The sequence below is a fragment of the Streptomyces sp. NPDC091682 genome (genome assembly GCF_044756625.1).
In the GTDB taxonomy this organism is placed as follows: domain Bacteria; phylum Actinomycetota; class Actinomycetes; order Streptomycetales; family Streptomycetaceae; genus Streptomyces.
The window spans coordinates 391,468-432,139 of the sequence record NZ_JBIVTH010000007.1; the positions used below are offsets into that span (position 1 = coordinate 391,468).

Below are 40,672 nucleotides of genomic sequence, written 5' to 3' on the forward strand. Positions count from 1 at the left end.
CGGCGTCGGCTTCTCGCCGCAGGCGGAGAGGAGGAGGAGGCCGGCGGACACGGCTCCGAGGGCCGCGACGCTGCGGCGGGCCCTACCCGAGAAAAGCGGTGCGGTCATGAGCCGAAGGCTATCGGGCCGGTGGGCTGCGCCGCCGCACGGGGTACCGGTGGCCTGCGGCGCGGCGTGGATCTGCCGGTGCGGCGCCGCCGCGCGAGCGGCCCCGGGCTCCGCCCGGGCATTCCCGGGGCTCCGCCCCGGACCCCGCGCCTCAAACGCCGGCGGGGCTGGATCAGTCGGCGTGGGTGATCGTTACGCCACGCGGGGGCGGGAGGGGTCCGGGTGGTGGGGGCGGGGGGCCGAGAGGACGCCGCGCACCGCCCACGTCGTACCCACCGCGACGATCGCCGCGGCCACCGACATCCCCAGTACCCCGTTCAGCGGCAGCACGATGCCGATCGCCCCGCCCAGCACCCACGCCACCTGGAGCAGCGTCTCCGAACGCGCGAAGGCCGAGGTCCGCACCGACTCCGGCACGTCCCGCTGGATCATCGCGTCTAGCGACAGCTTCGCCAGCGCCTGGCAGAAGCCCGCCGTCGCGGCCAGCACGGCCATGAACAGCGCGCTGAAGAACACCGCCGCGAGCACCGCCACGCCCAGGGTCAGGCACAGCACCGCCGCGACGATCGCCTCCGGCGCCCGCGCCCGCAGCCACGCGCCCACCGCCGTACCGCAGGCGTTGCCCACGCCCGCCGAGACGCCCACGATGCCCAGCGACACCGCCGCGCTCTGCCCCGCCACGGGATGCTCGCGCAGCAGGAACGCCAGGAAGAAGATCAGGAACCCGGACAGCGCACGCATCGAGGCGTTCGCCAGCAGCCCGCACAGCACCGACCGGCTGACCGTCCGCAGGCCCGGCCGCTTCGAGTGCGCCTCGTGCGTGGACAGCCGCGCCCGGCGCTCGCCCTTGGCCTCGTCCACCTTGTGCGGCAGCGTGAACGCCGCGAAGGTCCCCCACACGAAGATCACACAGGCCCCGTACAGCGGCCACGGCGGCCCGATCAGGTGCAGGGCCGCACCCAGCGGCGCCGCCGCGCCCGTCGCCAGCAGACCCGCCAACGTGACCCGGGAGTTCGCCTTCACGAGTGAGAATTTCGGCGGCAGCAGCCGGGGCACCACCGCACTGCGGACCACCCCGTAGGCCTTGGACGCCACCAGCACGCCCAGCGCCGCCGGGTAGAGCTGAATGCCCCCGGTGGCCACCGCACCCGACATCAGCAGCGCCAGGAGCGCGCGGGCCAGCATCGAGGCCGCCATCGCCGCCCGCCGGCCGTGCGGCAGTCGGTCCAGTAGCGGACCGATCACAGGGGCCAGCACGGTGAAGGGGGCCATCGTGATCGCCAGGTACAGGGCCACCCGACCGCGCGCCTCGTCCGTGGGAACGGAGAAGAACACCGTCGAGGCCAATGCCACAGTGATCATCACATCGCCGGCGCCGTTGATGGCGTGCAGCTCGATCAGCTTGCCGAGCCCCGATTCCCCCGCGCCGTGCGCGTGCGTGGCCCGCCGGATCCCCCGCGCAGGAAGGTGCAGCGCACGCCCGACGGCCCGGCCGGCCCGCCTGGCCGGTCCCGAGCCGTCGTCGGACGACCGTACGGGTGCCACACTCGACATAGTGCCCCACCCGGCCCTGCCGGGGTGCCTCCCGGCGCGTCGCGCGGCCGGTGGCTTGTCCGCGAATCGGACCTTGCATGTGTGCCCGAGGCTTGAGAGGAGGTAGCGTGCGTAGCGCGCCACCGGCGGATGCTCCTGGCCGCGCGCCTCTTCGTGATCCCGCAGAATGGGTTGCAGTGAGGTGCGCCCGGAGTCCGATCGGGTGCGGACGTCGACGCGGCCCTCTGGTCCGCTCCGCCCGTGCCCCGTACGGACAGCACCGACGGGTCGTTGTGGACGACAGTACGGACGGCGCACACGTGAGACGGCGTAGGAGAGAACGAGACCAGTGAGTGCTGCGACGCGAAGCCGTACCCCGCGTACCCCCGACCGCCTCTGCGTCGAGGCGGTAGAACTCGCCCGCGCGGCGGCCGAGGAGGCCGCCTTCCCCGGAGTGGTCGGCGCGCACGTCTCCGCCGTGGCGGAGGGCGACCGCGTCGTCACCCACTTCTTCGAGTCCAAGGAACCCGGCTACCGCGGCTGGCGCTGGGCCGTCACCGTGACCCGCGCCTCCCGCGCGAAGAACGTCACGCTCGACGAAACGGTGCTGCTCCCCGGCGACGACGCGCTGCTGGCCCCCGAGTGGGTGCCGTGGAGCGAACGGCTGCGCCCCGGCGACATGGGCCCCGGCGACCTGCTGCCCACCGACGCCGAGGACCTGCGCCTGGAGCCGGGCTGGTCGGGCGAGGACACCCCGCCGCCGAACTCGGTCGTCTCCACCGAGATGGCCGAACTGGTCGAGGCCGAGGACGCCGACGTCACCGACCGCGCGGTGGTCCCCGTACGCGGCTCCATCACCTCGGTCGCCGAGGAACTGGGCATGCGCCGGGCCCGCGTGCTCTCGCGGTACGGGCTGCACACCGCCGCCGACCGCTGGGACGAGTCCTTCGGCGCCAAGACCCCGATGGCGCAGGCCGCGCCCGCGTCCTGCGTCTCCTGCGGCTTCCTCGTCGCCATCGGCGGCTCGCTCGGTCAGGCCTTCGGCGTCTGCGCGAACGAGTTCAGCCCGGCCGACGGCCGTCTGGTGTCGCTGTCCTACGGCTGCGGCGGCCACTCGGAGGCCGCGGTCATGCCGGCGCCGCTGCGGCCGGCCCCGCCGGTGCTCGACTCGATGGCCTCGGACGAGTTCACCTTGCGGCCGGCCCCCGACAGCGGCTCGGTCCCGGTCTCGGAGTCGGACCTGTCGGCCGCGGACCTCGGCCACTCGTAGCTCGGCCCGGTCCCGGGGCGCGGCGGCGTACCCTCGCCCCATGGGGGACACGGGCGCCGACGCGGACATGGTGGGACTGACCGGCCGGGTGACCGGGACGGTCGGCCCGGGGCTGGTGGGCGAGGTCATCGTACGGATCCGGGGCGGGGCGGAACACTTCCTCGCCCACCCGGTCGCGGGGACCGGTCGGATCGCCGTCGGGACGGTGGTGACGGTGGTCGAGTACCTGCCGCCGCGCACGGTGTACGTGATGGCCGCCTACGACAACTGACGACCCGTCCCACCTGTACGTATCAGGATGGCGACAAGACGCGGCCCGCATCTTCCGGCCGGGCCGCGGCAGGCGCAGACTCAGCCCCGTCGGTGCCGAACGGCACCGCGCTAAGGGGGCGTTGCCGATGGCTATCGGCGTCGTGGCGGGAATCGTTCTCGCCGCAATCGTGGCTCTGATCGGCCTGTTCAAGCTCATGTGGCGGGTGGCCGAACCGAACGAGGCACTCGTCATCTCCGGCTCCACGCACAAGACCGAGGGCCTCGGGCAGGGCATGGGGTTCCGGATCGTCACCGGCCGGGGGACGCTCGTGCTCCCGGGTGTGCAGGCGGTGCGGAAACTGTCCCTGGACCTCAACGAGACGCAGCTGTCCGTGGACTGCGTCACCCACCAGGGCATCCCGCTGCGGGTGAAGGGCGTCGTCATCTTCAAGGTCGGCGACGACCTCGTGTCGATCGCCAACGCGGCCCGCCGCTTCCTGGACCAGCAGAAGATGATGCCCGAGCGGGTGCACATCGTCTTCGCGGGACATCTGCGGTCCATCGTGGGCGGGTTGACGGTCGAGGACATGATCCGCGACCGGGAGAAGTTGACGGGCCAGACCCGGATGGCCTGCGGTACCGAGATGGAGAAGCTCGGCCTGATTGTCGACTCGCTGCAGATCCACGAGATCGAGGACCCGACCGGCTACATCAAGAACCTGGCGATGCCGCACGCGGCGGCCGTGCAGCGGGACGCGCGGATCGCGCAGGCCGAGGCGAACCGGCTGGCCACGGAGGCCGAGCAGGCCGCCTTCGCCCGGATGGCCGAGGCGACCCGGGACAGCGAGATCCTCCAGGCCGGCTACCAGGCCGAGCGGGACAAGGCGGCGGCGACGGCCCGTCAGGCGGGGCCGCTGTCGGAGGCGGCGGCCCGCCAGGAGGTCGTCGTCCAGGAGACCCGGGTCGCGGAGCTCGAGGCGCACCGGCGCGAGCAGCAGCTGCAGGCGGACGTGCGCAAGCCCGCGGACGCGGCGGCGTACGAGACCCGCACCCGGGCCGAGGCCGAGCGCGACGCGCGGATCTCGGCGGCGCAGGCGAATGCGCGGGAAACGGAGCTCGCGGCGGCCGCCGAGGCGACGCGGGTGACGACGGCGGCGACCGCCGACGCGCAGGCCGTGGAGGCGAGGGGCATCGCGTCGGCGAAGGCCACGCGGGCGACCGGTGAGGCGGAGGCCGCGGCTACGCAGGCGCGGGGCCTCGCGGAGGCGGAGTCGGCGAAGGCCCGCGGTCTCGCCGAGGCGGAAGCGATCAAGGCGCGGGCCGCCGCGCTGGCGGAGAACCAGGAGGCGGTCGTCGCGCAGCAGCTGGCCGAGAACTGGCCGGCGATCGTGGAGGCGGGCGCGGGGGCCTTCGGGAACGTGGAGCACATGGTCCTGTTGAACGGCGCCGAGGGCATGTCGGAGATGTTCGCGAAGGCCCTGACGATGGGCGGCACGGGCCTGGGCGTGGCCCGCCAACTCCTGGCCTCGATGGGCCAGCCCCCCACCCCGGGAACTCCGTCCCCGGCCACCCCGCCGGTGAACGGCCGCATCCCGATCCACGAGGAGTAACCGCCGACTGGCCCGGCCGCCGGGCAACTCGGCGCCCCCGGGCCCGCCCCGTCCGGCTCTGCCGGGCCGTTCCAGCCCCTCCGGCGTTTGAGGAGCGGGGTCCGGGGCGGAGCCCCGGCAACGGCGCGGGCGCCGAACGTGTGGCTTCCGGCAGCGGCGCCGCTGCCGGGGGCGCCGCCCCCGGACCCCCGCGCCTCAAACTCCCCCAGCTACCGCTGGGAGGTGCCCCCTGGCGAGGCTGTATGCGGTGGCGGAGCCGGATGGGGGCGCAGCCGGACGGGCCGGATCAGGCGCCGCGGCGGCGGAGGAGGCGTTTGGCGCCGAGGACCAGGACCAGGCCGCCCGCCAGGACGAGGGCTCCCTTGCCGAAGCTGCCCGTCGGCTCCACCGCGGGGGCCGCTCCCGACGGGGCACCCGGCTGCGGCGAGGCCGAGGTCGAGGCCGAAGGGGCGGAGGCGACCGGGACGGCGATGACCCGGCTGCCCTCGCCCTCCGCGCCGAACATCAGCGTGGAGCCGTCCGGGGTGTACGTCACCGACTCGGCCTGGCCCTGCCACGGCGCGTCCACCCGTTCGCCCTCGCCCACCGGCAGGCCGTCCTTCCACGGGTAGCTGCGGGCCGTGAAGTAGCCCCGCAGCGTCAGCCGGGTGCCGTCGGGGGAGAACGCCCCGTCCGTCACCCACGGCACGGCGGCGACCCGCCGGAACACGTTCGTGCCGCCCTTCGTCAGTTCCGCGGGACCCTCGTACAGGCCGCCCTTGTTCTCGTCCTTGCTCGCGATGTAGACGCGCCCCGTCACCGGATGGACCATCAGGGCCTCCGCGTTGCGGGCACCGTCCGCGTACTTCACCGTGAACTGCGCGGCTTCGACCGTGACGTCGCCCAGTTGCTTCGGTTCCGGGAAGCGGTAGATCCACACGTGGTCCCAGGTGCCGTTCCGGTTGTCGCCGATGTCCCCGACGTAGAGCTGCCCGTCCGGGCCCAGCGAGATCGCCTCGACGTCGCGCGGCTTGCCGATCCCCGTCAGCGTCACGCGGGCCACCGTCCTGCCCGTTGCCGAGTCCACCGCGTAGATGTACGGGCCGTCGTCGCTGTCGTTGTGCGTCCAGTACACGCCCGGGTGGATCCGGCTGGCGGCCAGGCCGCTCGACTCCTTGATCCGCGGGTCGGAGATGGTGAAGGAGGACACGGTGGGGGTCTCCGCCGCGAGGGCCGGGCCCGGCAGCACGGCGAGTGCGGCGGCGGCGGCGGCGGTAACGGCAACGGCGGCGGACGCGGCGGCGGACGGCAGGGGCAGGCGCATTCCCCCAGCCTGCCAGTACGTGCCGCGTGTCCGGCGTCACAGGGGTTTCTGTCGCGCGATCCGCGATGATGACCGGATGCGTTTCATGTTCGTCGGCGACTCCATGACCATCGGGCGCGCCGGCGACTACACCTGGCGCTACCGGATGTGGCAGCACCTCAGCTCGACCTTCGGCGGCCCCTACCGGATCGTCGGTCCGCGCTGCGAGCTGTACGACACCGTCGCCGACGTGCCCAGCAGCCACGCGTACGCCGACCCGGGCTTCCCGGAGCCCGCCCGCCGCCACCTGGCGGGCTGGGGCGAGGGCTGGCAGCACATGGCCCCCCTGATAGGCCCCGCGGTAGCCGACACCGGCGCCGACGTCCTGTTGGTCTCGCTCGGGCTGATCGACCTCGGCTTCTACACCGACGCCGAGCAGACCGCCGCCAACGTCCGCCGGTTCGTTGCCGGGGCCCGCGCCGCCCGCCCCGGCGTCCGCATGGTGCTGCTGCCGGTCATCCCGAACAGCCGCGCCGAGGAGGACGCCCCCTTCGCGGCCGAGGTGGCCCGTTTCAACGAGCTCCTCGCGAAGGCGGTCGCCGACCTGACCACCGACGCCTCGCCGATCCTGCTGGCCGCGCGCCCGGACGCGTACGACATCCACCGCGACACCTACGACGGCACTCACCCGAACGCCTCGGGCGAGCACCGGCTGGCGGGCGAGTTCGCGGCCGTCCTGCACCAGGCGTGGGGGATCGGCGGCCCCTACCGGCCCGCGCAGGGGCCGTAACACGCCCGTCACGACGGGGTCTTGCTTCGAGCGCACTCGAAGCAGTTGGCTAGTGCCCCATGAAGTACACGCAGCTCGGACGCACCGGCCTCAAGGTCAGCCGACTCGTTCTCGGCACCATGAACTTCGGCCCCCAGACCGTGGAGCCCGAAAGTCACTCGATCATGGACTCCGCCCTCGACGCGGGCATCAACTACTTCGACACCGCCAAGCGGGCACTTTGACGCCAGCTTGAGTAGGAGGTGGCCGCCGTCCAGGAAGAAGGGACGACGACCACCGTACGTACGGCTACCTGATCACCAGGCGAAGGCCTCCGGGGACGGACCGGGCCCGGGGAAGATCTCGTCGAGCCCGGCCAGCACCTCCTCGCTCAGCTCCAGTTCCAGCGCCCGCAGGGCGCTCTCCAGCTGCTCGGCGGTGCGCGGGCCGACGATGGGGCCCGTCACGCCCGGCCGGGTGAGCAGCCAGGCCAGGGCGGTCTCACCGGGCTCCAGGCCGTGCTTGTCGAGCAGGTCCTCGTACGCCTGGATTTGTGCCCGTGTCGAGCTGTTGGCCAGCGCGTCCGCGGACCGGCCGGAGGCCCGGCGGCCGCCCTCGACCTCCTTCTTGATGACCCCGCCCAGCAGGCCGCCATGCAGCGGGGACCACGGGATGACCCCGAGGCCGTACTCCTGGGCCGCCGGGATGACCTCCATCTCGGCCCGCCGCTCGGCAAGGTTGTACAGGCACTGCTCGCTGACCAGGCCGACCATCCCGCGCCGGGCGGCCGTCTCGCTGGCCTGGGCGATCTTGTAACCGGGGAAGTTGGAGGAGCCCGCGTAGAGGATCTTGCCCTGCTGGATCAGTACGTCCACGGCCTGCCAGATCTCCTCGAAGGGGGTCCGGCGGTCGATGTGGTGGAACTGGTACAGGTCGATGTGGTCGGTCTGGAGCCGCTTGAGGCTGGCCTCGACGGCCCGGCGGATATTCAGCGCCGACAGCCGGTCCTCGTTCGGCCAGGTGTCTCCCCCGCGGGACATGGAGCCGTAGACCTTGGTGGCCAGGACCGTCTTCTCCCGACGGCCACCACCCTGGGCGAACCAGGTGCCGATGATCTCCTCGGTACGGCCCTTGTTCTCACCCCACCCATACACGTTGGCCGTGTCCACGAAATTCAGACCTGCGTCGAGGGCGGCGTCCAGGATTCCGTGGCTGGTCGGTTCGTCTGTCTGCGGACCGAAGTTCATCGTGCCGAGTACAAGTCGGCTGACCTTGAGTCCGGTGCGTCCGAGCTGCGTGTACTTCATGGGACCCAAGCCAACTGCTTCGAGTCCACTCCAGGCAAGAGCGGCCCGCGCCGCCCTCGATTTATGCGACAACGCGCATAGTCGCGTTGATGCATAGACGGCTGACCACTGCGCTCCGTACGGTCTTGGTGGCTGGCCCTGACCAGGCCGCGAACCAGGGGGTTCACATGGCTCGTGAGGAACTGACCCGACTGACCGGCAACGGGAACGGCGAGTGCGGACAAGGCGACTGCCCCAACGTGTACCGCACCGCCTCCGGCTCCTTCGTCGTCCAGGGAGACTTGTCCCCTGCCTTCACACCGCCGGACGGCGAGGGGCTCGTGGAGATTCCCGAGAGCGTCCTGAGGGAGGCTGTACGTGCTCTTGGATGGTGACGAATGGCAGAGCAAATTCCGCGGCTTCAAGACCGAGGCGTGGAGGCTTGAGACGCTGCCGCAGTACCTCGTCCCCCAGGAGGCGGAGGAATTCGCCGCCTTCAAGAACGGTGCCCGCTTCCACGGGCCCTACGAGGATTCGTGGACGGACCTGATCCGCAAGCACACGGCAGCAGGCGGGAGTATCGGCCGCGTGCACATCGTCACGCAGCCACTCTCGGACTACCTGCGCTTCGAGTTCGAGCGGTACTACCAGCACCAAGCGCCCATCGGGGAAGACATTCGCATCCTCGACGTAACCGACCGGCCGAACCCGCTGCCGGGCGTCCAGGACTTCTGGATGTTCGACCGCTCCACAGTCGTGCTGATGCACTACGCGGAGGACGGGCGACAGATCTCCCGTGAGCTGTTCGAGGGCGATCCCGCACCCTTCATCGACCATCAGCGCATCGCGCGGGAAGGGTCCATCCCATTCCTGGAGTACGTGCGCGCGTGACGTTCGAGCCTGAGCGGATGGGCCACTCCAGCCGGGAGCTGGCCGACAAGCTCCGCGAGCTGCGCAAGCGATCCGGTCTCTCCGGGGTCCGGGTCGCGGCGCGCTGCAACATGTCCCAGTCGAAGATCAGCCGGATCGAGAACGGCAAGGTCCGGCCGTCCTTGGTCGACGTGGAGCAGATCCTGAGAGCGATCGACGCGCCGGCGGATCTCCTCGCGGAGATCTCCGCCCTGGCACGCATGGCGAACACCGATTGGCAGGACGCACGGTCACTTCGCCGCAAGGGTCTGGACAAGAAGCAGTTCGAGCTGGCCGGTCTCGAAAGGGCGAGCAGCGATTTCCGGTTTTTCCTGCTCTCCATGATCACGGGCCTGCTGTCCACACCCGAATACATCCGGGCCAGCCTCTCGCACATCCCCGGCGACGACTCGAAGGCCGTGGCGAAGAAGCTGGAGCGGCAGGAGGTCCTCTACGACCGCTCGAAGCGGTTTACGTTCATCCTCACCGAGCAGGCCGTCCGCTGGCCGCTCGTGCCGCCGGACGTCTTGGCCGTGCAGATCGACCGGCTGATTTCGCTGACACATCTCCCGAACCTGCGCTTGGGTGTCATCCCTCTTGGCTCACGGACGGCCCCAGCACCGCTGAACACCTTCACCGTGTACGACGACCGCATCGCCACGGTGGAGGTGTCCACGGGCGTCCTGCTCCTCCGCGATCCGAGAGACGTACGTGCGCATCTTCAAGAGTTCGCCGCGTACGAGGAACTGGCTCTCTTCGGCGACACCGCCAGGGAGCACTTCGCGTTCTGGTCCGCAACCTGCCGTGGTTGATCTTTAGTCCACAACGCGACTGGAACTGCAGGTCTTGCCCTGCTCCGGGAAACGATGACGTGCCGTCGTAGAGAACCTCCGGAAGGCGTACGCCATGAGCCGAGCGCGGACCACCATGTCAGGACCGATGCACCTTTTGCTCCTGAACCTGCCGCCAAAACCGGCGGACGGATGTGGGGTGTGCCGCGCCCTGATCGCGCAGCGGCGGGAGGCACGGGACGGAGGTGATTTGTCGGCGGCGACGGATGCGGACGTGGAGATCCGTAACCATCCTCACCGGACGCGGCGGCTTCGATGACGCGCACAGTGCTGCGATACGTGGAGCATCGGATCGTGCAGCATCCGGGGACGGACGTGACGTTCGAGGCCGACTGTCTTCGGTGTGACTGGCAGGCGCCGGCATCGGAGGACGGGGCGGCTGTCGATGTCGAGTGCATGAGCCACACGGGTCGTACGGGGCATCAGGGCTTCCGCCGCAGATGTACGTCCTTCGCGTGGGTCGAGCGTACGGAGTGACGCACCCAGCCTCCTGTGCTGGAACGAGGCGCAGACGACCGAGAGCAGCCCGAGACCGAGATCCGTAAGACGTCGACCATGACCACTGACATCCATGTGCGCTGGCTCAAGCCACTGAAGCTCCTAGGGGTGCGGCCATGTCTTCCTCCATCTTTGGCCGGAGGCGGGGAGCGCCGGAGGTCAGAGCGCCCTGCGGCCGTAGGCGTCAAACAGGCCGTTGCTGGTTCTCGATGTACTGGCGGACGGCTGTCAGCGGTGCGCCTCCGCAGCTTCCGGCGAAGTAGGAACCGGACCAGAAGTGGCCGCCCCACAGGTACCGGCGTACGTGGGTGTCGTATTCCTTGCGCAGAAGCCGGGCGGACACGCCTTTGAGGCTGTTGACCAGCTTGGAGAGCTGGACTTTGGGCGGATAGTGCACGAGCAGGTGCACGTGATCATCCTCACCGTTGAACTGTTCAAGCTCGGCCTCGAAGTCCCTGCAGACCTCGCGCATGATCTCTTCGCATCTTGTCAGCATCTCGTCGGTGAAGGCCTGGCGGCGGTACTTGGTGACAAAAACCAAATGCGCGTGCAGGTCGTAGATGACGTGACGTCCCATGCGTACATCGAGATTGGGATCCCATCTTGGTGACATAAGCCAAATGGTATGTTGCTTGCGTGAGCGCGGAACTCGTATGGGAGAAGCGGCAGTTCGGGCATCGCGCCCGGCTGGCGCTGGACCCTGTGCTCTCACGGAAGACCGATGACCAGGCGCACGCCGCCCGAACCATGTGGAACCTCCTCCACGCGTGGTGGCAGTTGATGCCGAAGGATGAGCGGACTCTGGTGAACGCGGACGCCGCGATCCGGCAGGCCCGCAAGGACATCGATTTCCTCGCCGTTCTTCCCGCACAGGCCGCGCAGGCGGTGTTGAAGACGTACTTCCAGGCGTGGAAGAACTGCTGGGAGGGGCGTGCGGACGCGCCGAACTTCAAGGGCCGGTTCCGGTCGGTGATGTCGGTGGACATCCCGCAGGGCCGGGACTTGAACATCACGCGTGTGCACCGCAGGTGGGGCGTGGTCAACATCCCCAAGCTCGGGCGTGTCCGCTTCCGGTGGACCAAGGACTTGCCCGTGGGCAAGGGTGCGAACGGCGACAACCGGATCACCGGGGCACGGCTGGTCAAGGACGCCCTTGGCTGGCATATCGCCTTCCGCGTCCAGACCCTTGGTCGCAAACCCGAGCCACACGCCGGCCCGGAGGTCGGAATCGACGTGGGTGTCACCGTGCCCCTGGCCCTCTCGGACGGCACGATGTACGACCACGACGAGTGGTTGACCGGCAAGGAGAAGGCGAAGCTGCTCCGGCTGGAGCAGCGGGCCGCACACCGTAAGACCGCCCGGAAGCGCGCGGAGCGCACCTCGGGGCGGCTGCGGGCCACCTATGACCAGATCGCAGGACTCCGCGCGAAAGCCAAGCGCCGGGCACTGGACTGGCAGCACCAGACGACCGCCGCCATCGCCCGCACGTACGGCACGATCGTGGTCGAAGCTCTCACCATCACGAACATGGTCAAGTCCGCACGGGGCACCATCGAGGAGCCGGGGAAGAATGTTGCCCAGAAGTCAGGGCTGAACCGCGCCATCAGCGGGGAGGCGTGGGGCCGTACGGTCATGATGTTGACGTACAAGGCCGTCCAGCACGGCGGCACCCTCCACAAGGTCCCGGCTCCCAACACATCCCGGCGCTGCTCCGCGTGCGGCTTCATCACGCCCGGGAGCCGGCAGAGTCAGGCCGTGTTCGTGTGCAAGAACCCGCGCTGCGGATGGTCGGCAAATGCCGACCACAACGCGGCCCGGAACGTCTTGCACCTGTACCGGATGGGCCTCGCGCTCATCCCGGCTGCCGGGAGGGCAGTCGCCAGGCGCGCTCGTCGCGTCAAGCCCGCCACCGCAAGGTAGGCAGGAATCTCCCGCATTCATGCAGGAGAGCACTTCAACAGTTCCACCACGTGGACCGGCTGACCCCCTTCGAGGAGATCTGGCAGGCCGTCGAGGTCCTGGTCCAGCAGGGCAAGATCCTCTACGCCGGCTCCTCGAACTTCCCCGGCTGGAAGATCGCCCAGGCCAACGAGACCGCGGCCCGCCACGGCTGGCTCGGCCTGGTCAGCGAGCAGTGCCTCTACAACCTCGCCGAGCGGCGCGCCGAGATGGAGGTCATCCCGGCCGCCCAGGCGTACGGGCTCGGGGTCATCCCGTGGTCCCCGCTCCACGGGGGCCTGCTGGGCGGGGTCATCAAGAAGGAGGTCGAGGGCGGCCGCCGGGCCTCCGGCCGGTCGGCGGAAGCGCTCGCGAACAGCACCGTGCGGGCGCAGGTGCAGGCGTACGAGGACCTGCTGGACAAGCACGGCCTGGAGCCGGGCGAGGTCGGACTGGCCTGGCTGCTGACGCGTCCCGGGGTCACCGGGCCGATCGTCGGGCCGCGCACGCAGGAGCAGTTCGACTCGGCGCTGCGCGCGGTGGAGCTGGAGCTCTCGCAGGAGGTCCTGGCGGGCCTGGAGGAGATCTTCCCCGGTCCCGGGGCGAAGGACTACTGGCCGACGGCAGCCGCCACGGCCACGACGAGGAACATCAGCACGAGCACACCGGCCATCACACGGTTTCTGGTCTTGGGATCCACCCGTCGAGCGTAACGCGGCCCGCCGGCTCCCCCGCACGCCCCCCGGCTCCGGCCGCAGGGCGCGCGGGTTCAGCCGCCGAGCTGCCAGGCCCCGACGGTCTCGTAGCGGGGCTGCTCGCCCTGCACCCCGCTGACGGGAAGGTTGCTGCGGACCAGGCTCAGGGTGTCGACCTGCCAGGGTGTGCCCTCGAAGTCCGCGAGGGCGTCCAGGTAGGGCCGCAGCGGGGTGGTGGCGGTGCGGCCGCGGGCCAGGGTGAGGTGCGGGTGGTACCGGTGGTGCTGGTGCATCGGTACGCCGGCCCGCCGGGCGGCGGCGTCGGCCCGGTCGGCGAGCATCTGCAGGGCGGCGAGCTCCCCGGCGGCGCCGGTCCACAGGGCGCGCTCCCCGAAGTGGCCGCAGCCGTGCAGCCGCAGTGTGAAGGGGGCCGTGCGGTGGGCGGCCCGCTCCAGGCGGGCGTGCAGGTCCGGGAGCACCTCGTCCCGTACCTCGCCCATGAAGGCGAGCGTGAAGTGCCAGCCCGCCCGCGCGGTCCACGTCAGGTGGTCGTCGTGCAGGGGGTCGACGGCCCGGGCCAGCTCGGTGACGGCCGCGTCCGGCGGTAGGACGGCTGCGAACAGTCTCATGGGCCGAGGTTAAGGGTGCGGCGCCGCTGCTGGGGGCTCTGCCCCCAGACGCCCGCGCCTCGAACGCCGGCGTTCGAGGCGCGGGTCCGGGCGGAGCCCGGGAGGCAGGGCCGCAGGGTCAGGCCACCGCCACCAGTTCGCGGCGGTGCGGGACGGCCGGGACGAAGGTCACGCCGTGCCGGTTCACCCGCAGCCGGAGGTTGCCGACCCGGGCCAGGACGACCGCGATCGCGACCGAGGCGGCCAGGGAGATCACCGCACCCGAGGCCATGCCGATCCGGGCGCCGTAGGTGTCCGTGATCCAGCCCAGCAGCGGGGCGCCCAGCGGGGTGCCGCCGGTGAACACCATCATGAACAGGGCCATCACCCGGCCCCGCATCTCGGGGTCGGTCGCCATCTGCACGCTCGAGTTGGCCGTGACGTTGACCGTCAGGCCGAAGATCCCGATGGGTACGAGCAGGGCCGCGAACAGCCAGAAGCCGGGTGCGAAGGCGGTCACCAGGAGCAGGACCGAGAACGCCGCGGCCGCGGCCACCAGCACCCGCAGGCGGGACTGTCCGCGCCGGGCCGCGAGCAGGGCGCCCACCAGGGAGCCGGCCGCGATCAGGGTGTTGAAGAGCCCGTAGGTGCCCGCGTCCCCGTGGAAGACGTCGCTGACGTAGGCCGAGAGCCAGATCGGGAAGTTGAACCCGAAGGTGCCGATGAAGCCCACGAGCACGATCGGCCAGATCAGCTCCGGGCGGCCGGCGACGTAGCGCAGGCCTTCGCGCAGCTGCCCCTTGGCGCGGGGCCTCGGCTCGACCGGCTGCAGTTCGTCGGTGCGCATCAGCAGCAGGCCGGCGAGGGGCGCGGCGAAGGACAGTCCGTTCAGCAGGAAGGCCCAACCGGAGCCGACGGCGGTGATCAGTACACCGGCGATCGCCGGGCCGACCAGCCGCGCGGACTGGAAGTTGGCGGAGTTCAGGCTGACGGCGTTGGCCACCTGGTCCTTGCCGACCATCTCGGAGACGAAGGTCTGCCGGGCCGGGTTGTCGACCACGGTGACCAGGCCGATCGCGAAGGCGGCGAGGTAGACGTGCCACACCTGGACGTGTCCGGCCAGGGTGAGGACGGCGAGGGCGATGCCGGTCAGGCCCATCGCGCTCTGGGTGGCGAGGAGCAGCAGCCGCTTGGGCAGCCGGTCGGCGAGTACGCCGCCGTAGAGGCCGAACATCAGCATCGGCAGGAACTGCAGGGCGATGGTGATGCCGACGGCGGAGGCGGAGCCGGTCAGCGAGAGGACCAGCCAGTCCTGGGCGATGCGCTGCATCCAGGTGCCCGTGTTCGAGACGACCTGGCCGGTGGCGAAGAGCCGGTAGTTCCGGACCTTCAGCGAGCTGAACATCCCTCCCCGGCTGCCGCCGGGGGGTGCCCCGAGGTTCTTGCCCGCCCGTGCCGCGGGGTGCGCGGCGCTGGTGGTGGTGGATATGTGGCCGGGTGCGGAGTCTGCTCCGGTTCCCGTACTCAAAAGCGTTCGCCTCCTGGCGTCGTTCCTTACAGGTGCGCGAGCTTCTCCAGGACGGGTGCGGCCGCGCGGAGCTTGGCCCATTCGTCCTCGGTCAGCTCGGCCGCGAGCCCGGCCAGGAAGGCGTTGCGCTTGCGGCGGCTCTCTTCGAGCATCGCTTCGGCCTCCTCCGTCTGGCGGACCACCTTCTGGCGGCGGTCGTCGGGGTGCGGTTCCAGCGTGACCAGTCCCTTGGCTTCCAGCAACGCGACGATGCGCGTCATCGACGGCGGCTGGACGTGCTCCCGCCGCGCCAGCTCGCCGGGTGTGGCCTGGCCGCAGCGGGCGAGGGTGCCGAGGACCGACATCTCGGTCGGGCTCAGCGACTCGTCGACGCGCTGGTGCTTCAGGCGTCGCCCCAGCCGCATGACGGCGGAGCGGAGGTCGTTCACGGCGGCTGCGTCGTCGCCATGGGAGAGGTCATGCATGTATTTAGAATAACTCATTACTCTTCCTAAGGAAAACCGATTTCAGGCGTACGCCGGGGGTCACTCATACGGGTGAGTCGGCGGCTGAAAGCGACACGCGTGCGCGCCCTGTGCCCCGACCCTTTCGGCATGGGGACACATGTGCTGAGCATGCGCATAGACGGGGAGCTCCTCGACAGGCTCCGGATCCACGCCGCCAAACGCGGAATGAGCGTCCAGGACTATGTGGTCCGGACGCTCATTCGCGATGACTTCGACGAGCGCTTCAAGGCGGCCGTCGACGAGACGGAGAAGTTCTACGGGCTGACGTGAGCCACTGGCTGACGTGAACTACTGGGCGAGGCCGAGGGCGGGCATCGCGTAGTAGAAGACGAACACCGCCGACACCACGTACATGGCCACCGGGACCCCGCGGCCCCGGCCGGTCGCCAGGCGCAGCGCGCAGAAGCTCACGAAGCCGATGCCGATGCCGTTGGTGATCGAGTAGGTGAAGGGCATCATCACCATGGCCAGGAAGGCCGGGACGGCGATGGTGAAGTCGCTCCAGTCGATGTCCTTGACCGAGCCCGCCAGGATCAGGAAGCCGACCGCCACGAGCGCCGGGGTGGCCGCCTGGGACGGGACCATGGTGGCGAGCGGGGTGAGGAACAGCGCCACGGCGAAGAGGCCGCCCGTCACGACGTTCGCCAGACCCGTACGGGCGCCCTCGCCGACCCCCGCCGTGGACTCCACGAAGCAGGTGGTCGCGGAGGAGGAGGTGGCGCCGCCCGAGGCGACCGCCAGGCCGTCGACCAGCAGGACCCGGTTGATCCCGGGGAACTCGCCGGTCTTCTTGTCGATCAGCTTCGCCTCGTCGCCGACGCCGAGGATCGTGCCCATGGCGTCGAAGAAGCAGGACAGCAGCACGGTGAAGACGAAGAGGGCGCCGGTGAGCATCCCGACCTTGTCGAAGCCGCCGAACAGGCTGACCTCGCCGACGAGCCCGAAGTCGGGCATGGACACCGGGTTGCCGGGCCATGCGGGGACCGTGAGGCCCCAGCCCGAGTCGGGCAGCTCCGCGACCAGCTGGACCACGACGGCGAGGACGGTCATGGCCACGATGGAGATCAGGATCGCGCCCGGGGTCTTGCGGATCAGCAGGGCGAGGGTGAGCAGCACGCCGATGACGAAGACCAGGACCGGCCAGCCGTCCAGGTGACCGGTGGCGCCGAGCTGCAGCGGGACCGTGGTGTGCGCGGCGTCCGGGATGCGGGAGACGAAGCCCGCGTCGACCAGGCCGATCAGCATGATGAACAGGCCGATGCCGATGGCGATGCCCTTGCGCAGGCCGAGCGGCACGGCGCTCATGACCCGCTCGCGCAGGCCGGTGGCGACCAGCAGCATCACCACGAAGCCGGCCAGGACCACCATGCCCATGGCGTCGGGCCAGCTCATGCGCGGGGCGAGCTGGAGCGCGACGACCGTGTTCACGCCGAGGCCGGCGGCGAGCGCGATCGGGACGTTGCCGATGACGCCCATGAGGAGGGTGGTGAAGGCCGCCGTTAGGGCGGTGGCCGTCACCAGCTGGCCGTTGTCGAGCTGGTGCCCGTACATGTCCTTCGCGCTGCCCAGGATGATCGGGTTCAGCACGATGATGTAGGCCATGGCGAAGAAGGTCGCGAAGCCGCCGCGGACCTCGCGGGCGACGGTCGAGCCGCGCTCGGAGATCTTGAAGTAGCGGTCCAGTGAGCCGGCGGGTTCCCGGGGGGAAGGCTCCGGGGCGGTGGCTACGGCGGGGGCGGGGGCCGGGGTGCTCATACGGTCCTCATTGGGTGGTTCATACGAAGAAAATGGGCCGCGCCCAAACCGTTTCAGTATGAACACATGAACGAAAGGGCGTCCATCTCCGCGCGTAGATGTCATTTCCCGCCGCCTAGACTTGCCGCATGGCGAAATGGATTGCGAAGCACGAGGCGCCCGAGCCCCTGGAGGGCCCTGTCGTCGCCACCGTCACGGGTGGCACGATCCTGTGGTTCGCCCTCTTCCTGGTCCAGCTGCCCTTCTACGGGTGGTTCGCCGACCGGGGCCAGCTGTGGTGGGTCTGGACCTGCGCGGCCGGTGGTTTCCTCGGCCTGATCGGCATCTGGTACGTCCGCGGCCGCGACGCGGCGCTTGCGCGTCACGCGGCGGAACGGGCGGAGGTCGCTGCGCGGGCCGAGCAGGACGGGCAGGACGGGCAGGACGGGCAGGACGGGCAGGACGGGCAGGACGGGCAGGCGGGGCAGGCGGGCTCGGAGCCGCAGGCCTGACCGGGCGCGGCGGCGCGGCTTCGGCGGGGCGGTGCCCCTCCGGGACGTCTCCTCGGCCCGGCGGTGGGTTCGCTCGACCTGCGGGGACGCCCCGGAGTGCCCCCGCCCCACGGGAGGACCCGCGGCGCTACCAGGGGACGATTCGGGTCATCCTGAGGTCTGATCTTCGGACTGCTCGGCGGGTGAACCGAAAGAACCCCGCTTAACGTCGAAGGCATGACGCAGCGGGCTGGAACCGAATCCGACGGGCCGGAGCCGGGTGGCGGGACGGCCGCCCCCGCCATCGACGCGGGAGCGGAGCTGGACCCCGTACACCCGGTACGACCGCCCGCACCCCGGTTCAAGCCGGGCGGGCTGAGCACCGCCGAGGTAGCCGAGCGCGTCGCGCGGGGCGAGGTCAACGACGTTCCGGTGCGCTCGTCGCGTTCGACCACCGACATCGTCCGCGCCAACGTCTTCACCCGGTTCAACGCGATCATCGGCGTGCTCTGGGCGATCATGCTCGTCGTCGCACCGATCCAGGACAGCCTCTTCGGCTTCGTGATCGTCGCGAACACCGGCATCGGCATCATCCAGGAACTGCGCGCCAAGAAGACCCTCGACAGCCTCGCCGTCATCGGCGAGGTCAAACCCAGCGTCCGCCGCGACGGCCGGACCGCCGAGATCTCCACCTCCGAGATCGTCCTCGGCGACGTCATCGAACTCGGCCCCGGCGACAAGGTCGTCGTCGACGGATCCGTCGGCGAGGCCGACGGCCTGGAGATCGACGAATCCCTGCTCACCGGCGAGGCCGACCCCGTCCTGAAGAAGCCCGGCGACCCGGTCATGTCCGGCTCCTTCGTCGTCGCCGGCGGCGGCGCCTTCACCGCCACCAAGGTCGGCCGCGAGGCCTACGCCGCCCAGTTGGCCGAAGAGGCCTCCCGCTTCACGCTCGTCCATTCCGAGCTGCGCTCCGGCATCTCCACCATCCTCAAGTACGTCACCTGGATGATGATCCCGACCTCGATCGGCCTGATCATCAGCCAGCTCCTCGTCAAGGAGAACAACCTCAAGGACTCCATCGCCCGGACCGTCGGCGGCATCGTCCCGATGATCCCCGAGGGGCTCGTCCTGCTCACCTCCGTCGCCTTCGCGATCGGCGTCATCCGGCTCGGCCGCAAGCAGTGCCTGGTCCAGGAGCTGCCCGCCATCGAGGGCCTCGCCCGCGTCGACGTGGTCTGCCTCGACAAGACCGGCACCCTCACCGAGGGCGGCATGGACGTCACCGAGCTGCGCCCGCTCGGCGGCGCCGAGCCGGCGTACGTCAAAAAGGTGCTCGGCGCCCTCGGGGAGTCCGACCCGCGCCCCAACGCCAGCCTCCAGGCGATCATCGACGCCTACCCCGACATGGCCGAGTGGCGCTGCACCGAGTCCCTGCCCTTCTCCTCCGCCCGCAAGTACAGCGGCGCCAGCTTCAGCGAGGGCGACGGCGAGAACAACACCTGGCTGCTCGGCGCACCCGACGTGCTGCTCCCCGCCGGGGATCCGGCCCTCGAGGAGATCAACGGCCTCAACGAGCAGGGACTGCGCGTCCTGCTGCTGGCCCGCTCCGCCCGCGAACTCGACGACGCGGCCGTCGCCACCGGGGTCCGACCGACCGCCCTGGTCGTCCTGGAACAGCGGCTGCGCCCCGACGCCGCCGACACGCTGCGCTACTTCGAGGACCAGAACGTCAGCGCGAAGGTCATCTCCGGCGACAACGCGGTCTCCGTCGGCGCGGTCGCCGGCAAGCTGGGTCTGCCCGGCGCCGAGAACACCGTGGACGCCCGGGGGCTCCCCGCCGACCGGGCCGACATGGCGAAGGTCCTCGACGAGAACTCGGTCTTCGGACGGGTCAGCCCGCAGCAGAAGCGGGACATGGTGGGAGCCCTCCAGTCCAAGGGCCACACGGTCGCCATGACGGGCGATGGAGTCAACGACGTGCTCGCCCTCAAGGACGCGGACATCGGCGTCAGCATGGGCTCGGGCTCGGAGGCGACGAAGGCGGTGGCCCAGATCGTCCTCCTCAACAACAGCTTCTCGACGCTGCCCTCGGTGGTCGCCGAGGGCCGCCGGGTCATCGGCAACATCACCCGCGTGGCCACCCTCTTCCTCACCAAGACGGTCTACTCGGTGCTGCTGGCGATCCTGGTGGTCTGCTCGCAGGTCGAGTACCCCTTCCTGCCCCGCCACCTGACGCTGCTGTCCACGCTTACCATCGGCATCCCGGCCTTCTTCCTGGCCCTGGCACCGAACAAGGAGCGCGCGAAACCGCACTTCGTGAAGCGGGTCATGCGGTACGCGATCCCCGGCGGCGCCATCGCGGCCGTGGCCACCTTCGTCTCGTACCTGATCGCCCGCCATCACTACACGGGCCAGGGAGCCCTCGAAGCCGAGTCCAGCGCGGCCACGCTGACGCTGTTCCTGACGTCCATGTGGGTACTGGCGATCATCGCCCGCCCCTACACGTGGTGGCGGGTGGCCCTGGTCGGTGCGATGGGCGGGGCGTTCCTGATCGTCCTCGTCGTGCCGTGGCTACAGGACTTCTTCCAGCTCAAACTGGTGGGCGTCACGGTGCCGTGGATCGCGGTGGCCGTCGCCGTGGGTGCGGCCGTGCTGATCGAGTTCACCTTCAGGTGGGTCGACCGCAAGTTCCCGGCCTGACCCGACCTGACCTGACCCGACCCGACCCGACCCGACCCGCCCCGGGCAGGGCCAGAGCCGGGCCCGGGCCGGGTCAGCGCCCGGCCCGGCCCGCCTCCGGTCAGTCGAACCAGCGGTCCCGGGCCAGTTCCGCCGTGCGCGACGGGTCCTCCAGCAGCGCCGCCACTTCGAAGCGGCGCGGCCACTGGCCCGCCGACCAGGCGAGGCCGGCGGCCACGCCCTCCAGCGTGGACGCGTGCAGCGTGCCGTCGGGGGTGCGGCGCCAGTCGAGCTCCGTGCCGCCCGCGACCAGCTCCTCGTGCTCGACGTACGTCGTCGGAGTGGCCGGACCCAGTAGTACGAGCACCGACTCCGGTACCTCGTGCTCCTCGCCGGGCGTGGTCACCTCCGCCGGAACGGTCGCCGAGAGGCGGCGGACCTGCAGCAGGTCCGCGAGGTCCGCCGCGCGCGCCGGGGGGACTGGCAGCAGCGGCAGCCCCGCCGTCAGCGGGAGCAGGTCCGGCGCGTCCGCGATCACCGCGTCGGCCGCGTCCACCACGAGCACCTCGCCGTCCACCACCGCGCGCAGCTCGTCCGGGAGGGTGACCTGCTCGGGGTCCAGATCGGCCAGCGCGCCGTACAGCCCGTGCAGCTGGTGGCCGGTGACCTCGCGGTCCGGGTCGGCGAGCCGCCCCAGCAGTTCGGCGGCGCCGCCGGGCTCGTCCAGCAGGGCCGCCACGCTGGTCCGTACGCCCAGCGCCCGCAGGACCTGCTCGTCCTCGAAGCCCGTGGCGTCCGCCGAGGTGTAGAGGCCTTGCAGCAGCGGATCGCCGCCCGCCGCGCGCAGGCCCGCCGGGCGGCGGCCGTCGAGCACCGGGTGGTCGCGCAGCCACCAGGCGGTGTACGGGCGCACCGACTGCGTGGTGCCGTCCGGCAGCAGGATCCGCACGGGCTGGGTCAGCGCGTCGCGCAGCGGCGGCTGCGCGAGCATCGCCAGGGCCTGCGGCCAGCAGTCGTCGTCGACGAGGTCGAGGTCGCGGACGGCGATCAGTTCGGTCGCCACCGGCGGGACCGGGAGGTCCGGCAGCTGGTCCAGGAGGTCCTCGCACCACACGTCGACCGCGTCCAGCAGGCCCGCGTCGTCGGGCTCGGCGAAGTCGCCCTCGCGCGGTTCCAGTTCGTCCGGGTCGAGGACCACGTCGGTGGCGCGGACCAGCTGGAAGGTGGCCAGGACCCCGCACGCGGTGAGCGGGCCCGCACCCCACCGCTCGGCGAGGTCCGCGTCCACGTACGGCACCTCGTCCTCGCGGATCACCGAGGCCAGCGGGCTGCCCGGCAGCAGGAGCTCGCCCGCCGGGACCAGTTCCCCCTCCTCGTCCGGCAGGGCCAGCGCGCCGAGCCAGGGCTCGTCGCCCGGCGCCAGTTCGGCGTCCCGGACGAGCCCGAGGACCACCTCGGCCAGCTCGTCGGCGTCCAGGGCGTCGGCGTCCTCGTCCCAGATCTCCCCCGCGTCGAGGGAGGCGGCGACGGCCGCCCGCACCTGCGGGGTCGTCAGGACCGCGCGGGCCGTGGCTGGGAGGGCGCCGAGCTTCTCCAGCAGCGGGTGCGCCGCGTCCGGGTGGGCCACCTTCAGACCCAGCCGGGCCAGGTCCGCCGGCGTGTCCGCGCCGGGCAGCAGGATGTGCCGGGGGCCGATCGAAGTGCGGCCGTCGGCGAGCGGCACGGGCAGCCCCGACAGCCGGTCGGGGTCCACCCCGGCGAGGCTGTCGTAGAGCCGGTGCCACCACTCGGGGGTCCGCTCGATGCCGGCGATCCGCTCGATGGCATCGCCCAGCGGGAGCCGGCCCACCCCCAGGGTGCGCAGCTCGGCCCTGCGCTCCAGGCCCGCCGGCAGCAGGGTCGGCAGCACCTCGGCGAGGACGCGTACGGTGTCGGCGCCCGCGCCCTCCACCACCTCCGCTTCGAAGGGGCGCAGGGCGGCGCGCTCCTCCGCGTGCTCGGGCGGCGCGGCCGGCGCGAGGAAAGCGGTACGGGGCAGGCGCTGGAGGACGGCCGCGCGCAGGGCCCCGTCCAGCTCGCCCTTGCCGAGCGGGCCGGGCACCAGGTCCACGAGGGCGGTCGTCACCGGGTCCCAGGCGCCCAGGAGTTCGGCGTACGCGTCGGCCGCGCGCTCCACGAGGAAGTCGAGCAGCGGCCCCGGCGCGGGATGCCGGCGGGTGGTGTCCAGCGGCAGGGTCGCGATGAGCAGCGCCGGGATGCCCAGCGGTTCGTCGGTGGGGGTCGGGGCGTGCACCACGGGGGCCGTGGCCGGGCGGACCGGGGCGCCGTCGGAGTCGACCGGCACGGCCCAGGACACCGCCCAGGCGGGCCGCAGCCGCTCCTCGACGGGCCGGTCGGCGAGCAGCGCGCGCTCGATGGGGCCGCCGTGGCGGACGGTGCGCCAGCGGTGGGTGACCGTACCGGAGGCGCTGGTGTCCTCGATGACCGTGTACGGGCCCTCGTCGCGCCGGTACAGGGTGCGCGCACCCGCGGTCGGGGTCTCCACGACGACCTCGCGCAGCCCGGGCAGCGTCAGCAGCAGGGCGTCGTCGACGCCCGCCAGCAGCCGTTCCACCAGAGCCTCGGCGGCGGCGTCGCGCAGCGGGAGGACCACGACGGTGTCGTAGCCCTCGGGGGCGGTGCCCTCGGCGGGCAGCGGGAGGCGCAGCAGCGGAACGTGCCCGTCGCGGCGGCGCAGTTCGTCGCCGAGGCCGGGGCTGCCGACGGCCGCGCCCCGGGCCAACTCCCGGGCCTCGGCCAGGGACCAGCGCACGCCGCCGTGGCGGCCGAGCACCGCGGGTTCGTCGGAGACGGCCAGCACGGCCGCGAAGCCGACGCCGAACCGGCCGACGCTGTCGCCGGCGGGCTCCCGCTTGGCGGAGGCGCGCAGCGTGCTCAGCGACTCCACGCCCGTCGCGTCCAGCGGGGCACCGGTGTTGGCGACGGCCAGCAGCGCGTGCCCGCCCTCGCCCTCGTGCAGGGTGAGCCGCAGCCGGCCGGGCACCTTGGCCCGGGCCGCGGCGTCGGCGGCGTTCTGCGCCAACTCGATGACGAGCCGGTCCCGGTAGCCGCCGAGCGCGAGGTCCTCCTCGGCGTTGGCGTCCTCGCGGAACCGGGCCGGGCCCGCACCCCACGCGTCGAGCACCCCGCGCCGCAGCCGGGCCGTGCCGAAGGGGTCCACACCGCTCTGGGCCGCCGTCACTCGCACGCTCACTCCGCTGCCTCCAAAATCGCCGCCGGAGCCCTGAAGGTACCGCGTGCGGGAGAACGCCCACGCCGGTGGCCCCGGGGTGTCCGGGGAACGCCGAAGCCCCCGGCGACAGCAGGTCACCGGGGGCTTCTCGTCGTACCGGGCGGGTAGCGGTCAGAGCTTGTCGATCACGTAGTCGATGCAGGCCGTCAGCGCCTGCACGTCCGCCGGGTCGATCGCCGGGAACATCGCGATGCGGAGCTGGTTGCGGCCGAGCTTGCGGTACGGCTCGGTGTCCACGATCCCGTTGGCGCGCAGCACCTTGGCGACGGCCGCCGCGTCGATGTCGTCCGAGAAGTCGATCGTGCCGATGACGGACGAGCGCTTGTCGGCGTCCACCACGAACGGGGTCGCGTACTTGGACGCCTCCGCCCAGCCGTACAGGTTGCGCGCACTGGCCGCCGTACGGCCGGTGGTGAACTCCAGGCCGCCCTGGCTGTTCATCCACTGCAGCTGCTGGTCCAGCAGGAAGAGGGTGGACAGTGCCGGGGTGTTGTACGTCTGGTTCTTCAGCGAGTTGTCGATCGCCGTCGGCAGCGAGAAGAACTCCGGGATGTGCCGGCTGCCGGAGGCGTGCACGCGGGCGGCGCGCTCCAGGGCGGCCGGGGAGAACGCGGCCAGCCACAGGCCGCCGTCCGAGGCGAAGGACTTCTGCGGGGCGAAGTAGTAGACGTCCGTCTCGGTGATGTCCACCGGCAGACCGCCGGCGCCCGAGGTCGCGTCCACCAGAACGAGGGACCCGGCATCGGCGCCCGCGACGCGCTTGATCGGCGCCGCCACACCCGTCGAGGTCTCGTTGTGGGTGTACGCGTACACGTCCACGCCCGCCTCGGCCACCGGCTCCGGGTGCGTGCCCGGGTCGGAGGAGATCACGGACGGCGCGTCCAGCCACGGCGCGAGCTTCGCGGCCGTGGCGAACTTCGAGGAGAACTCGCCGAAGGTGAGGTGCTGGGACTTCCGCTCGATCAGACCGGCGGTCGCGATGTCCCAGAAGGCGGTGGAGCCGCCGTTGCCCAGGATCACCTCGTACCCCTCGGGGAGGGAGAAGAGGTCCCGGAGGCCCTGGCGCACCGAGCCGACCAGGTTCTTGACCGGGGCCTGGCGGTGTGAGGTTCCGAGCAGGGAGGTACCGGTGGCGGCGAGGGCGTCCAGCGCCTCGGTCCGCACCTTGGAGGGGCCCGCGCCGAAGCGTCCGTCGGCGGGCTTGATGTCAGCGGGAATCTGGATCTCAGCCACGAGCGGAGCGTATCGGGTCCCGGTCCGCGCTCCGGACGCGCGTCCACCCGATGAGACGGTTCCGTCCGGTGGGAGGCTGGTGACGTGACGTCACCCGGTGAACTCGAACGGACATTGCGGGAGAACCTACGCGGGGAGGTCGACTTCGGCGCCGCCGCACGGGCCCTGGCCACCATGGACGCTTCCAACTACCGGCGCGTACCGGTGGGCGTGGTCGCCCCGCGCGACGCCGACGACGTGGCGGCCGCGCTCGCGGTGTGCGCGGAGGCCGGGGTCCCGGTCGTGCCGCGCGGCGGCGGGACCTCCATCGCCGGCCAGGCCACCGGGGTGGGCGTGGTCCTCGACCTCACCCGGCACATGAACGGCCTCGTGTCGGTGGACCCGGCGGCCAGGACGGCCGTGGTCCAGCCCGGACTGGTCCTCGACCGGCTGCGGGACGCCGTGCGCCCGTACGGGCTGACCTTCGGGCCCGACCCGTCCACGCACTCCCGCTGCACCCTCGGCGGCATGATCGGCAACAACGCGTGCGGGGCCCACTCGGTGGCCTGGGGCACCACCGCGGACAACGTGACCGAGCTGGCCGTGACGGCGTACGGGGGCACCGCGCACCGGATCGCGAGCGGCTGGTCGGGCGCCCCGGCCGGCCTGCGGGAGCTGGTCACCGGACACCTGGGACTGCTGCGCACCGGGATGACGCCCGCCGGGATGCCGCCCGGCTTCTCGCGGCGGATCTCCGGCTACGGCGGTCTCGACGCGCTGCTGCCCGAGCGCGGGGTGCAGCTGGCGCGGGCGTTCTGCGGGAGCGAGGGCACGCTCGGGGTGGTGACGGAGGCGGTGGTGCGCCTGGTGGAGGCGCCGCGCGCGCCGGTGCTCGCCGTGCTCGGGTACGCGGACGAGAGCGCGGCGGCGGACGCGGCGGCCGGGCTGCTGCCGTACCGGCCGCTGACGGTGGAGGGGATGGCCGAGGACCTGTTGGGCGGCACGGCCCCGGATGCCCGCTCCGCCCCGGCGCTGCCCCGGGGCGGAGCGTGGCTGTTCGTGGAGATGCCCGACGAGGGCGCGGCGCGGCCCCTGCTGCGGGCCGCCGACGCGGTGGACCGGCTGCTCGTCACCGACCCGGCGGCGCAGCGCGCTCTGTGGCGGATCCGCGAGGACGCGGCGGGCACGGCCACCCGGATGCCGGGGGGCGGGATGGCCTGGCCGGGATGGGAGGACTGCGCGGTGCCGCCGGCCCGGCTGGGGGCGTACCTGAGGGAGTTCCGGGCCCTGCTGGCGGCGCACGGGTTGCACGGATCCCCGTACGGGCACTTCGGCGAGGGCTGCGTCCACGTACGGATCGACTTCGACCTGGTGTCGGCGGCGGGCATCGCCCGCTTCCGGGACTTCTCCGGGGAACTGGCCGACCTGGTCGTCGCGCACGGCGGGTCCCTGTCGGGGGAGCACGGGGACGGGCAGGCGCGGGCGGAGCTGCTGCCGAAGATGTACGGGACGGAGGTGGTCCGGCTCTTCGGCGCGTACAAGGACGTGTGGGACCCGGCGGGCGGGATGAACCCGGGGATGCTGGTCCGGCCCGCGCGACTGGACGAGAACCTGCGCTTCGCGGTGCTGCCGGCCACCTCGTTCGCGGGTGAGGTCGCGCGGTGCGTGGGCGTCGCGAAGTGCCGGACCACGGACACGGGCGCGGGCGCAGGCTCAGGCGCCTCGGTGATGTGCCCGTCGTACCGGGTCACGGGGGAGGAGCAGCACTCCACCCGGGGTCGGGCGCGGCTGCTGCACGAGATGCTGGCCGGGGAGATCGTCACCGACGGCTGGCGCTCGGCGGAGGTCGCCGGGGCGCTCGACCTGTGCCTGGGGTGCAAGGGCTGCCGCAGCGACTGCCCGGTGGGCGTGGACATGGCCGCGTACAAGGCGGAGTTCCTGCACCGCCACTGGGCGGGCCGGATCCGCCCGCTGTCGCACTACGCACTGGGCGGCCTGCCGGACTGGCTCCGGCTGATCGCCGGCCTGCGGGCGGCGCGGGCGGTCAATGCGGCCGTGCGCCTCCTACCGGTACCGGTGCCGGGGCTGACCCCGGAACGGGCCCTGCCGGAGCTGGCGGAGCGGCCGTTCACGCGGGGCGCGGGGCGGCTCGCGCGGGGCGCGGGGCCGAGCTCCGGCTCCGGGCCCGGCCGGCGCTTCGGCTCAGGTTCCGGCCGCGGTTTCGGCCGCGTCGTCACCTTGTGGCCCGACACGTTCACGGAGTACCTCGCCCCCGAGGTCGGCCACGCCGCGCTCCGCGTGCTCCGGGCCGCCGGGCTGGACGCGTCCGTCCCCCGCGGCGGCCGGGTGTGCTGCGGACTGACGTACGTGTCCACCGGTCGCCTCGACCGCGCCCGCACGGTCCTGAGACGAACGCTCGACACCGTCGGCGAGGTCTCCGGCCCCGTCACCGTCCTCGAACCGAGCTGCGCCGCGGCCCTGCGCACCGACCTGCCCGCCCTGCTCCCCGACGACCCCCGGGCGGCCCGCCTCGCGGCGGCGGTGCGGACCTTCGCCGAGACCCTGGAGGAGTGCGCACCGGACTGGCGGCCGCCGCGCCTGGATCGGGAAGTGGTCGGCCAGACCCACTGCCACCAGCACGCGGTGCTGGGGGACGGCCCCGACCGGCGGCTGCGGGAACGGGCCGGGCTGGTGGGCGAGCTCAGCGGGGGCTGCTGCGGGCTGGCGGGCAACTTCGGCTTCGAGCCGGGGCACCACGAGGTGTCGGTGGCCTGTGCGGAGGAACAGCTGCTCCCGTCCCTGCGCGCGGCGCCGCGGGACGCCGTGATCCAGGCGGACGGGTTCTCGTGCCGTACGCAGATCGCCCAGCTGGGCGGGGTCCGGGGCCGGCACCTGGCGGAGCTCCTGGCGGAGGGGCTGGGCGAAGGGGGGTAGCGCAGAGTTCTTACGGTTGTAAGGCAGGACATGCGGCGACACTCCTTACGGGCCCTTAGTCTGGAGAGATGCCCGCACCTTCCTCTTCGTCCTCCCCGGCGGCCTTGCCGGCCGTCGCCGCACCGGCCCCGTCGCCCGCCCAGGGCCCCGGTTCGGGCTCCGCTTCCGCTTCCGGTTCGGGTTCGGGTTCCGGTTCGGGCCTCAGTTCCGGCCTCGGTCCCGTGGCGCTGGTGATCTCGGCGGGGATCTCGGTGCAGTTCGGTGCCGCGCTCGCGGTCATGATCATGCCGAGGGCGGGTGCGGCGGGCGTGGTCACCCTGCGGCTCGCGGCCGCCGCGCTCGTGCTGCTGGTCCTGTGCCGCCCGAAGGTGCGCGGCTACTCCCGTTCCGACTGGGGCACGGTGCTCGCCTTCGGCGTCGCCATGGCCGGTATGAACGGCCTCTTCTACCAGTCCATCGACCGGATCCCGCTCGGTCCCGCGGTCACCCTGGAGGTCCTCGGACCGCTCGCCCTCTCCGTCATCGTCTCCCGGCGCCTGGTCAACGTCTTGTGGGCCGGCCTCGCACTCGGTGGTGTGGTCCTGCTGTCCGGGCACGGCGGGGGCGGCCCCAGCTTCGGTTCCCTCGACCCGCTGGGCGCGGCGTTCGCGCTCGGGGCGGGCGCGATGTGGGCGGCGTACATCGTGTTCAGCGCGCGTACCGGCCGCCGCTTCCCGCAGGCGGACGGGCTCGCGCTGGCGATGGCGGTGGCCGCGGTCATCTCGCTTCCGCTGGGCATCGCCGAAGCAGGCCCGGCCCTGCTGGTCCCGAGCACGCTCGCGCTGGGTGTGGGCGTGGCCGTCCTGTCCTCCGTCCTGCCGTACACCCTGGAACTGCTCGCGCTGCGGCGGATGCCGGCGCCGACCTTCGCGATCCTGATGAGCCTGGAGCCGGCCATCGCCGCGGCCGCGGGCTTCCTCGTCCTGAACCAGGCCATGTCCGCACTGGACGCCCTGGCCGTCGCCCTCGTGATCGCGGCCAGCATGGGTGCGGTCCGCTCGCAGATCCGGAAGAAGGCCGCCTGATGGACGTCGCCACCTACCTGGCCGCGGTCCCCGAGGCCCGACGGGAGGCCCTGGTACGGCTGCGGGAGCTGTGCCTGGAGGAGCTGACCGGGTTCGAGGAGGGGATCGCGTACGGGATGCCGGTGTACGTGCGGGCGGGCGGGACCGCCGGCGAGATCGCCTGGGCGAACCAGAAGCAGTACATCTCCTTCTACCTGATGCGCACGGACGTCCGGGACGCCTTCGCGGACCGCCTGGCCCCCCACGACATGGGCAAGGCCTGCCTGCGCTTCCGCAACCCCGCCAAGGTCGACTTCGACCTCCTGCGGGACCTCCTGCGGGCGACGGCGCAGGCGGGCGGGGGAGCGGGCGGGGCGGGCTGAGGGAAGGTCGAGGGAGGGTCGAGGGAGGTACGGGGCCTGCGTACGCGGGGCCGTCACAGCGCGGGGTGGATCCGGCGGGCGGGAGCCTCTTGATCGGCGTCGGGGACGTGTTCGGGGGTTCCCGGCAGTCCCATCGTCCTTCCGTGTCGGGCCGGTCCCTCAAGGGCGCTCGTTCCTCGCGTCGCTGCGCGATGGCCTGCGGCCACCCTTGACCGACCGTCCCGCCCCGGAGATACGAAGACACTGCCGGGAACCCCCGAAGGGAACGGCCGGGGGGATGCCTTCAGGCGCGGGGCCGTCGGACACGCCCGGGCAGATCCCGGTGGGGCACGGTCCCGAGACGGGGCCCACCGGGACGGCCTCCGGGTCGGTGGGCGCGTCCGATCGCTACGCGCTTTTCATTCTTCGGCGTGTTCGGCCCGTCTGGGGTTGGACGGAGGCCGCCCGCCACGTGTTCGGCCCGTCTGGGGCTGGACGGAGGCCGCCCGCCACCTACGGGGTGAGATCGAGGACCCGGACCGGCTGTCCGACCCATCGCTTCGGGGCCGTGGTGGCGACCACCGCGCCTGCGGGCCGGTCGGGCGTCGGCTGTGCCACGTACAGGCTGTGTGCCTCGGCCCAGCTTTCGTACGTCGACACGGCGAGTGCGGCCGGTAGGTCCAGGTCGACGACGGTGATGCCGGGAAGCGCTGCAAGGTGCTCGGCGGTGCCGGGGCGAGCCCGGTCGGCTTCGACGAGCGCGCAGGTGGGCGCGTACAGGTACCAGCCCGTTTCCGCGTGGGCGCGATGGATGAGTCGTGAAGCCAGGATGTTCCCCAGCCCGGCCGCCTCCATGGCCGTCTCGTCCAGGACGATGTGCATCGACTCGGTCACTGGGGCATCGCCTGCGCGAGGCGTCGGTCGAGCTCGCTGTCGAGGTCCTGCTGCTGGGCCGCTGTGGGGGCGTAGCCGTTCCACTCCTTCAGGGCGGCCCGGGCCGCTTCGGCCCGCTCGGCGCGCTCGGCCGGGGTCAGGAGTGTTTCCGCCAAGCGCGCCAGGTAGGCGCGAAGGGACAGGCCCTCGGCGGCCGCTATGGCGGCCAGTCTGTCCTTGGCCTCTTCCGGGATACGGACGTTGGCATCGGGCATGGTGGTGCTCCTTCCCATCCCCTTAGGGTACGGGTACGTACCCGTACCCCACTATGGTGCTGACAGAACTGCCGCAGAGATGGGGCCGCCACCGGGCTCAGTGCTGGATCAGACCGCCGACCCGGACGGCGGCGACGTGGCCCGTTGCGGGGAGGGTGTGCGACAGTGCGAGGCCGATGTCGACCAGCGAGGAGCGGCGGAGTCCGGTGACGTCGGGGATCGGGGTCCAGGCCGACTCGACGACCGCGCCGTCAGGCTCCGGCCGGAGCCGGCCGCCGGTGATGCGCACCCGGTAGAAGACACCGACGTTCTGGTGGTCCGGGCCGCCGGGTACGGAGCGTTCGGCCGCGGGGATCAGCCTGGAGTCCACACCCAGCAGGCGATCGACCACGGCGTCGCAGCCGGTCTCCTCGGCAACCTCCCGGATCACCGCGTCGAACGGATCCTCCCCGTGCTCGACCCTGCCGCCCGGAAGGAACCAGGTGCTCCTGCCCTCCGGAGACACATGGCGGGCGAGCAGCACCCGGCCGTCCTCGATGCACACGGCGTAGGCCGCCAACCGGAAACTCATGTCCGTACCCTCCGTCGAACCGTGTCCGATGGCCAAGCCCGCCCGGTCGGTCGTGGCGGCCGGGCGGGCGCGCGGGATCAGCCGAGGGGGAGGTCCAGGTAGGACGGGGTGGGCTCCGGGGAGGTGAACGCCAGGGTGGCGCGGGGCAGGTTGGCGTCGGCGTAGAAGGGGTCGCGGGCGTCGATCACCAGCATCAGGCGGTGGCCGCGCGGCACGTCGTAGGCCGTGGCCTGGAGGTCGATGTCCGCGCTGATCAGGCTGTCGGGCGGGGAGTCGACGTCGGTGTACGGGGCGTGCGTGATGAGGTGCGCCGTGCCGTCGGGTGCCGTGTCGAGGAGGTACGCGACGAAGGTGGATCCGGTGTTCGCCGCCCGGTACGTCACGCGCAGCCGCGGTGTGCCGCGCAGTCGGGTGGTCTCCCCGGCCGGTTCCGACGTCCACACGGCGGCGACGGTCCGGTCGATGTCCTGGGTCCGGTAGACCTTCGGGCGGCCGGCGATCTCCGCGTAGCCGGACTGCACCACCTTGTCGGCGACGGTCGCCGGGGTGTCCACCCCGCACAGCACGGTCGAGGTCCAACCGGCCTGTGGTTCGTCGCCGAGTTCGCCGTCGTCCGCCAGGTGCAGCCGTTCCAGGCGTTCGGTGAGGGAGGGCCAGGTGGGGCGGGGTTCGAGGGTTTTGCTCCACATGATCTCGCCGAGCACCTGGCCCTCGGCGTCGATGCCGTTGTCGATCTCCTTGAGGTGGTGGTCGAGCCAGCGGTGGGCGTCCGTCCAGATCCGGTTGGGCAGACCGAGTATTCCGGTCATCTCGGGGCCGGAGTGGTCGCCGATGGAGACGGCGAGGCGTTTGGGGCCGGTCAGTTCGTTGAACATCTTCAGCGTCTGGTTGGGCGGGAAGAGGGTCTCGTGCCAGGCGAGCGAGAAGAAGACCGGCACCTGACGGCGGTTGAGTTCCTTGATGTGGGTGAAGGGCGAGCGGGTCTCCGCCCAGCGCAGGGTGCCCTGGACGTCGCGGTTGGCGAGGACGTTGTCGAAGACGCTCTGCGTCTGCGGGCTCAGTCGGGCCTTCGCGGCCGCGTCGAGCAGGGCCCGTACGGCCGCGATGTGCCGGGTGGAGTTCTCGTAGAAGGCCTCGCCGAGGTCGCCCCAGGTGCTGAGCGCGACCACGGCGTCGATGCGGGTGTCGTGCGCGGCGACGAGCTGGCTGATGCCGGAGCCGTACGAGTCCCCGAGGAAGCCGATCTTCGTCACCGGGCCGGTGCTGCGCTCGATGAGGTGGTCCAGGGCCCGGCTGCCGTCGGCGACGTCGAGCGGGCCCGCCACGTCGACCTGGCCCTCGGAGCCGGCGAAGCCTCGGGTGGAGTAGGCGAGGACGTTGTAACCGCGGGCGGCGAAGAGGGAGGCCTGGACGGCGTACGGGAGCCAGCCCAGGCCGGACCAGGGCGAGGGCATGATGATCGCGGGGCGCGGCTGGGTTCCGGTGTGTCGCCAGAGCGCGGCGTCGAGGAGGTCCCCGTCGGCGCCGGTCACCTTGCCGCGGGTGAAGACGGCGACCGAGCGGACCTCGGCGATCTCGGCGGCGCGGGCGGGGGCGAGGCCGGTGACGTCGCCGCTCTCCAGGGCGGTCACGAAGGCGGTGAGGGCGGTCGCGTCGAGTTCGGGATAGAGGGAGAAGGGGGTGCGGGCGGCTGGAGTCACGTCAGTCCATCCTCTTCGTCGTCTTCGTCGAGTGACACGAACTGGTGCGCCCGCCCGGGCCCGGAGCGGAACGTTCAGTATCGAGGGGACATCCAGTGACGTATCGCGAGTTTCCGGCTTACGGCCGAAATCGCCCCCACTGCGCCCGCGGGCCGTCGAGCGGCGGGACCTGCGGCCGGCGCTGTGCGCGACAACTGCCTTTCCCGTGAAGTGGTTTGGCTCGGGTGGCGGGAAGGCGTCGCCACTCGAGAAAATCATGCAAGCATGCTTGATTGTTTTGCCGGGTGCTGCCAGTCTTCCCCTCACGCCGAGAAAGGGAGCGCACCGTGCCCGATCCGTCCGCCGTCGACGCAGCCGTCGCCGTCTTCGCAGATCTGCGCGAGGAAGGCCGCGAACTGGACTCCGTGGTAGCAGAGTTGACCGCCCCCGACTGGGCCCGGGCCACCCCCGCGCCCGGCTGGACCATCGCCCACCAGATCGCCCACCTGCACTGGACCGACCGGGCCTCGCTGCTCTCCCTCACCGACGCCGTCGGCTTCGGCCACATGGCCGAGGAGGCCCTGAAGGCCCCCAACACCTTCGTCGACGAGGGCGCGCGCGAGGGCGCGGAGCTGGCCCCCGCCGAGCTGCTCGCCCGCTGGCGCGCCACGCGTGCCGCCCTCGACGAGGCGTTGTCCGAAGCCTCGCCCGACACCCGCTTCCCCTGGTACGGGCCGCCGATGAAGGCCGCCTCCATGGCCAGCGCCCGGCTGATGGAGACCTGGGCGCACGGCCAGGACGTCGCCGACGCGCTCGGCGTCCACCGCACCCCGACCGCGCGGCTGCGGCACGTGGCGCGGATCGGCGTACGGGCCCGCGACTACGCCTACGCCGTACGCGGACTGCCCGCGCCCGCCGAGCAGTTCCGGGTGGAGCTGACGGCCCCCGAGGGCCCCGAGGTGTGGACTTACGGCCCGCCGGACGCCCCGCAGCGGATCACCGGCCCGGCGCTCGACTTCTGCCTGCTGGTCACCCAGCGGGCCCACCGCGCCGACCTCGAGCTCATCGCGACCGGCCCCGACGCGGACCGCTGGCTGGACATCGCCCAGGCCTTCGCCGGCCCGGCGGGAGCCGGCCGGGAGCCGGGGGCCGCGCGGTGACCCGGCGCCCCCTCGTCATCGGCAACGCCTCGGGTTTCTACGGGGATCGTTTCGGCGCCCTGCGCGAGATGGTGACCGGCGGCCCGCTGGACGTGCTGACCGGCGACTACCTCGCCGAGCTGACCATGCTGATCCTGGGCCGCGACCGTCTGAAGAACCCGGACCTCGGCTACGCCAAGACCTTCCTGCGCCAGTTGGAGGAGGGGCTCGGGCTCGCGCACGAGCGCGGCGTGCGGATCGTTACGAACGCCGGCGGCCTCAACCCGGCCGGACTCGCCGACGCCGTAATGGCTTTGGCGGCGAAGGTGGGCGTCCCGGTGCGGGTCGCCCACGTCGAGGGCGACGACCTCACCGCACGGACGGACGGGGCCCTGACGGCCAACGCCTACCTCGGGGGCGCCGGGATCACGGCCTGCCTGCGGGCGGGCGCCGACGTGGTGGTCACCGGCCGGGTCACGGACGCGGCACTGGTGAGCGGCCCGGCGGCCTGGTGGTTCGACTGGGCCGCGGACGACTACGACCGGTTGGCGGGGGCGGTGGCCGCGGGCCACGTCTTGGAGTGCGGCACCCAAGCCACCGGCGGCAACTACTCCTTCTTCGCCCGGCACGACGTCCGCCGCCCCGGCTTCCCGCTGGCGGAGATCTCCGCGGACGGCTCGGCGGTCATCACGAAACACCCCGGCACGGGCGGAGCCGTCACCGCCGGCACCGTCACCGCCCAACTCCTCTACGAAACCCAGGGCGTGCGCTACCTGGGCCCGGACGTGACCACCCGTCTGGACACCGTCCGGCTGACCGACGAGGGTGCCGACCGGGTACGGCTCACGGGAGTGCGCGGAGAGGCCCCGCCGCCCTCCCTGAAGGTGGGCGTCACCCGGATCGGCGGCTGGCGCAACGAGGTCGTCTTCGTCCTGACGGGCCTGGACGTCGAGGCCAAGGCGGACCTCGTCCGCACCCAACTGGCCGAGGTGTTGGAAGGCGTGGTTGACGCCACCTGGACCCTGGCCCGCACCGACCACGAGGACGCCGACACGCAGGAGACGGCCTCCGCCCTCCTGCGACTGGTCGTCCGCGACCCGTCCCCGGACCGGGTGGGCCGCGCCCTGACCTCGACGGCGATCGAACTGGCCCTCGGCAGCTACCCGGGCTTCCACGTCACCGCCCCACCGGGCCCGGCGCAGCCCTACGGCGTCTTCACCTCGACCCTGGTCCCGTCGGACGAGGTCCCGCACGTGGCGGTCCTCCCGGACGGCACCCACGTACGAGTCCCGGCCCCACCGCCCCAGCCCCCCGCACATCCAGCCCCGCCGGCGGAGCCCCCTGCACCCCCAGTCCCACCGGCGGAGTCCCCCGCATTTCCAGCCCCGCCGGCGTTTGAGGCGCGGGGGTCCGGGGGCGGAGCCCCCGAAGGGGTCGGGGGCGGAGCCCCCGCCGGGTCCGGGGCGGAGCCCCGGGAGACCGTCCGCGCCCCCCTCGGGGCGCTGGCCGGGGCCCGCAGCGGCGACAAGGGCGGGGACGCCAACGTCGGGGTGTGGGTCGAGACCGACCCCGCCTGGGACTGGCTGCGCGACACCCTCACCGCCGAGGTGTTCCAGGAACTGCTCCCCGAGACCGCGCAGCACACCGTCACCCGCCACGAGCTGCCGCTGCTGAGGGCCCTCAACTTCACCGTCACCGGCATCCTCGGCGACGGCGTCGCCTCCGGCCACCGCTTCGACCCCCAGGCCAAGGCCCTCGGCGAATGGCTCCGCGCCCGCCACCTCGACATTCCCGTCGCCCTCCTCCCGGCCCCGGAGGCCACCCCATGACCCGCCTCGGCACCACCGTCGACCCGCACGCCCCCGAGCACGCGCAGGCCCGTACCGCCGCGCTGGAACGCCTCGCCGCCCTCGACGCCGAGCACGCCAAGGCCCTGCAGGGCGGCGGCGAGAAGTACACGGCCCGCCACCGGGCCCGCGGCAAGCTCCTGGCGCGCGAGCGCGTCGAGCTGCTCCTCGACCCCGACACCCCGTTCCTGGAACTGTCCCCGCTCGCCGCCTGGGGCAGCGACTACCCCGTCGGCGCCTCCATGGTCACCGGCATCGGCACCGTCGAGGGCGTCGAGTGCCTGATCACCGCCAACGACCCCACCGTCCGCGGCGGCGCCTCCAACCCGTGGACGCTGAAGAAGGCGCTGCGCGCCAACGAGATCGCCCGGCAGAACCGCCTCCCCTGCATCAGCCTCGTGGAGTCCGGCGGCGCCGACCTGCCCTCCCAGAAGGAGATCTTCATCCCGGGCGGCGCGGTCTTCCGCGACCTCACCCGGCTCTCGGCCGAAGGCATCCCGACCGTCGCCGTCGTCTTCGGCAACTCCACCGCCGGAGGCGCGTACGTTCCCGGCATGTCCGACCACACGATCATGATCAAGGACCGTTCCAAGGTGTTCCTCGGCGGTCCGCCCCTGGTCAAGATGGCCACCGGCGAAGAGAGCGACGACGAGTCCCTCGGCGGCGCCGACATGCACGCCCGCGTCTCCGGACTCGCCGACCACTACGCCCTCGACGAGCACGACGCGATCCGCCAGGCCCGCCGCGTCGTGGCCCGCCTGAACCACCGCAAGCCGCGCCAGGACCCGCCGAAGGCCCAGGAACCCCTCCACGACCCCGAGGAACTCCTCGGCATCGTCCCGCCCGACCTGAAGACCCCCTTCGACCCGCGCGAGGTCATCGCCCGGATCGTCGACGCCTCCGACTTCGACGAGTTCAAGCCCTTCTACGGCCCCAGCCTCGTCACCGGCTGGGCCACCCTGCACGGCTACCCGGTCGGCATCCTCGCCAACGCGCAGGGCGTGCTGTTCAGCGCCGAGTCCCAGAAGGCCGCACAGTTCATCCAGCTCGCCAACCAGCGCGACATCCCCCTCCTCTTCCTCCACAACACCACCGGCTACATGGTCGGCAAGGAGTACGAGCAGGGCGGCATCATCAAACACGGCTCGATGATGATCAACGCGGTCTCCAACTCGAAGGTCCCGCACCTGTCCGTACTCATCGGCGCGAGCTACGGCGCCGGCCACTACGGCATGTGCGGCCGCGCCTACGAACCCCGCTTCCTCTTCGCCTGGCCCAGCGCCAAGTCCGCCGTCATGGGGCCCCAGCAGCTGGCCGGAGTGCTCTCCATCGTGTCCCGCCAGTCGGCCGCCGCCAAGGGCCTCCCGTACGACGAGGAACAGGACGCCGGAATGCGAGCCTTCGTCGAAGCGCAGATCGAGTCCGAGTCCCTCCCGATGTTCCTGTCCGGGCGGATCTACGACGACGGGGTCATCGACCCGCGCGACACCCGTACCGTCCTCGGCCTGTGCCTGTCGGCCGTCCACAACGCCCCCGTCGAGGGCGCCCGTGGCGGCTTCGGCGTCTTCCGGATGTGAGCCCGCACATGACGAACCTGACCTCCCTCCTCGTCGCCAACCGCGGCGAGATCGCCGTCCGGATCTTCCGCACCGCCCGCGCCCTGGGCCTGGCCACCGTCGCCGTCCACTCCGACCCGGACGCCGACGCCCTGCACGTCCGCGACGCCGACGCGGCCGTACGGCTGCCCGGCGCGGCCCCCGCCGACACCTACCTGCGCGGCGACCTCATCATCAAGGCCGCCCTCGCCGCGGGCGCCGACGCCGTCCACCCCGGCTACGGCTTCCTCTCCGAGAACGCCGACTTCGCCCGCGAAGTCCTGGCCGCCGGACTGACCTGGATCGGCCCGCCCCCCGAAGCCATCGAGGCCATGGCCTCCAAGATCCGGGCCAAGGAACTGATGCGCACCGCCGGGGTGCCGCTCCTCGACCCCGTCGATCCAGCCGCCGCCACGGCCGCCGACCTGCCCCTCCTCCTCAAGGCCGCGGCCGGCGGCGGTGGCCGCGGCATGCGCGTGGTCCGCGACCTCGAGCAGCTGGGGGAGGCCCTCGACGCCGCCTCGGCCGAGGCCCGCTCCGCCTTCGGGGACGGCGAGGTCTTCGCCGAGCCCTACGTGGAACGCGGCCGCCACGTCGAGGTGCAGATCCTTGCCGACGCCCACGGCACCGTCTGGGCGCTGGGCACCCGCGACTGCTCCCTCCAGCGGCGCCACCAGAAGGTCATCGAGGAGGCGCCGGCACCGGGCCTGCCGGACGCCCTGCGCGAGAGCCTCCACACCGCAGCCGTCGCCGCGGCCCGCGCGGTCTCGTACGAGGGCGCGGGCACCGTCGAGTTCCTCGTCACCGCCGACGGACGCCCGTACTTCCTCGAGATGAACACCCGACTCCAAGTCGAACACCCCGTCACCGAAGCCGTCTTCGGGCTCGACCTCGTCGCCCTGCAGCTGCGCGTCGCCGAGGGCGAGGCCCTGCCCCCGGCGCCCCCGCAGCCCACCGGCCACGCCGTCGAAGCCCGCCTCTACGCCGAAGACCCCGCCCGGGACTGGCGCCCGCAGACCGGCGTCCTGCACACCCTCGCCATCCCGGGCGAGATCCGCGTGGACACCGGCTTCACCGACGGGGACACCGTCGGCATCCACTACGACCCCATGCTCGCCAAGGTCGTCGCCCACGCCCCCACCCGCGCCGGGGCCGTCCGGGCCCTCGCCGCCGCCCTCGCCGGAGCCCGCATCCACGGGCTCACCACCAACCGCGAACTCCTTGTGGGCTCCCTGCGGCACCCGGAGTTCGCCGCCGCGCAGCTCGACACCGGCTTCTACGACCGCCACCTCGACACCCTCACCGGCAGTGCCCCGGACGCCGCTCCGGCCGCCCTCGCCGCCGCCCTCGCCGAAGCGGCCCCCGGCCCGGACGCCCCGCTCGCCGCCCGCCTCGGCGGCTGGCGCAACGTCCGCTCCCAGCCCCAGACCCGCCGCTACACCGCGGCCGGCACCGAGTACGAGGTCCAGTACCACCCGGTGAACCACCCCGGTGTCCGGGTCGTCTCCACCTCCCCGGACCTCGTCACCCTCGAAGTCGACGGAATCCGCCGTGCGTTCCACGTGAAACAAAAATCGAACGAGATCTACGTGGACTCCGCACTCGGCGCCCACACCTTCACTCCCGTCCCCCGCTTCCCGGACCCCCAGGACCGGACCGAACCGGGCTCGCTGCTCGCCCCCATGCCCGGCACCGTCGTCCGCATCGCCGAGGGCCTGGCCCCCGGCAGCCCCGTCACCGCCGGCCAGCCCCTGCTCTGGCTGGAGGCCATGAAGATGGAGCACCGCATCCTCGCTCCCGCCTCCGGCAAGCTCACCGCGCTCCACGTCGCCACCGGCCAACAGGTCGAGTTCGGCGCCCTGCTCGCCGTAGTCCAGGAGGAACCGCAAGCATGAGCACCGTCATCGAAACCGAAGAGCACACCGCCCTGCGCGCCGCCGTCGCCGCACTCGGACAGCGCTACGGCCGCGACTACCTCACCCGTGTCGCCCGCGAGGGCGGCCACCCCGACGAGCTGTGGGCCGACGCCGCGAAGCTCGGCTACCTCGGGGTCAACCTGCCCGAGGAGTACGGCGGCGGGGGCGGCGGCATCGCCGAACTCTCCATCGTCCTGGAAGAACTCGGGGCCGCGGGCTGTCCCCTCCTCATGATGGTCGTCTCGCCCGCCATCTGCGGCACGGTCATCGCCCGCTTCGGCACGGACGCCCAGAAGGAGGCCTGGCTGCCGGGCCTCGCCGACGGCAGCCGCACCATGGCCTTCGGCATCACCGAACCCGACGCCGGGTCCAACTCCCACCGGATCACCACCACGGCCCGCCGCGACGGCGAGGACTGGATCCTCACCGGCCGCAAGGTCTTCATCTCCGGCGTCGACATCGCCGACGCCACCCTCATCGTCGGCCGCACCGAAGACGCTCGTACCGGCAGCCTCAAGCCCTGCCTGTTCATCGTGCCGCGCGACGCCCCCGGCTTCACCCGCTCGGTCATCGACATGGAACTGGCCGCCGCGGAGAAGCAGTTCGAACTCACCCTGGACGAGGTCCGCCTGCCCTCCTCGGCCCTGGTCGGCGACGAGGACGCGGGCCTGCTCCAGTTGTTCGCCGGACTCAACCCCGAGCGGATCATGACAGCCGCCTTCGCCATCGGGATGGGCCGCCACGCCCTCGCCAAGGCCGTCGACTACGCGAAGACCCGCCAGGTCTGGAAGGCGCCCATCGGCGCCCACCAGGCCGTGGCCCACCCGCTGGCCCAGGCGCACATCGAACTGGAACTGGCCCGCCTGATGACCCAAAAGGCGGCCGCGCTGTACGACGCGGGCGACGACATGGGCGCGGGCGAGGCGGCCAACATGGCCAAGTACGCCGCCGGGGAGGCCTGCGTCCGTGCGGTGGACCAGGCGGTCCACACCCTCGGCGGCAACGGCCTGACCCGCGAATACGGCCTGGCCTCCCTCATCACCGCGGCCCGCGTGGCCCGCATCGCCCCGGTCAGCCGCGAGATGATCCTGAACTTCATCTCCCACCAAACCCTGGGCCTACCGAAGTCCTACTAGCGTGTCCGGCGTGTCCGGCGGGTCCGAATCCCCACCGGGCTCCGCCCGGACCCGCGCCTCAATCGCCGGCGAGGCTGGAGGCGCGGGCCCGTGCCTTGTGCGTCGGCGGGGGCATGTGGTGGTGGGTGGGGGTCGGGGCGGGGGGGCCGGGGGGGGGGGGGGGGGGGGCGGCGCCCGGGGGGGGGGGGGGGGGGGGGGGGGGGGGGGGGGGGGCGGGCGCGGGGGGGGCCCCCCCCCCCCCCCCCCCC

At 72.2% G+C, this 40,672-nt stretch carries 34 protein-coding genes and 2 pseudogenes (1 of these 36 cut by a window edge); 21 read left to right on the forward strand and 15 right to left on the reverse strand.

Annotation, left to right across the window (positions count from 1 at the left end; all coding sequences use genetic code 11):
* Together ACIQK6_RS19265 and ACIQK6_RS19270 are read right to left on the reverse strand one after the other, a co-directional pair.
* On the reverse strand, positions 1-108 hold the start of the coding sequence (locus ACIQK6_RS19265) for a DUF2771 domain-containing protein (protein WP_150257960.1). The gene continues 384 nt to the left of window position 1, outside the view; the window shows 108 of its 492 coding nt (coding positions 1-108); its start codon is at positions 106-108; its stop codon lies beyond the left edge, outside the window.
* Between the two features lie 192 nt (positions 109-300).
* Entirely contained in the window at positions 301-1,662 is a 1,362-nt protein-coding gene (locus ACIQK6_RS19270) for an MFS transporter (protein WP_329100753.1), read from the reverse strand.
* A 328-nt stretch (positions 1,663-1,990) separates the two neighbouring features.
* Here ACIQK6_RS19270 and ACIQK6_RS19275 point away from each other — a divergent pair, with 328 nt between their 5' ends.
* The 3 genes from ACIQK6_RS19275 (at position 1,991) to ACIQK6_RS19285 (ending at position 4,773) form a co-directional block, all read left to right on the forward strand.
* On the forward strand, positions 1,991-2,911 hold the full coding sequence (locus tag ACIQK6_RS19275) for a DUF3027 domain-containing protein (protein ID WP_329100755.1): 921 nt from the start codon (positions 1,991-1,993) through the stop codon (positions 2,909-2,911).
* Positions 2,912-2,951: 40 nt separating this feature from the next.
* A complete protein-coding gene (locus tag ACIQK6_RS19280) occupies positions 2,952-3,182 on the forward strand; it encodes a hypothetical protein (RefSeq protein ID WP_030011817.1) in 231 nt (76 codons plus the stop codon).
* 127 nt (positions 3,183-3,309) lie between these two features.
* Positions 3,310-4,773, forward strand: a complete 1,464-nt coding sequence (locus ACIQK6_RS19285) for an SPFH domain-containing protein (protein ID WP_329100757.1) — start codon at positions 3,310-3,312, stop codon at positions 4,771-4,773.
* A 286-nt stretch (positions 4,774-5,059) separates the two neighbouring features.
* On the opposite strand, the gene ACIQK6_RS19290 is transcribed toward ACIQK6_RS19285, so the two are convergent.
* Positions 5,060-6,076 carry a WD40 repeat domain-containing protein gene (locus tag ACIQK6_RS19290; RefSeq protein WP_402695130.1) on the reverse strand — a complete coding sequence of 339 codons (1,017 nt, stop codon included), beginning with the start codon at positions 6,074-6,076 and terminating at the stop codon, positions 5,060-5,062.
* Between the two features lie 76 nt (positions 6,077-6,152).
* Here ACIQK6_RS19290 and ACIQK6_RS19295 point away from each other — a divergent pair, with 76 nt between their 5' ends.
* Both ACIQK6_RS19295 and ACIQK6_RS19300 read left to right on the forward strand, forming a co-directional pair.
* Entirely contained in the window at positions 6,153-6,845 is a 693-nt protein-coding gene (locus ACIQK6_RS19295; protein WP_329100762.1) for a GDSL-type esterase/lipase family protein, read from the forward strand.
* 59 nt (positions 6,846-6,904) lie between these two features.
* Positions 6,905-7,054: pseudogene (locus tag ACIQK6_RS19300) on the forward strand (aldo/keto reductase); the annotation flags it as partial.
* A gap of 87 nt (positions 7,055-7,141) precedes the next feature.
* Here ACIQK6_RS19300 and ACIQK6_RS19305 read toward each other — a convergent pair.
* Positions 7,142-8,131: an aldo/keto reductase gene (locus tag ACIQK6_RS19305; protein WP_329100763.1), complete on the reverse strand. Its 990-nt coding sequence runs from the start codon at positions 8,129-8,131 to the stop codon at positions 7,142-7,144.
* A gap of 167 nt (positions 8,132-8,298) precedes the next feature.
* On the opposite strand from ACIQK6_RS19305, the gene ACIQK6_RS19310 reads away from it, so the two are divergent.
* The 3 genes from ACIQK6_RS19310 to ACIQK6_RS19320 are packed head-to-tail and all read left to right on the forward strand — an operon-like array spanning position 8,299 to position 9,831.
* The gene (locus tag ACIQK6_RS19310) at positions 8,299-8,505 is read left to right on the forward strand and encodes a hypothetical protein (protein WP_329100765.1); all 207 of its coding nucleotides are present in this window, start codon (positions 8,299-8,301) and stop codon (positions 8,503-8,505) included.
* Positions 8,489-9,001, forward strand: a complete 513-nt coding sequence (locus ACIQK6_RS19315; RefSeq protein WP_329100767.1) for a DUF6879 family protein — start codon at positions 8,489-8,491, stop codon at positions 8,999-9,001. The genes ACIQK6_RS19310 and ACIQK6_RS19315 overlap by 17 nt, the downstream gene beginning before the upstream one ends.
* Positions 8,998-9,831 carry a helix-turn-helix domain-containing protein gene (locus ACIQK6_RS19320; protein WP_402695131.1) on the forward strand — a complete coding sequence of 278 codons (834 nt, stop codon included), beginning with the start codon at positions 8,998-9,000 and terminating at the stop codon, positions 9,829-9,831. Before ACIQK6_RS19315 ends, ACIQK6_RS19320 begins: the two co-directional genes overlap by 4 nt.
* Positions 9,832-10,552: 721 nt before the next feature.
* On the opposite strand, the gene tnpA is transcribed toward ACIQK6_RS19320, so the two are convergent.
* A complete protein-coding gene (tnpA, locus tag ACIQK6_RS19325; protein ID WP_402695132.1) occupies positions 10,553-10,981 on the reverse strand; it encodes an IS200/IS605 family transposase in 429 nt (142 codons plus the stop codon).
* 89 nt (positions 10,982-11,070) lie between these two features.
* On the opposite strand from tnpA, the gene ACIQK6_RS19330 reads away from it, so the two are divergent.
* Both ACIQK6_RS19330 and ACIQK6_RS19335 read left to right on the forward strand, forming a co-directional pair.
* Complete coding sequence (locus ACIQK6_RS19330) at positions 11,071-12,288, forward strand: RNA-guided endonuclease InsQ/TnpB family protein (RefSeq protein WP_402695146.1); 1,218 nt, start codon at positions 11,071-11,073, stop codon at positions 12,286-12,288.
* Positions 12,289-12,320: 32 nt separating this feature from the next.
* Positions 12,321-12,908 (forward strand): annotated as a pseudogene (locus ACIQK6_RS19335) (aldo/keto reductase); the annotation flags it as partial.
* Between the two features lie 167 nt (positions 12,909-13,075).
* Here the strand turns inward: ACIQK6_RS19335 and thpR are convergent.
* From thpR to ACIQK6_RS19350, 3 genes are all read right to left on the reverse strand, one after another.
* Complete coding sequence (gene thpR / locus ACIQK6_RS19340; protein WP_329100771.1) at positions 13,076-13,630, reverse strand: RNA 2',3'-cyclic phosphodiesterase; 555 nt, start codon at positions 13,628-13,630, stop codon at positions 13,076-13,078.
* 118 nt (positions 13,631-13,748) lie between these two features.
* Positions 13,749-15,137 (reverse strand): MFS transporter, encoded by a 1,389-nt coding sequence (locus ACIQK6_RS19345; RefSeq protein WP_402695133.1) that lies wholly within the window; start codon positions 15,135-15,137, stop codon positions 13,749-13,751.
* A 26-nt stretch (positions 15,138-15,163) separates the two neighbouring features.
* Positions 15,164-15,601 (reverse strand): MarR family winged helix-turn-helix transcriptional regulator, encoded by a 438-nt coding sequence (locus tag ACIQK6_RS19350; protein ID WP_030010566.1) that lies wholly within the window; start codon positions 15,599-15,601, stop codon positions 15,164-15,166.
* A gap of 129 nt (positions 15,602-15,730) precedes the next feature.
* Between ACIQK6_RS19350 and ACIQK6_RS19355 the strand changes: the two genes are divergently transcribed.
* The gene (locus tag ACIQK6_RS19355) at positions 15,731-15,913 is read left to right on the forward strand and encodes a hypothetical protein (RefSeq protein ID WP_030010567.1); all 183 of its coding nucleotides are present in this window, start codon (positions 15,731-15,733) and stop codon (positions 15,911-15,913) included.
* An 18-nt stretch (positions 15,914-15,931) separates the two neighbouring features.
* On the opposite strand, the gene ACIQK6_RS19360 is transcribed toward ACIQK6_RS19355, so the two are convergent.
* On the reverse strand, positions 15,932-17,398 hold the full coding sequence (locus ACIQK6_RS19360) for an NCS2 family permease (RefSeq protein WP_329100774.1): 1,467 nt from the start codon (positions 17,396-17,398) through the stop codon (positions 15,932-15,934).
* A gap of 128 nt (positions 17,399-17,526) precedes the next feature.
* On the opposite strand from ACIQK6_RS19360, the gene ACIQK6_RS19365 reads away from it, so the two are divergent.
* Both ACIQK6_RS19365 and ACIQK6_RS19370 read left to right on the forward strand, forming a co-directional pair.
* Complete coding sequence (locus ACIQK6_RS19365) at positions 17,527-17,889, forward strand: DUF2530 domain-containing protein (RefSeq protein WP_402695134.1); 363 nt, start codon at positions 17,527-17,529, stop codon at positions 17,887-17,889.
* A gap of 216 nt (positions 17,890-18,105) precedes the next feature.
* Positions 18,106-20,571, forward strand: coding sequence for a cation-translocating P-type ATPase (locus ACIQK6_RS19370; protein WP_329100778.1), 2,466 nt, complete (start codon positions 18,106-18,108; stop codon positions 20,569-20,571).
* A 100-nt stretch (positions 20,572-20,671) separates the two neighbouring features.
* Here ACIQK6_RS19370 and ACIQK6_RS19375 read toward each other — a convergent pair whose 3' ends face one another.
* Positions 20,672-23,803, reverse strand: a complete 3,132-nt coding sequence (locus ACIQK6_RS19375) for a sacsin N-terminal ATP-binding-like domain-containing protein (RefSeq protein WP_402695135.1) — start codon at positions 23,801-23,803, stop codon at positions 20,672-20,674.
* Between the two features lie 150 nt (positions 23,804-23,953).
* Positions 23,954-25,075: a phosphoserine transaminase gene (serC, locus tag ACIQK6_RS19380; RefSeq protein WP_030013037.1), complete on the reverse strand. Its 1,122-nt coding sequence runs from the start codon at positions 25,073-25,075 to the stop codon at positions 23,954-23,956.
* 174 nt (positions 25,076-25,249) lie between these two features.
* Between serC and ACIQK6_RS19385 the strand changes: the two genes are divergently transcribed.
* The 3 genes from ACIQK6_RS19385 (at position 25,250) to ACIQK6_RS19395 (ending at position 29,414) form a co-directional block, all read left to right on the forward strand.
* Positions 25,250-27,988 (forward strand): FAD-binding and (Fe-S)-binding domain-containing protein, encoded by a 2,739-nt coding sequence (locus tag ACIQK6_RS19385; protein ID WP_329107827.1) that lies wholly within the window; start codon positions 25,250-25,252, stop codon positions 27,986-27,988.
* A gap of 68 nt (positions 27,989-28,056) precedes the next feature.
* On the forward strand, positions 28,057-29,052 hold the full coding sequence (locus ACIQK6_RS19390) for an EamA family transporter (protein WP_402695136.1): 996 nt from the start codon (positions 28,057-28,059) through the stop codon (positions 29,050-29,052).
* Positions 29,052-29,414 carry a DUF1801 domain-containing protein gene (locus ACIQK6_RS19395; protein ID WP_329100784.1) on the forward strand — a complete coding sequence of 121 codons (363 nt, stop codon included), beginning with the start codon at positions 29,052-29,054 and terminating at the stop codon, positions 29,412-29,414. The genes ACIQK6_RS19390 and ACIQK6_RS19395 overlap by 1 nt, the downstream gene beginning before the upstream one ends.
* 492 nt (positions 29,415-29,906) lie before the next feature.
* On the opposite strand, the gene ACIQK6_RS19400 is transcribed toward ACIQK6_RS19395, so the two are convergent.
* The 4 genes from ACIQK6_RS19400 to ACIQK6_RS19415 form a co-directional block, all read right to left on the reverse strand.
* A complete protein-coding gene (locus ACIQK6_RS19400) occupies positions 29,907-30,275 on the reverse strand; it encodes a hypothetical protein (protein WP_329107829.1) in 369 nt (122 codons plus the stop codon).
* A gap of 8 nt (positions 30,276-30,283) precedes the next feature.
* Complete coding sequence (locus ACIQK6_RS19405) at positions 30,284-30,541, reverse strand: hypothetical protein (protein WP_329100786.1); 258 nt, start codon at positions 30,539-30,541, stop codon at positions 30,284-30,286.
* A gap of 97 nt (positions 30,542-30,638) precedes the next feature.
* Positions 30,639-31,112 (reverse strand): NUDIX hydrolase, encoded by a 474-nt coding sequence (locus ACIQK6_RS19410; protein ID WP_329100788.1) that lies wholly within the window; start codon positions 31,110-31,112, stop codon positions 30,639-30,641.
* A gap of 77 nt (positions 31,113-31,189) precedes the next feature.
* Positions 31,190-32,812 (reverse strand): CocE/NonD family hydrolase, encoded by a 1,623-nt coding sequence (locus ACIQK6_RS19415; RefSeq protein WP_402695137.1) that lies wholly within the window; start codon positions 32,810-32,812, stop codon positions 31,190-31,192.
* Between the two features lie 326 nt (positions 32,813-33,138).
* On the opposite strand from ACIQK6_RS19415, the gene ACIQK6_RS19420 reads away from it, so the two are divergent.
* The 5 genes from ACIQK6_RS19420 to ACIQK6_RS19440 all read left to right on the forward strand — a co-directional run bounded on the left by ACIQK6_RS19420 (position 33,139) and on the right by ACIQK6_RS19440 (position 40,424).
* Positions 33,139-33,951: a TIGR03084 family metal-binding protein gene (locus ACIQK6_RS19420; RefSeq protein WP_402695138.1), complete on the forward strand. Its 813-nt coding sequence runs from the start codon at positions 33,139-33,141 to the stop codon at positions 33,949-33,951.
* A gap of 68 nt (positions 33,952-34,019) precedes the next feature.
* Positions 34,020-35,759 carry an acyclic terpene utilization AtuA family protein gene (locus tag ACIQK6_RS19425; protein WP_402695147.1) on the forward strand — a complete coding sequence of 580 codons (1,740 nt, stop codon included), beginning with the start codon at positions 34,020-34,022 and terminating at the stop codon, positions 35,757-35,759.
* Entirely contained in the window at positions 35,756-37,354 is a 1,599-nt protein-coding gene (locus ACIQK6_RS19430; protein ID WP_329100797.1) for a carboxyl transferase domain-containing protein, read from the forward strand. Before ACIQK6_RS19425 ends, ACIQK6_RS19430 begins: the two co-directional genes overlap by 4 nt.
* Positions 37,355-37,362: 8 nt before the next feature.
* Entirely contained in the window at positions 37,363-39,267 is a 1,905-nt protein-coding gene (locus tag ACIQK6_RS19435) for a biotin carboxylase N-terminal domain-containing protein (RefSeq protein ID WP_329100799.1), read from the forward strand.
* The gene (locus ACIQK6_RS19440; RefSeq protein WP_329100801.1) at positions 39,264-40,424 is read left to right on the forward strand and encodes an acyl-CoA dehydrogenase; all 1,161 of its coding nucleotides are present in this window, start codon (positions 39,264-39,266) and stop codon (positions 40,422-40,424) included. The genes ACIQK6_RS19435 and ACIQK6_RS19440 overlap by 4 nt, the downstream gene beginning before the upstream one ends.
* The last annotated feature ends 248 nt before the right edge of the window (positions 40,425-40,672 follow it).

Excerpts from the sequence above, each read along its gene's own strand:
- ACIQK6_RS19270 (WP_329100753.1), bottom strand. The coding sequence starts at position 1,662 with ATGTCGAGTGTGGCACCCGTACGGTCGTCCGACGACGGCTCGGGACCG.
- ACIQK6_RS19280 (WP_030011817.1), top strand. The coding sequence starts at position 2,952 with ATGGGGGACACGGGCGCCGACGCGGACATGGTGGGACTGACCGGCCGG.
- ACIQK6_RS19285 (WP_329100757.1), top strand. The coding sequence starts at position 3,310 with ATGGCTATCGGCGTCGTGGCGGGAATCGTTCTCGCCGCAATCGTGGCT.
- ACIQK6_RS19290 (WP_402695130.1), bottom strand. The coding sequence starts at position 6,076 with ATGCGCCTGCCCCTGCCGTCCGCCGCCGCGTCCGCCGCCGTTGCCGTT.
- ACIQK6_RS19295 (WP_329100762.1), top strand. The coding sequence starts at position 6,153 with ATGCGTTTCATGTTCGTCGGCGACTCCATGACCATCGGGCGCGCCGGC.
- ACIQK6_RS19305 (WP_329100763.1), bottom strand. The coding sequence starts at position 8,131 with ATGAAGTACACGCAGCTCGGACGCACCGGACTCAAGGTCAGCCGACTT.
- ACIQK6_RS19310 (WP_329100765.1), top strand. The coding sequence starts at position 8,299 with ATGGCTCGTGAGGAACTGACCCGACTGACCGGCAACGGGAACGGCGAG.
- tnpA (WP_402695132.1), bottom strand. The coding sequence starts at position 10,981 with ATGTCACCAAGATGGGATCCCAATCTCGATGTACGCATGGGACGTCAC.
- thpR (WP_329100771.1), bottom strand. The coding sequence starts at position 13,630 with ATGAGACTGTTCGCAGCCGTCCTACCGCCGGACGCGGCCGTCACCGAG.
- ACIQK6_RS19350 (WP_030010566.1), bottom strand. The coding sequence starts at position 15,601 with ATGCATGACCTCTCCCATGGCGACGACGCAGCCGCCGTGAACGACCTC.
- ACIQK6_RS19355 (WP_030010567.1), top strand. The coding sequence starts at position 15,731 with ATGGGGACACATGTGCTGAGCATGCGCATAGACGGGGAGCTCCTCGAC.
- ACIQK6_RS19360 (WP_329100774.1), bottom strand. The coding sequence starts at position 17,398 with ATGAGCACCCCGGCCCCCGCCCCCGCCGTAGCCACCGCCCCGGAGCCT.
- ACIQK6_RS19365 (WP_402695134.1), top strand. The coding sequence starts at position 17,527 with ATGGCGAAATGGATTGCGAAGCACGAGGCGCCCGAGCCCCTGGAGGGC.
- ACIQK6_RS19370 (WP_329100778.1), top strand. The coding sequence starts at position 18,106 with ATGACGCAGCGGGCTGGAACCGAATCCGACGGGCCGGAGCCGGGTGGC.
- ACIQK6_RS19385 (WP_329107827.1), top strand. The coding sequence starts at position 25,250 with ATGGACGCTTCCAACTACCGGCGCGTACCGGTGGGCGTGGTCGCCCCG.
- ACIQK6_RS19390 (WP_402695136.1), top strand. The coding sequence starts at position 28,057 with ATGCCCGCACCTTCCTCTTCGTCCTCCCCGGCGGCCTTGCCGGCCGTC.
- ACIQK6_RS19395 (WP_329100784.1), top strand. The coding sequence starts at position 29,052 with ATGGACGTCGCCACCTACCTGGCCGCGGTCCCCGAGGCCCGACGGGAG.
- ACIQK6_RS19400 (WP_329107829.1), bottom strand. The coding sequence starts at position 30,275 with ATGCACATCGTCCTGGACGAGACGGCCATGGAGGCGGCCGGGCTGGGG.
- ACIQK6_RS19405 (WP_329100786.1), bottom strand. The coding sequence starts at position 30,541 with ATGCCCGATGCCAACGTCCGTATCCCGGAAGAGGCCAAGGACAGACTG.
- ACIQK6_RS19410 (WP_329100788.1), bottom strand. The coding sequence starts at position 31,112 with ATGAGTTTCCGGTTGGCGGCCTACGCCGTGTGCATCGAGGACGGCCGG.
- ACIQK6_RS19425 (WP_402695147.1), top strand. The coding sequence starts at position 34,020 with ATGGTGACCGGCGGCCCGCTGGACGTGCTGACCGGCGACTACCTCGCC.
- ACIQK6_RS19430 (WP_329100797.1), top strand. The coding sequence starts at position 35,756 with ATGACCCGCCTCGGCACCACCGTCGACCCGCACGCCCCCGAGCACGCG.
- ACIQK6_RS19435 (WP_329100799.1), top strand. The coding sequence starts at position 37,363 with ATGACGAACCTGACCTCCCTCCTCGTCGCCAACCGCGGCGAGATCGCC.
- ACIQK6_RS19440 (WP_329100801.1), top strand. The coding sequence starts at position 39,264 with ATGAGCACCGTCATCGAAACCGAAGAGCACACCGCCCTGCGCGCCGCC.